The sequence below is a fragment of the Alteromonas sp. G4i35 genome (genome assembly GCF_054960375.1).
In genome coordinates, this window is the sequence record NZ_JBHNZD010000020.1 from 57,672 (window position 1) to 112,222 (window position 54,551).

41 protein-coding genes (1 of these 41 only partly in view) are annotated in these 54,551 nt (G+C 44.6%); 27 read left to right on the forward strand and 14 right to left on the reverse strand.

Annotated elements, in window-relative coordinates:
• The 4 genes from ACFI6L_RS13970 to ACFI6L_RS13985 form a co-directional block, all read left to right on the forward strand.
• Window positions 1-815: the 3' portion of a CoA-acylating methylmalonate-semialdehyde dehydrogenase gene (locus ACFI6L_RS13970; protein WP_014999516.1), read on the forward strand. It extends 685 nt beyond the left edge of the window; the window shows 815 of its 1,500 coding nt (coding positions 686-1,500); its start codon lies beyond the left edge, outside the window; the stop codon is at window positions 813-815.
• 14 nt (window positions 816-829) lie between these two features.
• Window positions 830-1,705, forward strand: a complete 876-nt coding sequence (mmsB, locus tag ACFI6L_RS13975) for a 3-hydroxyisobutyrate dehydrogenase (RefSeq protein WP_039225957.1) — start codon at window positions 830-832, stop codon at window positions 1,703-1,705.
• 531 nt (window positions 1,706-2,236) lie between these two features.
• A complete protein-coding gene (locus ACFI6L_RS13980) occupies window positions 2,237-2,959 on the forward strand; it encodes a lipocalin/fatty-acid binding family protein (protein WP_101565834.1) in 723 nt (240 codons plus the stop codon).
• 70 nt (window positions 2,960-3,029) lie between these two features.
• A complete protein-coding gene (locus ACFI6L_RS13985) occupies window positions 3,030-3,794 on the forward strand; it encodes a zinc-dependent metalloprotease family protein (protein WP_462574240.1) in 765 nt (254 codons plus the stop codon).
• 74 nt (window positions 3,795-3,868) lie between these two features.
• Here ACFI6L_RS13985 and ACFI6L_RS13990 read toward each other — a convergent pair whose 3' ends face one another.
• Entirely contained in the window at window positions 3,869-5,899 is a 2,031-nt protein-coding gene (locus tag ACFI6L_RS13990) for a BCCT family transporter (protein ID WP_462574241.1), read from the reverse strand.
• 335 nt (window positions 5,900-6,234) lie between these two features.
• Here ACFI6L_RS13990 and ACFI6L_RS13995 point away from each other — a divergent pair, with 335 nt between their 5' ends.
• The 4 genes from ACFI6L_RS13995 (at window position 6,235) to ACFI6L_RS14010 (ending at window position 12,124) form a co-directional block, all read left to right on the forward strand.
• On the forward strand, window positions 6,235-6,843 hold the full coding sequence (locus ACFI6L_RS13995) for an RNA polymerase sigma factor (RefSeq protein ID WP_061095845.1): 609 nt from the start codon (window positions 6,235-6,237) through the stop codon (window positions 6,841-6,843).
• 36 nt (window positions 6,844-6,879) lie between these two features.
• The gene (locus ACFI6L_RS14000) at window positions 6,880-7,908 is read left to right on the forward strand and encodes a FecR domain-containing protein (RefSeq protein WP_278344434.1); all 1,029 of its coding nucleotides are present in this window, start codon (window positions 6,880-6,882) and stop codon (window positions 7,906-7,908) included.
• A gap of 192 nt (window positions 7,909-8,100) precedes the next feature.
• On the forward strand, window positions 8,101-10,611 hold the full coding sequence (locus ACFI6L_RS14005) for a TonB-dependent receptor (protein WP_269350594.1): 2,511 nt from the start codon (window positions 8,101-8,103) through the stop codon (window positions 10,609-10,611).
• Window positions 10,612-10,663: 52 nt separating this feature from the next.
• Entirely contained in the window at window positions 10,664-12,124 is a 1,461-nt protein-coding gene (locus ACFI6L_RS14010; protein ID WP_269350592.1) for a purple acid phosphatase family protein, read from the forward strand.
• A 61-nt stretch (window positions 12,125-12,185) separates the two neighbouring features.
• Here ACFI6L_RS14010 and ACFI6L_RS14015 read toward each other — a convergent pair whose 3' ends face one another.
• Window positions 12,186-13,085 carry a LysR family transcriptional regulator gene (locus ACFI6L_RS14015; RefSeq protein ID WP_014950694.1) on the reverse strand — a complete coding sequence of 300 codons (900 nt, stop codon included), beginning with the start codon at window positions 13,083-13,085 and terminating at the stop codon, window positions 12,186-12,188.
• A 103-nt stretch (window positions 13,086-13,188) separates the two neighbouring features.
• Between ACFI6L_RS14015 and lldD the strand changes: the two genes are divergently transcribed.
• Window positions 13,189-14,322 carry an FMN-dependent L-lactate dehydrogenase LldD gene (lldD, locus tag ACFI6L_RS14020; RefSeq protein ID WP_278344436.1) on the forward strand — a complete coding sequence of 378 codons (1,134 nt, stop codon included), beginning with the start codon at window positions 13,189-13,191 and terminating at the stop codon, window positions 14,320-14,322.
• A 122-nt stretch (window positions 14,323-14,444) separates the two neighbouring features.
• Here lldD and dld read toward each other — a convergent pair whose 3' ends face one another.
• Entirely contained in the window at window positions 14,445-16,178 is a 1,734-nt protein-coding gene (dld, locus tag ACFI6L_RS14025; protein ID WP_014977383.1) for a D-lactate dehydrogenase, read from the reverse strand.
• Between the two features lie 274 nt (window positions 16,179-16,452).
• Between dld and ACFI6L_RS14030 the strand changes: the two genes are divergently transcribed.
• Entirely contained in the window at window positions 16,453-17,130 is a 678-nt protein-coding gene (locus tag ACFI6L_RS14030) for a helix-turn-helix transcriptional regulator (protein WP_371342365.1), read from the forward strand.
• Window positions 17,131-17,165: 35 nt separating this feature from the next.
• On the opposite strand, the gene ACFI6L_RS14035 is transcribed toward ACFI6L_RS14030, so the two are convergent.
• Genes ACFI6L_RS14035 through ACFI6L_RS14055 form a run of 5 tightly spaced genes read right to left on the reverse strand, consistent with a single transcriptional unit; the run spans window position 17,166 to window position 20,820 of the window.
• Window positions 17,166-17,927 (reverse strand): CsgG/HfaB family protein, encoded by a 762-nt coding sequence (locus tag ACFI6L_RS14035; protein WP_014950698.1) that lies wholly within the window; start codon window positions 17,925-17,927, stop codon window positions 17,166-17,168.
• Window positions 17,928-17,935: 8 nt separating this feature from the next.
• Window positions 17,936-18,385, reverse strand: a complete 450-nt coding sequence (locus ACFI6L_RS14040; RefSeq protein WP_014950699.1) for a curli assembly protein CsgF — start codon at window positions 18,383-18,385, stop codon at window positions 17,936-17,938.
• Window positions 18,385-18,777 (reverse strand): CsgE family curli-type amyloid fiber assembly protein, encoded by a 393-nt coding sequence (locus tag ACFI6L_RS14045; protein ID WP_014950700.1) that lies wholly within the window; start codon window positions 18,775-18,777, stop codon window positions 18,385-18,387. The genes ACFI6L_RS14040 and ACFI6L_RS14045 overlap by 1 nt, the downstream gene beginning before the upstream one ends.
• Before the next feature lie 54 nt (window positions 18,778-18,831).
• Window positions 18,832-20,277: an autotransporter outer membrane beta-barrel domain-containing protein gene (locus tag ACFI6L_RS14050; RefSeq protein WP_371342364.1), complete on the reverse strand. Its 1,446-nt coding sequence runs from the start codon at window positions 20,275-20,277 to the stop codon at window positions 18,832-18,834.
• A gap of 30 nt (window positions 20,278-20,307) precedes the next feature.
• Window positions 20,308-20,820, reverse strand: a complete 513-nt coding sequence (locus ACFI6L_RS14055; protein WP_014980268.1) for a hypothetical protein — start codon at window positions 20,818-20,820, stop codon at window positions 20,308-20,310.
• Window positions 20,821-21,300: 480 nt separating this feature from the next.
• On the opposite strand from ACFI6L_RS14055, the gene ACFI6L_RS14060 reads away from it, so the two are divergent.
• The 4 genes from ACFI6L_RS14060 to ACFI6L_RS14075 all read left to right on the forward strand — a co-directional run bounded on the left by ACFI6L_RS14060 (window position 21,301) and on the right by ACFI6L_RS14075 (window position 27,152).
• Window positions 21,301-23,820 (forward strand): S8 family serine peptidase, encoded by a 2,520-nt coding sequence (locus ACFI6L_RS14060; protein ID WP_014950703.1) that lies wholly within the window; start codon window positions 21,301-21,303, stop codon window positions 23,818-23,820.
• 208 nt (window positions 23,821-24,028) lie between these two features.
• Window positions 24,029-24,685: a response regulator transcription factor gene (locus ACFI6L_RS14065; protein ID WP_039225936.1), complete on the forward strand. Its 657-nt coding sequence runs from the start codon at window positions 24,029-24,031 to the stop codon at window positions 24,683-24,685.
• Complete coding sequence (locus tag ACFI6L_RS14070) at window positions 24,685-26,250, forward strand: ATP-binding protein (RefSeq protein WP_371342363.1); 1,566 nt, start codon at window positions 24,685-24,687, stop codon at window positions 26,248-26,250. Before ACFI6L_RS14065 ends, ACFI6L_RS14070 begins: the two co-directional genes overlap by 1 nt.
• Window positions 26,251-26,333: 83 nt before the next feature.
• The gene (locus ACFI6L_RS14075) at window positions 26,334-27,152 is read left to right on the forward strand and encodes a thioredoxin family protein (protein WP_014977389.1); all 819 of its coding nucleotides are present in this window, start codon (window positions 26,334-26,336) and stop codon (window positions 27,150-27,152) included.
• Between the two features lie 180 nt (window positions 27,153-27,332).
• On the opposite strand, the gene ACFI6L_RS14080 is transcribed toward ACFI6L_RS14075, so the two are convergent.
• Window positions 27,333-28,784 (reverse strand): DEAD/DEAH box helicase, encoded by a 1,452-nt coding sequence (locus ACFI6L_RS14080; protein WP_014977390.1) that lies wholly within the window; start codon window positions 28,782-28,784, stop codon window positions 27,333-27,335.
• A gap of 721 nt (window positions 28,785-29,505) precedes the next feature.
• On the opposite strand from ACFI6L_RS14080, the gene ACFI6L_RS14085 reads away from it, so the two are divergent.
• Window positions 29,506-30,831: a mechanosensitive ion channel family protein gene (locus ACFI6L_RS14085; RefSeq protein ID WP_075176721.1), complete on the forward strand. Its 1,326-nt coding sequence runs from the start codon at window positions 29,506-29,508 to the stop codon at window positions 30,829-30,831.
• A gap of 48 nt (window positions 30,832-30,879) precedes the next feature.
• Here the strand turns inward: ACFI6L_RS14085 and ACFI6L_RS14090 are convergent, their stop codons facing one another.
• Together ACFI6L_RS14090 and katG are read right to left on the reverse strand one after the other, a co-directional pair.
• On the reverse strand, window positions 30,880-31,365 hold the full coding sequence (locus ACFI6L_RS14090; RefSeq protein WP_371342362.1) for a hypothetical protein: 486 nt from the start codon (window positions 31,363-31,365) through the stop codon (window positions 30,880-30,882).
• A 212-nt stretch (window positions 31,366-31,577) separates the two neighbouring features.
• The gene (katG, locus tag ACFI6L_RS14095; RefSeq protein WP_014977393.1) at window positions 31,578-33,878 is read right to left on the reverse strand and encodes a catalase/peroxidase HPI; all 2,301 of its coding nucleotides are present in this window, start codon (window positions 33,876-33,878) and stop codon (window positions 31,578-31,580) included.
• Between the two features lie 514 nt (window positions 33,879-34,392).
• On the opposite strand from katG, the gene ACFI6L_RS14100 reads away from it, so the two are divergent.
• Window positions 34,393-34,989 carry a porin family protein gene (locus ACFI6L_RS14100; RefSeq protein ID WP_371342361.1) on the forward strand — a complete coding sequence of 199 codons (597 nt, stop codon included), beginning with the start codon at window positions 34,393-34,395 and terminating at the stop codon, window positions 34,987-34,989.
• A gap of 84 nt (window positions 34,990-35,073) precedes the next feature.
• Here the strand turns inward: ACFI6L_RS14100 and ACFI6L_RS14105 are convergent, their stop codons facing one another.
• Window positions 35,074-36,816, reverse strand: coding sequence for a PAS domain S-box protein (locus ACFI6L_RS14105; RefSeq protein ID WP_110288092.1), 1,743 nt, complete (start codon window positions 36,814-36,816; stop codon window positions 35,074-35,076).
• Between the two features lie 253 nt (window positions 36,817-37,069).
• On the opposite strand from ACFI6L_RS14105, the gene ACFI6L_RS14110 reads away from it, so the two are divergent.
• Both ACFI6L_RS14110 and ACFI6L_RS14115 read left to right on the forward strand, forming a co-directional pair.
• A complete protein-coding gene (locus ACFI6L_RS14110; protein ID WP_371342360.1) occupies window positions 37,070-39,286 on the forward strand; it encodes a VTT domain-containing protein in 2,217 nt (738 codons plus the stop codon).
• Entirely contained in the window at window positions 39,274-39,984 is a 711-nt protein-coding gene (locus ACFI6L_RS14115; protein WP_014949486.1) for an endonuclease/exonuclease/phosphatase family protein, read from the forward strand. Before ACFI6L_RS14110 ends, ACFI6L_RS14115 begins: the two co-directional genes overlap by 13 nt.
• 80 nt (window positions 39,985-40,064) lie before the next feature.
• Here the strand turns inward: ACFI6L_RS14115 and ACFI6L_RS14120 are convergent, their stop codons facing one another.
• Complete coding sequence (locus ACFI6L_RS14120) at window positions 40,065-41,045, reverse strand: LysR family transcriptional regulator (protein ID WP_371342359.1); 981 nt, start codon at window positions 41,043-41,045, stop codon at window positions 40,065-40,067.
• 401 nt (window positions 41,046-41,446) lie between these two features.
• Between ACFI6L_RS14120 and ACFI6L_RS14125 the strand changes: the two genes are divergently transcribed.
• The 6 genes from ACFI6L_RS14125 (at window position 41,447) to ACFI6L_RS14150 (ending at window position 48,770) form a co-directional block, all read left to right on the forward strand.
• The gene (locus tag ACFI6L_RS14125; protein ID WP_371342358.1) at window positions 41,447-44,095 is read left to right on the forward strand and encodes a TonB-dependent receptor plug domain-containing protein; all 2,649 of its coding nucleotides are present in this window, start codon (window positions 41,447-41,449) and stop codon (window positions 44,093-44,095) included.
• Window positions 44,096-44,211: 116 nt separating this feature from the next.
• Window positions 44,212-45,033: a sulfite exporter TauE/SafE family protein gene (locus ACFI6L_RS14130; protein WP_014949489.1), complete on the forward strand. Its 822-nt coding sequence runs from the start codon at window positions 44,212-44,214 to the stop codon at window positions 45,031-45,033.
• A 19-nt stretch (window positions 45,034-45,052) separates the two neighbouring features.
• Complete coding sequence (locus tag ACFI6L_RS14135) at window positions 45,053-46,228, forward strand: pyridoxal phosphate-dependent aminotransferase (RefSeq protein WP_014949490.1); 1,176 nt, start codon at window positions 45,053-45,055, stop codon at window positions 46,226-46,228.
• Between the two features lie 267 nt (window positions 46,229-46,495).
• Window positions 46,496-46,861 (forward strand): response regulator, encoded by a 366-nt coding sequence (locus ACFI6L_RS14140; protein WP_014949491.1) that lies wholly within the window; start codon window positions 46,496-46,498, stop codon window positions 46,859-46,861.
• Complete coding sequence (locus ACFI6L_RS14145; protein WP_014949492.1) at window positions 46,858-47,442, forward strand: chemotaxis protein CheX; 585 nt, start codon at window positions 46,858-46,860, stop codon at window positions 47,440-47,442. Before ACFI6L_RS14140 ends, ACFI6L_RS14145 begins: the two co-directional genes overlap by 4 nt.
• Window positions 47,442-48,770 carry a sensor histidine kinase gene (locus tag ACFI6L_RS14150; RefSeq protein ID WP_278346037.1) on the forward strand — a complete coding sequence of 443 codons (1,329 nt, stop codon included), beginning with the start codon at window positions 47,442-47,444 and terminating at the stop codon, window positions 48,768-48,770. The genes ACFI6L_RS14145 and ACFI6L_RS14150 overlap by 1 nt, the downstream gene beginning before the upstream one ends.
• A 69-nt stretch (window positions 48,771-48,839) precedes the next feature.
• On the opposite strand, the gene ACFI6L_RS14155 is transcribed toward ACFI6L_RS14150, so the two are convergent.
• A complete protein-coding gene (locus ACFI6L_RS14155) occupies window positions 48,840-49,871 on the reverse strand; it encodes an MBL fold metallo-hydrolase (protein WP_069944954.1) in 1,032 nt (343 codons plus the stop codon).
• A 301-nt stretch (window positions 49,872-50,172) separates the two neighbouring features.
• Between ACFI6L_RS14155 and ACFI6L_RS14160 the strand changes: the two genes are divergently transcribed.
• The 3 genes from ACFI6L_RS14160 to ACFI6L_RS14170 form a co-directional block, all read left to right on the forward strand.
• Complete coding sequence (locus tag ACFI6L_RS14160) at window positions 50,173-52,542, forward strand: DNA polymerase II (protein ID WP_371342357.1); 2,370 nt, start codon at window positions 50,173-50,175, stop codon at window positions 52,540-52,542.
• Window positions 52,543-52,844: 302 nt separating this feature from the next.
• Entirely contained in the window at window positions 52,845-53,423 is a 579-nt protein-coding gene (locus tag ACFI6L_RS14165; RefSeq protein ID WP_014949496.1) for an EF-hand domain-containing protein, read from the forward strand.
• A gap of 368 nt (window positions 53,424-53,791) precedes the next feature.
• The coding region (locus tag ACFI6L_RS14170) for an AMP-binding protein (protein ID WP_462574243.1) at window positions 53,792-54,551 on the forward strand (760 nt) is incomplete at its 3' end.

The window sequence follows — 54,551 nt, forward strand, 5'->3', positions numbered from 1 at the left end:
TCGCTAACTACGTGTACGAGCGTGGCGCTCGTGCTGGTAAGCGCGTTCAAGCCATGGGCGGCGCGAAAAACCACGGCATCGTAATGCCTGATGCTGATTTGGATCAGGTGGTAACCGACTTAGTTGGTGCTGCGTACGGCAGTGCCGGTGAACGCTGTATGGCGCTGCCAGTTGTTGTTCCAGTGGGCGATGAAACCGCTGAAAAACTGAAAGCCAAGCTTATTCCGGCTATTAAAGACATTATGGTAAGCCATAGTGAAGATCCTAACGCTCATTATGGCCCTGTGGTTACTGCTGCTCACAAAGAGCGCGTTGAAGGCTATATCGACCTTTGTATAGAAGAAGGCGCTGAGCTTGTTTACGATGGCCGAACCAGCCAAATTCCCAGCGACAGCCAGGGCTATTTCATCGGTCCAACCTTCTTCGACCACGTGACTAAGGACATGCGTTCATACCAAGAAGAGATTTTCGGTCCAGTACTGCAAATGGTTCGCGCGAAAGATTTCAACGAAGCGGTTAACTTAGCAAGTGACCATCAATACGGTAACGGTGTTGCTATGTACACCCGTAACGGCCATGCAGCGCGCGAATTTGCGCAACGTGTAAACGTGGGCATGGTAGGGATTAATGTACCTATTCCTGTGCCAGTTGCTTACCACACCTTTGGGGGCTGGAAGCGCTCTGCATTTGGTGATACCAACCAGCACGGTATGGAAGGGGTGAAATTCTGGACCAAGGTTAAGACCATTACGCAGCGCTGGCCTGATGGCTCAGATACGAACGACAACGCCTTTGTTATTCCAACCATGGGCTAAGTGAGGAGACTATTATGACCACAGTTGCATTTATTGGCCTAGGTAATATGGGCTCAGGGATGGCAGATAACCTGGTTAAGAACGATTACAACGTATTGGCTTTTGACTTAAGCGAAGCGGCACTGGCCAAAGCCAAAGAAGCAGGCTGCACTATTGCGCAAAGTACCGAGCAAGCTGCTGCTGAGGCCGACATCGTTATCACTATGTTACCAGCAGGCAAGCACGTAAAAGATATCTATTCAAATCAGATCTTGGCTTCTGTCCGCGAAGGCACCTTGCTTATTGATTGCTCCACCATCGACGTAGAAACGGCGAAGAGTGTGTCAGAACTGGCAGAGAAAAAAGGCCTTAAAATGCTCGATGCGCCGGTTTCTGGTGGTGTTGCAGCGGCTGCAGGTGGCACACTCACGTTTATGGTGGGTGGCGACGCTGATGCCTTTGACAAAGCCCATGGTGTACTTAGCGCAATGGGCAAAAAAATCGTTCATGCGGGCGGCCATGGTGCGGGACAAGCAGCGAAGATTTGTAACAATATGTTACTTGGCGCAACCATGATTGCGACGTGTGAAAGCTTTCAACTGGCCAAAAAGCTTGGTTTAGACGCGCAAGTATTCTTTGATATTGCGTCTAATGCCTCGGGGCAGACATGGTCAATGACCACCTACTGCCCTGTGAAAGGTGTGGGGCCACAAAGCCCTGCTGATAACGATTTTGCTGGCGGTTTCGCTTCGGCGCTTATGCTCAAAGACTTAGGCCTTGCCATGCAGGGCGCAAAGGGTGTAAATGCCCAAGTACCTATGGGTGAACTTGCTGCAAAGTGGTTTGAAATGCATTGTGAAGAAGGCAATGCAGGGATGGACTTCTCTTCAATAATCAACCGACTAGCATAAGAAAAAACCAACAGTTATCCGACGGCTACTTTCCCTCAGAAGAGGTGGCCTTCTTACTGAGCGAGTAAAGGATTTTACTCGCTCTTTTTTTATCATTTCCCTACCTATCTCGCTTGTTTTTGCGCTGTTGCTACCTCGCAAGCTCCCTTACCAAGCGGAATTGTTCCTTTGTTATTTAGTGTTCCCTTTTCATCATCCAGAAGCCATTTTTAGGTGGCTTATTCGTTCTCACTCACATGGTTAAAACGAGCCAATTCGGCGTTCGGTCTACATCTTGCAGTCCCGTATTTAGCCTAAGAAATTTACACTGCATTAAAGGGCTAAATTTTATACCCCCTTATGCGAAGCGATACTTTTATAACCGTGAAAATATTATACGTTTTAATGACTTACTTAATTCACTAAGCAATTTCACTAAACACATTGGTTCTCTATATCGCTCACTTAGAGCGCGCTTTGAGAAACAGAGTGTCGCTAATTTCTAACGTTCAATTTCCTAAATTCAGTAAGTAAAAATAAAAGGAACACACTATGAAAAAGCGTATTGTTGCCGCTTCGACGGCAATTGTAGCTATTGGTTGTATTTTCGCCTTTATCGATACAGCCCCTTCGGGCAAAAAAGAGGTAGCAGCGGCGAATGCTGAGACAAAACCTGTTGGTAAAGAAAACGCTGTTGAAAGGCAACGAAACGGCAAAGTGTTATCGACAGGTGTCGATAACTTCAAACCAAAAAATGAAGCCGAGCTAAAAGCTCAGGCTACAACTACTACTAACGGTAAATCAGAGAAAGACACCATCGTCTGGACAACATCAGAAGATGGCAAAAAGGTACTTGAAGCAGAAGGCTATATTCCCGCTGACGTAACCGATGAAGCTTACATTGAGCTTGATCGTGAAGAATTAATGACGGTAGAAGTTGGCGAGTATCTCGATTTATACATCCCACAGTTCGGTGGCAGTTACACCGGTGAAGTTGATCACGTTGTCACTCATCCAAACGGCGATCGTACCGTAGAGGCCCACATCCCAGGTGCGGGCTCTCTCTACGCCGCTGTTATAACGCTTGGCGAAAACGCCACCTACGGAAACTTAGCCACGCCTCGCGACGTGTTTGTGCTTGAAGGCAATGATAAATACGCGTGGATCGCACCGAAGTCTTCAATGATGCAAAACCACATCGAACGTGAACCCGACAGCGAACGCCCGCTTAGCGACGACAACGCTGAAGAAGTCTTCGATCTCGGTCAAAACTAATCCCCTAGTGCCTGTTGAGCTTCACAGGAAATTCACCAAGCTCAAATAAAACAACAAGAAGGAAATAAAAATGAAACACACATTTAAGTGTATAACGGCAATGGCAGTTTCACTGCTTTGTGCAACATCAGTAACAGCAGCCACCATCGATGTAATGGTGCTTTACACCCAACCTGCTGCAAACAATGTGTCTAATATCGACACTAAAATTAACCAATACATCTCACACGCCAACCGTGTTTATCAAAATAATGCGGTAGATCTACAGTTGCGTTTAGTGGGCGCTCAGTCATCTGCTGCTACATCTAGCGACCTTCAACCTACCGAAAGTGCGCTAGACTTGTTAACTGATAGCAGTGGTGTGCAAAACGCACGATCTTCAAACGGCGCAGACATGGTCGTGCTTTTAGGTAATCGTGAAAACATTTATGAAGGCGGTCAGCTAGTGGGTTACGTGTGCGGCATTGGCTGGGTAGGTCAAGGCAACAACGGTACACTGTATTCTAGCTCGCAAAGCCGCATGTACAGCATTAGCGCCGTTGATTGCGGTCTGTCCACATTTGTTCATGAACTCGGTCACAACATGGGCTTAGGCCACTCTGTTCGCCAAGGTTCAGTAGGCGGTGTATATAATGATGGTATCGGTCACGGCGTTGATAATAACTTCTCAACTATCATGGCCTATCCTCAGGCATTCGGTAGTGCCACCCAGCTAGACTATTTCTCTGACCCTTATTGGTCAGGCTGTAATGGCCAAGCCTGTGGCGTTGAAAACGAATCTAATGCTTACCGCGCAGTAAATGCGGTTATTAACCAAATTGCTAACTACTTCTAAGTAAGTAATTAATTAGGGGATAAATAAGGGAAAGCAGCCTTGCTTTCCCTTCAACCTAAGCCCATGCAGATTGTTTACTCTTTAGGCTGCGTCAACATGTCATCATACGCATCCATTTCCCAAGGCAGTTCGCCTGGGCTGGTATCGAGGAAGTGAAGATAACTTTCGAACTGATCTAAGATGTCCTTAGTAATACTCTCTTTGTCATATCCGTAAATATCGTAAGCTTGTCCTCCGCGGCGAAGGAATACTTCAGCGCGAAAATATTTTTCTGACTCGTCTTCTTCTGAACGCAGTTCTGCGTAGCTAAACCCTGGCACTAAATATTCAGTCATACGGATATCGTAGATAAAATCCATGTGATCGTGACGCTCAACAGTGAAGATGGCCCTTCCCGTTTCCTCATCAAGCTTAACGAACGCCTCCCACTCTCTCGCTTTCAAAGCAGCTTGTACGTCTTTCATCGCTGCAATCACAGTTTTATCAATAAACTCATGAACCTCATTTCGGCTTGGGTAATCGACCATTGCTGCGAGTCGGCCTTTTAGGCTAGTCGAGCGACCGTGGTTTCTATTAAGCGTATTCGCCTTCAAACTGTTGTTTCGGTAGCCTTCAATGACAAGCGCACGCCATAGGCCTGCTGCAGACGCTAGCATAATGAAGGCGAATGGTAATGCGCTCGCAATGGTCATCGTTTGCAGGGCATTCAGTCCACCAGCCAAAAGCAACACTGCTGCAACGGTTCCTTCCAAACACGCCCAGAAGATACGCTGCCAAACCGGGCTTTCTTCTTTACCACCAGAAGCAAGAGAATCGATAACCAGCGACCCAGAATCTGATGACGTCACGAAGAACGTAATAATCAATAACACGGTCAAGCCTGACATGATTGACGCGCCAGGTAGCAAGTCATAGAGCTTAAATAAGGCAACAGCTTCGTTTTCCTGCACATCGCTAATGAGTGTAGTAACACCTTGGTTCATAATGGCATTTAGCGCGGTGTCGCCAAACACAGAAAACCAAAGGAAGGTGAACATGGTAGGCACAAGCATTACACCAAAAACAAACTGCCTAATGGTTCTGCCTCGACTTATTTTGGCGATAAACATGCCTACAAACGGCGCCCAAGCGATGGTCCAGCCAAAAATAAACAGCGTCCAGTTGCCAATCCAATCGCTGCGACTATAGGCCTGAAGATTAAAGGTGCGCTCAATGATGCCGTTGATATAACTTCCTGTGTTCTGTAAAAAGGTTTCTAAAATATGAACCGTTTCTCCGAAGATAAAAACGGTACTCATAAGCGATACAGCCAGAACCATATTAAGAATTGATAACCTTTTAATGCCTTTATCCATTCCCGCGATAACCGATATTGTTGCGGCAATGGTTACGATAGCAATGGTGCCTACCTGCACCATGATATCAATGGGGATATCGCCAGAAAGATAGTTAAGTCCCGCATTGATCTGTGTAACGGATAGTCCGAGTGTAGTGGCGATACCAAATAATGTACCGAGAATGGCGAATACATCTACCGCATGACCTATAGGGCCATAAATTTTATCCCCTATCAGCGGATACAAAGCTGAACGTATAGATAACGGCAAGCCATGTCGAAAAGCAAAATAGGCAAGAACCAAACCGACTAGCCCGTAGATCGCCCAGATGTGAAAGCCCCAATGAAAAAATGCGATTTGCATGGCTTGTTTCGCCGCATCAACAGTTTCAGCTGCTCCTGCAGGCGGTGAAGAATAGTGTAGAACAGGCTCTGCTACGCCAAAGTAGAGCAGCGCTACGCCGTAGCCTGCTGAGAACAACATAGAAAACCATTCGGGAAAGCTATATTGAGGCTCTGCATGATCGGGCCCTAACTTTATGTTCCCCCAGCTAGATGATGCTACCGATACAATGAATACCAAAAAGATAGCGACCGACAACATGTAAAACCAACCAAAGGTTTCCGTAATCCATGCCAATGTACTGTCGAAGGCCTCACCGGCAAGTTCGGGATTGCTGATGGTTCCGATCACCAGAAGCAAAATAATGACGACGGCGGGGAGAAATACAGGAAGAAGAATGGTGGAGTTGTTTACTTGGCCTTTCATAGCAAATCCCTTTTCACTGACAGGAAAGTTGAAACCCTGTGTAATGCGAACAAACTTTATATTTTCTACTTGTGAAGGTTTGAATCGGTTCAAGCTTGGTGTAAGCATATAAAGTCGGAACGTTCAGATTCCGACTGCGCTAACTAAACAATTTCTTCATATAGCGAGCGTTCGTAGTGTTTTATTTATCTATCTTCCAGCGACATTTGAACGCTCTCAAATAACATACTGTTTGCTTGTCTAGGGACATACACTAATTCTGTAATAATTAGTAATTAACATAGTCTCCTTTCCAAAATACACCGCTTTTCGAAAGATATTTGTTTGGGATTAATGTGAATACGTTATCTAAAGTACACGCTGTTGGTTTTGTTGGTGAACAAGAAAATGAAATAGCCTCCCCTCGCAAAGGATTGCCAAAGGCGAAAGTGCCCACTAAAAAGTCAGATTTTTCTTCGTTTTATCATATGCATTGGGAGGGATTATGCGCTTTCTTAAGAAAAACCTTTGGTTCAGGTCCTCCAGACCCTGAGGATGTAGCGCAAGACGCGTTTTACCAGCTGGCAAAGATGAAATCTCGCGAGCATATTGAAAACCCTAAGGCGTTTCTATACAAGGTTTCAATTAACCTGACACTGCGTTCTTTGAAATCAGATAGATGGATTGCGAACGTTGTACCCGGTAACGACGAGTCGTTTGAATCAGAGTTACTGTCACTATCTGAGCCCGATAAAATTTTGCATTCACAGCAAGCTTTGCAGCAACTAGGGGCTTTGTTTTGCACTTTGTCGGAAAAGCAAAAATACATCGTAAGTGCAAGCCGACTTGAAGGCAAAACCTATCAACAGATTTCTGACGATACTGGATGGAGTATAGCCGATGTATGTCGGCAACTTAACAGTGCACTGGTTATCCTCGCAAGCTCAGTAGATGCAAATGATTGATTGTGCCTTAGGGAAAAACGAACAAAGAGATTGAACGTGAAACAGAATTCAAACGTCACCCATCTTAATGCTGAAAAGTCTATCAATGAACAAGCCATTCATTGGTTTACTTTAATGAACGATGAAGACTTAGCACATCAGTATCAGGAAGCATTTACCAAGTGGTACACCCATTCCCTACGTCATCGCAACGCGTTTAAAGCTATTGCTAAAATGTGGGATAAAACAGGTTTTACTGATGACATTATTGCATATGAGACCGAAAAAAATTCAACACTAGAAACAGGCAAATCAACCCAACTCAAATATAAAGACCTGTACAAGAAAGTTGGTGCGCTCGTAGCGTTCGCTGCGACTTTAGTTATTACAGTTATTACTCTGCTAAATAAACAGGACCAATCATTTTCTCAACCCAGCCAAGTCTTTGCTTACTCTACGACAACAGCACAGATAAAGAATATTACGTTGCCTGATGGCAGCAAACTCACTCTTGGTCCTACAAGTAGTGTTTCGTATACGGAGCTAGACACAACCCGTTCTATTGAACTGAGTCAAGGAAGAGCATTTTTTGATGTAGTCTCGATGACCAATAAACCTTTCATAGTAAATAGTGGTGTTAATACTATAGAAGTGACAGGCACTGAATTTGAAGTAGATGTAAATAACTTCAAAAAAACCACTCGAGTAAGTGTTGTGGAGGGCAGTGTTAAAGTTTCAGGTAAAGGCGAAGCACCTGTGTTCCTATCTCAAGGAGAACGAGTTTCTGCACCACTAACTGGGGGACCGATGACGAGCATAACGACTTTCTCAGATAAAGAAACACTCGCTTGGATGGACAATAAACTTATTTTTAATAATACCCCTATTACAGAGTTCTTGTATCGAATACAACCTTATGTAGAGCAAACCCTCTCTCTTGAAGGTTTTAGTTCTGATGCTGTTACGATAAACACGATAGTTACCCCTTCCAATGTTCACACACTGCTCGATTCTTTGCCTGCGGCTTATCCACTGGAAATGGTGAGAACAAGTAGCACAATTACATTCACCTATTCTGAAAATTAGCAGTTAGCGGTACTTTTTTGAATGCAAAAGTGCCGCAAACAATTTAGTTACATTCATGAAGGTTTTATGAAACCTGACATAGTTTTGAAAAAGATTTCCTCTCTTTGCCTCTTTGTTCACGACAGTCGACTGCAACACACTTAATTTGAACTCAATCGGCAGTAAACCACTGACCGTACCGGAGAATGTAAAATGACATCGTCGCGTTGTGTAAAGAAACACTTGTTAGCTTTTTCCATTTGTACAGCTTTGTCACTAAATACCGCTGCAATTGCGGCTGCCCAAGAAAGCATAAGCGTTGAACTTGAGCCAGCTCCTTTGGCATCGGCATTAAACCAACTTTCATTCAAGTCGGGCATTGTGATCATCGCACCTGGGCGACTGGTCAATAATATTAAAGCTCCTGCGCTAAATGGGAACTATGAAATAGATGAAGCGCTTGAAAAATTGCTTTTCAATTCTGGGTTAGAGGCCGTCAAGCAAACGAATGGGGCGTTTGTAATAAAGAAACGTGGGCACCAGATGTCTCTTACCCCAAAGGACACTGCTGTCAATGGAGCACCTATCGACGAAATAGTAGTTTCAGCTACAAAACGTAACACCAACCTAATGGATGTATCGGCGGCTGTTTCTGTCTTGAATACACAGCAGATTCAAGATGCGGGGGTCACTGATTTCAAAGGGTTGGTAGACGCACTGCCGGGCATATCAATTAACTCTGCATTTGGCGGAGCCAACAATAGTTTCATTACAATTCGTGGTATTGGTGGGGCTGATGACTACAAACCAAATGGCAACCCCTCTGTCGCATTACATGTTGATGGTATCTACCAAACGTCTAATGCTTATCTTGGCATGCCTCTGTTCGACTTAGAGCGAATTGAAGTCCTCAAGGGCCCTCAAGGAACACTTTACGGACGTAACACAACAGCAGGAGTCATTAACGCCATCACAAAGCGTCCCACAGACGAATTCGAAGGCTATGCCAGCGTAGAGTATGGAAGTTACGAGTATACGCAGGGTGAAGCTGCATTTGGCGGAAGCGTTTCTGATAATTTAAAAGTACGTATCGCTACGAAATTTGAACAAGGTGGTGGTTACATGGACGGCAAAGGCGCGGGCCTGTTCGCTGGTTATGTGCCAGAAGGTTTTGAGGGGGTAATTCCGGCCGTAACCGATCCGGGAGAGCGAGACGGGTTTGGTGATAAAGACCTATTTGCCTTTCGTGCAACCGGGGTTTATACCTTCCAGGCCAATACTGACTTAACTTTGCGCTACTTTATGAGCTCTGATAATGGCGACACACTTCAATACGATCGTATCGCTTTGGAAAATGAGACTGGCTCTGGTATAAGCAGAAATGCAGGCGAAAACGACGACCCATATGCGTTTTACGCGGATGAGTACTATAGACACACTATAGATATCGAAGGTGTAAACGGAGAATTAGCTCATCAAATAGACACTGATTTGAACGTAAACGTGCTATTTGGCTACCAAGAAAGTGAGCGTAATATGGGGGGAAATGGTGACGGAACCTCATTTCCTCGCTACAAATATGCATTTGATGAAACACTTGACCAGTCCTCTTTAGAAATTCGCTTCAGTGATAGTCAAGGAGGAGACATTGATTGGATCGCAGGTGTCTTCTATGTCAGCGACTCGGTGGACTTCGTAAGCGATTGGACAAGCTTCGCAGTTCGCTCCCAGTACACTTCTCCGTATAGTCAGACTCGAAACAGCTTTGCTACGTTTGCCAACGTTGATTGGTTTGTAAACAACGACCTGAAATTATCTGCGGGCGTTCGTTATACTCAAGATACTGCTAAGTTTTCAGGCTACAACCAAGACTTAGACCCTTGGGGAACTTCTATATATGAGGAAGTATTCAACTCCCCTGGCTTGTTTTCTTGGGACAGAGATTTTGACGACAATAATGTCTCAGGTAAGCTAACCGCCCAATACTACCTTTCTGATAACCTAAATATTTTTGCCTCTATTGGCAACGGATACAGAGCAGGGGGGTTTGATGGTACATCAATATTCTCTTTAGAAGAGACTGAGCCATTTGACTCTGAAACCGTAGATTCATTTGAACTGGGGTTGCGTTATACCGACGAGAGCTTGAGTGCTAGCGTCGACTTATTTGCTTACGATTTTGAAGAAATGCAAGCAACTACTCGACTTTCAAATGACACCAATGGACGAACAAATGTTGGAGCGGCTGAAGTTCGTGGTGCAGAAGCTTCCTTCAACGCCCAGCTGTTAAACAATGGCGAACAACAATTAACGTTCAATTCATCTGTTACCTATCTCGATACAGAAATTACGGAGTTTTCATCTAACCGTGTCGATGATGTGCAAAATACAGTTGGAGACCCGTTACCTGGCTCACCCGAGCTTTCATATTCAATCTCGCTCAATCATAGCATTTTCGTTGCAACTAACCGGTTACTTTCTACTCGTCTGACTTATACCTACCACGACGAAGAAACTAACCGATTGAATGCAGGTGCTGGCAATACGGTGCCTGATTACGGCTTGCTTAATATCAATATGGACCTTGAGTTGGGTAACGGGTTTACCGCATTTGCATATGGTCGAAACATTACTGATGAAGAATATTTTCTAGAACTCAATGCAGGTGCTCGTCTCGTTGGTGCTCCAGCAACATACGGCGTAGGCGTTCGCACTACCTTCTAGTCTAATGCAGGCATCTGCAGGTTGCAGATGTCTGCCCACAAGAGGCATTGATATGAAGCATCTCGTGCTTATACTATTACTTAGTTGCATACCTACTATAGCACTTGCTAGCACACCAATTTGGCAGCAAGCAAGCGAATACCCTGACAGGGTTATACTTAATCCTACCCAACTTCCTAGTGAAAGCTTTTCTGTTAATTGGCGCACGTCGGAAGAAGTTGAAATTACGGTTGCCCAAATTGCACCTGTTACATCAGCCGCCAGATTCGATTTGGGTGCAAAAACCTACAAAGCAGAAACACAGCGCGCTGAATTGCGCAGAGGTAACTCAATACCTTCTAACGTTCATGAGCAATCGAGAGACAATGTTAATCAAGAGAGAGCTCAATATCACTACAACACGCACCTCGCCGACGTTGCATATCACGAAGTTACATTTAAAAACTTAAAACCAAATACGCGTTACGCGTATAGAGTACGAGGAGGCTTAGGTAAATGGTCTGAATGGTATATGACGAAAACGGCCGGTCTACCCTCCTCTTCAACTACACGATTTCTGTACTTTTCAGACGCACAAAATGGCATGCGCGAACAATTTCCAGCACTCTTGAGAAAGGGCTTTAAGGCGATGCCCGATGCAGACTTTGCTCTTTATACTGGCGATCTTGTAGACCATGGAGCTAGGGACTTAGAATGGGCGCAGTGGTTTTCTGCAGGGCAGTTCATACACGCAGAAATTCCAGTAGTCCCCGTGGTTGGAAACCATGAATATGCCCATCAGCATTTAACCGATGGCGGAAAACAGTGGGTTTTAAGCCGCTTTTGGCAAGATCAGTTTAAGCTTCCAACCTCTCCGGAGTTATCAAATCAATTACAAGAGACAGCTTATACTTTGCATTACCCTAATACCGACGTATTCATTGTTAATACGGAAATCAGGCACAATGAGACGGCATTCGCAATGCAAACAAAATGGCTAAGACAGACACTTAGTGAAAGTAAAGCAAAATGGAAAATTATCGCCTTTCATCACCCAATATTTTCAAACTGTGGAATGCCACTAAATAGTCCGGGGCAAGACGAGCCCGCAGTTCGCAGTGCTTTATTGCCATTAATAACAGAATTCAATGTTGATCTGGTTTTACAAGGACACGATCATGCTTACTCTAGAGGGAGTATAAAAAACGAGCAGGGCACGCATGTAAATAGTGTTTTTGTTACGGCAAGTAGCAGTCCTAAAGCTTATCCACTAAAGAAAACGCGATGGGATGAATACGAAAAATTCAATGTTACGTTAGAAAGAGTCGGAGAAAATACGCCGACTTACCAAGCTATAAAAGTACACGAGAACACTCTTTCATATCGTTCATATACCTTGACTGGAGAACTCTACGACGCTTTCGACATTACAAAAACACAACCTGGTAATGTGATGACATATCCCTATGACCTTATGAAAGAAAGGCTTTTCAGTAATACCGAGCCCTATAAACACCACAATTCACTCTACTAGTTGGTTATTTAATTTAGAGACTAATTTTACTTTAACGCCAACACTCAATAGCGTTGGCTTATCAAAAATAATCAGACATAGATAGATAGCGCTGCCTGATATGTTCAATTAACAGCTTAATTTTTCGAGATGGCTGGCGGCTGTAAGGATAAACGGCATAAACGCCTAACACCTTACCTACCCGCTCTGGAAACAAATCGACCAGTGTTCCATTACATAAATCTTCGAATACCAAACATTTAGGTACGTAGGCAATACCTCTACCAGCAAGGGCTGCTTTGCGAAGCGCCCCTGCATTGTCACTTGAAAATGCGCCATCTACGGTGATGGTGTAACTGCCTTGAGACGACGTAAACTCCCACTCCCTTGCGCCGGATGTGTGGTAGGAATACAACAAACAGTTGTGAAAGCTCAAATCCTCTGGTGCTTTGGGCCTGCCTTTTCGTCTAATGTAATCCGGCGATGTGCAAACCACCCAATGGGAATCTAAAAAGTGCCGCGCAATCAGACTTGAGTCTTCCAAATATCCCGTTCGAATAACAAGATCAAACCCTTCCTCGACTAGATTTACAAATCGATTATCTAGAGACATATCAACGCTTAGCCCTGGATGAAGTGTACAAAACTCAGCTACCGCATCGGCTAACAGTAAATCGCCCGAAATCGTTGGAACCGACATTTTAATGTGTCCGGATATTTGTTCACTGTATCCAGAAATTGTGTCGATAGCTTCTTGCGTGGACGCCTTTACATTCATGGCGCCTTGCTTCAAAGCTTGACCCGCTTCGGTAAGCGTGAGTTTGCGAGTAGTGCGATACAAAAGCTGCGTTCCCAGCTCTTTTTCAAGCTTTGCTATTCGCTTACTGACTACCGAGTTGGTAATGTTGTTCGCCTCTGCCACTTTGCTAAAACTGCCCATCTCCGCAATTTGTGCAAAGAGAATTAAATCGTCTGCTCTCACGTTATTACTTCACTTTTGGAAAAGATAAATTTCATTGTTGCCGTATATCCCTAAGGCGAGAAACGTTATATTTTTATCAAGTTAATTACAATCGATTAAAGACATGATTATTTCATCGCCGACTGATTATCGACGCGCTGCGCAAAAAATATTACCGCCGTTCCTATTTCACTACATTGATGGTGGTGCCTATCGAGAGCATACACTTAAACGCAATGAAACTGACTTGGCTGACATTGCATTAAAGCAGCAAGTGCTGAGAAATATGTCGTCGCTTGACCTTTCTACAACGGTCTTTGGTGAACAATTGGCTTTACCTATTGCCCTTGCTCCCGTGGGATTAACCGGAATGTATGCGCGACGTGGCGAAGTGCAAGCTGCTAAAGCGGCAGCAAACAAAGACATCCCGTTTACCATGTCGACGGTGTCAGTATGTCCTATTGAAGAAGTCGCACCAGCCATTGAACGTCCAATGTGGTTTCAGCTCTATGTGCTTCGCGATCGCGGCTTTATGAAGAATGTTCTGGAGCGCGCCAAAGCAGCGGGTGTAACAACGTTGGTCTTTACCGTAGATATGCCTGTACCAGGGGCTCGCTATCGCGATAAACACTCTGGTATGAGTGGGCCATTTGCTGCAAGCCGTCGCGTACTGCAAGCGATGACCCATCCTCGTTGGGCAGTTGATGTAGGCGTATTCGGTAAGCCTCATGATCTTGGCAATATTTCTACTTATCGTGGCGAACCGACCCAATTGGAAGACTATATTGGCTGGTTGGGCGCCAATTTCGATCCGTCTATCAGTTGGAAAGACTTAGAATGGATCAGAGAGTTTTGGGACGGCCCAATGATTATCAAAGGCATTTTAACTGAACAAGATGCAAAAGATGCCCTGAGTTTTGGCGCAGAAGGCATTGTAGTGTCCAATCACGGCGGTCGTCAGCTAGATGGCGTGCTTTCAACCGCTAAGGCTCTTCCAGCGATTGCTAGCGCGGTGAAAGGCGAGCTAAGTATTTTCGTAGACTCAGGTATTCGTAACGGCTTGGACGTGGTGAGAATGCTGGCATTAGGTGCCGATTGTACTTTACTAGGGCGCTCTTTTATTTATGCACTTGCTGCTGAAGGCCAGCAAGGGGTAGAGAACTTACTCGATCTGTACAAACAGGAAATGCATGTCGCGATGACACTATGTGGTGCAAAATCAGTCAGTGAACTTAACCTCGACTCTCTCGCTTTTTAGTATCGCTGGCACCAAGACCACTAAAAAGCCCCCCAGTAATTGGATAGTCCAACTATTGGGGGTCACTTCATTTTTTATGGCTCTTTTATCAATGCACAAGTGGCTGGAAGCGTAATTTGCGCTTAATGATGCCCACCACAACAACTTCCATCATGCTCAGCCCAGTTTTTAAGTTTGGTGGTTTTGCCTATTCCCGGGTTAAAACTATTGGTGGGGTCTAATTCTCGGTAAAAGTTTTTCAGCGCATCTTTTGCAAAGTACTCGTGTCCCACATTGTGCTCTGCTGGGTATTCAGCGCTTCTCGCATCGAACGTTTCCAGAATTTTACCCTTTAACAATTTGGCATCCGCCCCTTTTTTCAACACGTAATTCTGGTGCATTACGTGGCAGAATAAATGGCCGTAATACAGTTTTGTGTCTATCTGGTCGTCTATTTCTTTAGGCAGCACTTCAAACCAGTCGGGATCGTTGCGGCGAAGTGCAACATCGATGGTCATCATAGCGCCCACGTCTTTGCTGTGCATCACGTGGTAACGACCTATCGCGCCACCAGCAACAAAGCGATGCAAAATAGCCTTATCAGCTTCTTCTTCTGTACACTCAAAATAACTACCTTCATTGGTTTTAAAGAAAGCATCAAGGTAGGCTTTGGCCTCATCTACCCCGTCGTTGCTCATCTCCAATATCCAATGATGCTGATACTTGTCTCTGTACTCTTCCATTCGCTTAGGCAAGTGGTTAGGAAAAACGTAGCTCATATACTGCATAACGCGATCTGACATTTTGTTGGGTAAGAAGCCCAGCTTGTCAGTAAATGCGTCAAATTTGCGCTTAAATGCAAACAGCTTAGGAATAAATTTGGCGCCAAGCTTGCTGATAACGATAAACATATCTTTACCGTATTTCTTTGATACGTCGTAGCAATCTCGGTGAAGGTACTCACCCGAGTCAGGCAAGTTCTTGAAAGTAGAAAGTATGTCGCGACGCACTTTGGTAAACACAGCGGCGTCGTTAGACCCCACATAAAATACCTGTTTTTTCTCAGGAATAGGAAAGGTGTCTAGCCTCACTGCGAACACGGCAAGCTTACCCGCGCAGCCTGAAGCTTCATGAAGTCTTCTGCCGTCATTGTTGAAGCGCGAAGGTGTGTCTGAATCAACGTCTCGAACTCGTTCATCATACTCGTTGTCTGATGCACGAGCGTCAGGGTGCTGAACGTCAGCTTCTTTGTAACGTTTGTTCTCAAGATTATTCAGAATTTCTTCTGGCTCACTACCTAGGTTAATCCCCAGATTGTTTACCAAAGATAGATTGCCATTAGCGTCGATTTGGGCAAAAAGCGCTAATTCAGTATAGGCAGGGCCTCGCTTGACCAAAGCACCACCTGAATTGTTACATATTCCCCCCACGATCGATGCGCCAATACATGAAGAACCAATCACAGAGTGAGGTTCGCGACCATAAGGCGCAAGCGTCTCTTCCAATCCAAACAAGGTGCTCCCCGCTAAGCCAACGATCTGCTTTCCGTTGTCAACTAACTGAATATCATCAATACGCATAGTACTGATAATAACGAGAGGCCTGTCGTAATCTTTACCATCTGGCGTAGAGCCACCCGTTAACCCTGTATTGGCCGCCTGCATAATAACCGCAACGTCGGCTTCAACACACAGCTTAAGCACACGCCAAATTTCGACAAGCGTTCCTGGGCGCACTACCGCAAGCGCTTCGCCCGCACCAAAACGAAACCCTTTAGTGTAAGGCTGCTTCTTCGCTTTATCAGTTAACAAATAGGCCTGCCCTACTACATCGCGCATTGATGCAATCAAAGACTGAGTGTCAACGTTTACGGTCATGGTTCTCTCTGTGTGTTGAAATAATGGAAGGAATGACTTGGTGTTGAACTATACACTAACACCATTATTAACAAAGGGGGCAAGCCGCTTTTATCGAGATAATTTACTTATATTTAATTCGTTGAACACTTAGAGGCTCTAGCATTTAAGCAAAACTTACAAGCGTTTTTCACTGTTACATTTTGTTACGCTTTGGAGGAGCAAGTTAGACCAGAGGAGTATTGTAAAGCCAATGTATAGTTCGTAAGGTTGATAGACACGAAAAGGAGCTTTCATGTCACATCAAGCGTTCGTTTTAACAAGAAAAAGTTTTTCAGAAAATACTAGAAGGGATGGGGCTTACGAACGATTCCTAAGTATTTTGCCGTCATGTGGATTTGTCGTCACAACCGGTGCGATTCATCCACCTCGAAGCGTGCTTAATAACACCTTTACCTTCTTTATCGATGCGCAGTATTGTGACTCTGCCGCTATGCTCAACTTGCCTGTAGTCAACGATAACCCAGAGTTGAACAAAGTCATTTTCAACGTGCCAGAGTCTGACGTCGATTTTCATTATGCGGCACTGCAACATGGTATTAATGGTATTTTCCATATTGAAGATAGCTTAGAACTTCTGGTTCGCGGTGTTCAACAAGTTCAGGCGGGCAACAAATGGTTCAGTCGCGAGATTATGAGTCGCTATATTGATGCCAATTTAGTGTCTAAAGCAAAACCCGTTGCTGCACTTCAATCGTCACATACTGTGCTGACCAAGAGGGAATTGGCCATCACACGCAAAATTGCAGATGGTGCCCAAAATCAGGAGATTGCAGACTGCTTACACATCAGCGTAAATACGGTGAAAACTCACGTTTACAGCATATTTAGGAAAACGGACTGCCGAAATCGCGTTGAGCTTATAAAGTGGTTCGATCACCAGTTTAGCCAACCACAACAAGTAAGCATATAAACTGATAATCCATTGAATTTAATTGCGTATGGCGCTTACGCTTTCGCGCGCCATACACCTTTCTCCATTCCTTGTAGCACCAACTCAGTCACCGCTTTTTCTATGCTTTGTTTAACGCACTCGAACATGGGTTCATTAGTCGTGTAGCCCGTTTCTGCTTCAAGCAAGCGCTTAAGCGAAACATACCTAAACAGGCCTGCTCTCACCTCCTGGCTTAGTACTTTCTTAGAGGTTGAAACCGACACCAATACTTGACCTGTTCTCACGTCAACTGCACGCATGTAAATGGAAATTTGATCTTCCCTAAACAGTTCACTCGCTCCAATGCCAAAGTACTCTACACCAGCGCCGCCGGTACGAATGTTGGTATCGTAGCTAATTATCCCACCTTCTATAATAATTCTAGCTGTCGTGAGTGGCGGCAAATCGCCTCCGCTGCTTTCGTCGGCTCTAATTATTTTGCGTTCGGTAAGAATGTTCTGCAGCCCTTCACGCTCCACAGGTAAAAACCACGATGTCTCGCTTAAGGTCTGAACAAGAATAGAGGTTGCGCCTTGAGTCACCGCAGTAGAAAACGAACTTGCCCCAGTGCTAGGTTTATATTGCCCGGTCTGGTCTCTAAACGCATATACAGAAACCGGAATTTGTCCCATAGGCGCTGGCAAGCTTTTTACTTCAGACAATGTGGCACTGTCTTTAATTACATCAGCGGCCGTTGTATCTGGCGGCAGCGTATTAGTGATGGACTGGCATCCTGCAAGCGCCATGGCCACTATTAAAAAAACGGTACTTCTCATGTGTTTCCCTACCCAAACCGTGGAATTTCAACGACAGTAACCTCACCTGTCAGTAAGTTAGTAATGTTCACAACAATGCTGTCAGGATTACTCGTTATTAGTTCTACCTGAAAGTCACCACTAACAAAAATACTATCCTGATTGAATATGCTGTCTATCGGGTTTCCATCTTCATCATATTCTTGTTCACCGAATGCGATGTCTGTGATTTCGCGGACTATACGGTTAATATAGGCGCGTTCGAGTGATTCTTGAAGGCGTTCGTCATAGGAGCGCTCGCTGTAAGGCGCTGTATGAGCGTTTTGTGAATTCGCCTTACTTAATAAAAATGATCCGTTAAGTGGATTACCACCGAATGACGGGTTGATCGGTTCATACACCAACTCTGTTGCTTTCACACTAGCTGAAGTCCACGAGCCAGTCGCGATTAAGGCTGCTATCAATATCCCTTTTTTCATTACCATTCGTCCCCTGCTAAATCTGGGCTTCTACTGTCTATACTCGCGTTTGCCACCGCGTCTAAAACTAACATGATGGCTTGCTGTACTTTTTCATCTAACGGTACTTGTCTACGCCCCATGTACGTTTGATAAACCACTCTGTTGTCGTAAATCACCGAAAGAAGAGTACCCGCTTGTGGCACAATAATTTCTTTAACAACAAGGTTCTTACCCGAACTGTCTGGGACTTCTCGCCAGTATTGGCTAATGCGAGAGGCAAATTCGTGGCCTTGGCGGCTAATACTGTTATCGAGCAACAGTCCACCTAGCCGAATTTCTTCTGCGTGAATCGGAGAAAAGAACACACTAAAAAGCAGTGTGATAAGAGAGAAACAATACAAGTACTTCATTTTACTGAATATAGCCGGGCAAACGCCCGGCTACTCACTTTTACATCTGTAGGTTTACATCTGAACAACGGTAGCTACGTTGTAGTCACCAACCTGCGTAACACTTACTGTGCCGCCGTTGCCAGTGATACTACCTGTAACTAAGTTATCGTTACCCATTTGCGTAACTTCAAATGTATTCATATCACCAGAAATAACGAACTGACCACCTGCGTCGTCTGTTACCCAGTTTCCTACGCCTTCTTGCATAACACTAACAATATTGTCGTCACCGTTAACCAATAGGTCTAGTAAGTTAAGCTCGCCCGTTTGCGAAACCATAATTTCGTTGTAGCTTGATGTAACGTTGCTTGCCAACTCAACTGATGCCGTATTTTCAACACCCTCTTGAGACATTTCAATGATGTTGCCATCAGCGTAGTAAGTTGCATCACCAATACCAGCTTGTGCTAACGCCAAGTTGGCATCGCCATCTTGCTCAATTTCAACGGTGTTAAACAGGCCATCGAAATTAACTGTGCTGATTTCATTGGCATCACCTACCTGAGTTAAATCAAACTCGTTGAATAAGCCAATTACGCCAGCATAAGCCGTGTTGCCTTCGCCCACTTGGTTAATTTCGAACGTATTCGCTTGTCCGCCGATAGTTTCTACGGTAGCTAAGTTAACGTCACCGATTTGATCGATATTAACTTCATTGCCAGAGCCTTCAAATACTCCTGTGGTAATCTCGTTGCCATCACCATCTTGTTCAAACTCTAGCACATTACCGTCGCCAACCATGCTCCAACCCACAGCGTTCTGGTCGCCATCTTGGTCAATTTCAATTTCGTTTTCTGAGCCGACAACGGTTAAGTCAGACACGTTGTAATAGCCGTCTTGAATAACATCGATAACGTTTGCATCACCGCTTAACTCGCGAACATACGATTCGTGCCAGTCACCACTTTGATCAACAAATACCGTATTGTCGTTACCCGCAATGGCATTATTAGCCCAGTTACCACCATCGCCCTGATACACTGATAACGTGTTTCCGCTGCCCGAAATGCTATTTATTGAGCGATTAAAAATAAAACCGATAGGGCCGCCATCACCTAATTGAACAAGTGAAACCGTGTTATCGTCACCTTCGACAACGACATCGGCTGTACTATTTAAACTATCTTGCTCAGACTCTAAGAAGTTGCCGTTACCTGTGACACTTGCAAAAGAGGTATTACCTGACTGCATTTGCGAAGCTAGTACTTCGTTTGCGTCACCCGTTACTTCTACAAAGATTGCATTTAAGTCACCTTCCTGACTTAAAATAGATTCATTACCTACCTCATTTCCCTCTGGGGCCGTTTGGGTTAGCGTAATTTCATTGCCTTCAGCTGCAGCAATAAAATCTGCGGAAGCACTGAAATCAACTGTCTTACTCGCTGGAACTTCCTGAGCCGATGCCCACCCTGTCGCTGCTACTAAAAGCAATGCACTCGCTATTTTTGTTTTTTTCATTTTCACATTTGTCTCCCTATGGCAATCACATCATTCTTGATATTGTGTGATGTTAATCACCATTTCGTTCCCTATCTGGTAAACAGTAAAAGACTGTTCACCCAATTGATTAACATTGGCTACATTGTCGAACCCATCTTGAATAATCTCGAAATAGTTATTGTTGTTTTGCTGCAATAAATTAACCACGTTCCCCTCACCCAGCTGAGTGATAAGAGCTTCGTTATTACTGCCGTTTTGAACAACATTCGATAGGTTGGCGCCGTTGCCGCTTTGGATAATGTTAGTTATGTTATTTAGCCCAAACTGACTAACAGCGATGAAGACCGTTTCATCGTCTATCGTTATAGCTTGAGCATTCAGACTCATTGAAAGAGAAGATTCCACCATGTCTGAGCTTGTTGATAAGTCGGACTGTTGAGCATAAGCAGGAAGATTTACGGTTAGAAGACTACACCCCGTAATGGCTGCCAACGCAACGGCTCTACATGCCTTAGCGTTATTAGCAAATTGGCTCTTTTTAACCTTTAGCTTCTTGTCCATGAGAACGACTGCTTCCTTGATTAACAACAAAGGTGACCCCTCTATAACACTCCTTAAGACGGCGAGAATCCATCACCAATAAGTTGTATTTATTACAGGTCAAATACAGTTAGCACACGTTAAATCAGCAAGTTATTTATTATGGGTAATACCATAGTGCTAGATTTGACGAAAATTCACGCACCGAGTAATTATTGGTAAGACCACCTAGTTTTTGTAGGGTCTTTTAACGGGTATTGCTACAGCGCGCCCCTAAGACATAGAGATCTTAACTACCTGTCAAAAGTCATAGTAATTAAGTACCACTTTGGGCTTCTCTTCTCACTTTTTCCTAGTGGTTAAGTAGTATTTTTGAGCAAATTTTACTGTTAGGGGTGGCAGGTTTTTAAATTTGCGTTATAAGTTTTAACCGTTAGTTATATCAGACCGAACGAGAAGGTTCTGTGATTAAAGCATTATTGCTAATTATGGAATCTAATTATGAAAACAAAGCCTTTTAAAACAGGCCTTTCAGCACTGTCATTAGCCCTTCTACCGCTAATGGTATCTAGTCATGCACACGCCGCAAAAGCCGAAATTTTCGACGATAGCGTTATCGTTGTGTACAAAGAAAATGTAAGCAAAGCGGAAAAGATGCGCGCTCGCTCTTCGGTAGGTGCACGAATTAGTGACGCAAACCGTGATGAGGTAGATGATCGCTTCTCTAACCTTTTAAATGGTCGCATTGCCAAACTGGAACTTCGTGGCAAGTCTGTAAAAGACGCCATAGAAATCTTAAAGAAAAATCCTGCGGTTAAAATCGCCGAGCCAAACTTCTTGTACCGCAAAGCCTTGGTACCTAACGATCCTTCTTATGGTGACCTATGGGGTTTGAATAACACCGGTCAAGCCGGCGGTACTGCAGATGTGGATATTGACGCACCAGAAGCATGGGATATTACAACCGGTGATAGCGATGTGGTCATCGGCGTTATCGATACGGGTGTTGACTACAATCATGAAGATCTTGCAGATAACGCATGGGTTAACCCAGGTGAAATTGCTGGAAACGGTATTGATGATGATGGCAACGGTTATATTGACGATGTTTACGGTATCGATGCCTTTAACGGCGATTCTGATCCTATGGACGATGATTCTCACGGTACGCATGTGGCCGGGACAATTGGCGCTGTGGGCGGAAACGGAATTGGCGTAGTCGGTGTAAACCATGACGTGTCAATCGCTGCATGTAAATTCTTAGGTCCTGACGGCGGTTCAACCGCTGGCGCTATTGAATGTATCGATTACTTCACCGACCTTAAAGAGAACCGCGGCATCAATATTAAAGCTACCAACAACAGCTGGGGTGGCGGCGGCTATAGTGAAGCGCTAGAAACTGCTATTGAAGAAGCTGGCCAAGCGGGTATTTTGTTTGTTGCTGCGGCAGGTAACTCTGGTTCAAACAACGACAACGTAGATAACTACCCGTCTAACTACGTCACTACAACAAACAGTCTGCTTGCAGTTGCTAGCCACACTCGTACTGACGGAGACAGCGGCTACTCATACGGTATTGAAACCGTAGACATCGCGGCGCCGGGTACAGCTATCCTATCTACAGTACCAGGTAACGGCTATGCGGCATACTCAGGCACGTCAATGGCAACACCACATGTTGCGGGTGCAGCAGCACTTGTGTGGTCGCTAAACCCAGAACTTACGCCATCTGAAATGAAAGAGCTGTTAATGTCTACAGGTGAAACTAGCCTATGGGCTGATGGTCGCACCGTGTCTGGTAACCGCCTAAATGTACTTAACGCACTTGAAGAAGCTGATCCAACTCCAGGTTTTAAACTGGGCATTACACCTGGTTCAGCTGAAATTGAAGCGGGTGAGACCTACACCTTCACTATTGAAGTTGGTTCAATTGCTGGCTACGAAGAAGAAGTACAGCTATCGCTTGCAGAGCCAAGTGATATCGCATCTTTAAGTGCAAGCTCGGCAATGCCTGGCGATACGGTAACACTGACCGTAGAGACATCTGAAGACACGCCTTGGGGTCCGTACAGCTTTACGGTTAACGGTGTAAGCGGTGATATTGAGAAATCTAAATCAGCGAACCTTTACGTTTACCCTCAAGGGCTAAACGAATTCCCTTACGCATATTCTGGTGATGCTGTACCTACGTTACCGAATGAAGAAGATCCAGACGATGTTGGCGTGGACCTAGTGATTAACGTACCTGACGACTTAACCGTATTCGGGATGCAGGCGTCGGTAAATATCACACACACCTATAGCGGTGATCTCGTACTATCACTGACCTCTCCTCAGGGTACGACCACCGTTCTTCGTCAGAATCAAGGTGGCGCTACAGATGATATCGTTGAGAGCTATAACTCTGATGCCTTTAACGGCGAAGTAGCAACAGGCGATTGGACCTTGAACGTGCTTGATACGTTCAACGGTGACAACGGCACTGTTAACACATGGAGCCTTGTGGTGACCGGTATTGGTGAAGTAGGCCCAACACCGCCTAACTCTGCGTTTACCTATGACGCTTCAGGATTATCAGTAAGCTTTACTAATAACAGTAACGACGTTAATGACGACATTGTCAGCTATAGCTGGGACTTTGGCGATGGCTCTACTTCAACGGAAGAGAACCCAACGCATGTTTACGCGAGCACAGGCGCCTATGACGTAACCCTTACGGTTACCGACTCTGAAGGCCAAACTGGCGTATCAACAGAAACCGTATCAGTTTCAGATAGCAACATTGTTGCAGAAATTGACCGCGCTATGCTGTCTCGATTCGGTTCGTTACGCGTAGATTTATCATATAGTGGCTCGATGGCCGATACTGTAATGATTTATCGCAACGGCGAGCTACTTGAAGAAGTAAGCAACACTGGACGTTATCGCGACAGAAGCAGAGGCGTTCAACCTGGTGAGTATACTTATATGGTTTGTGATGAAACCTCTGCATGCTCTGCACCAGTGTCTGTAAACCTTTAATGTAGTTTGCGTATCGCTGACGCGCTCTTCGTGACAGTTGGCGAATGATACGCTGAACAGTTAAGAGTTAAGCAATTGCCGGCCAAGGATAGGCCGGCTTTTTTTATTCTGAGAATTAAAGAGAGCACCAATCTAAGCCATCGGCTTATTCACTATAAGCCAAATACAACGTACACTTGATGCATTAAGAAATAATAAGCATTTTTTCATGCACATACTCATTATTGACGATCACGAAATTGTAAGGGATGGCATTAAAACACTCATCGAGCAAGAGTATGGCTGGCATGTTTCTTACGCAGTAAGCTCTCTGGATGCTCTTCCCTCCTTCGCTACGTTAGACGATATTGACGTTGCCATTCTAGATATCTCATTAGCACAGGAAAGTGGTTTCGATACGCTAGTAAAAATCAAGAAAGACGCGCCGTTTATAAAGTGCTTAATGCTGAGCATGTATGATCATGTTGGCTATATCAGTAAAGCGCTTGAGCTCGGCGCCGATGGCTACGTTACAAAGAATGCCGCCACTAAAGAATTGATGGACGCGTTGGAGTCTCTAGAAAAAGACGAGAATTATCTAAGCACAGATATTAGTAAAAAGTTAGCTTTCGGTGATAAACAGCTAACCTCTATCCTTACTGAAAGGGAAAAGGAAATTTTCTTACTGTTAGCAAAAGGATTCCAGCCAAAACAGATTGCTTACTACATAGATACTGCCCCGAAAACAGTGATGGTTCACAGAACTAATATTTACAAGAAACTCAATGTAACCTCCCAATTTGGTTTACTTAGAATTGCGTTAGAAACTGGGTACCTCGACGTTTCTGACGTTATCTACGACGACACGCTAGTCAAAGCAAATTGATGAATTTAACGCGGTATTTCAACGTTACCTATTTACTAATGGGATTAGGTTATACCGCGCTATTTCACGGCGTGTGGTTGTTCAGCACCCAATTCGAAATTATTTCAGGTACGGTGAGCTGGTATTTGCCTGCTGGAGTTCGCCTGGCGGCGTTTTTACTACTGCCAATTTACAGCTGGCCACTGCTACTCATCGCAGAAAAATCAACCCACTTCATTTTATTTCACCCCGGTGGCATTCTCGACAACACGGCGTTTTTAAGTGGAACCATAGGTTGGTACTTAGTCCATTTAGTGCTGTCACCTGCGGTAATTTGCACCTGCGTTTATTTATTCAGACGTCGCTTTAGCGCACCTTATATAGACAATGTTTCCAGCACCCTTGCCACGTTGGCTTTTGGTATTCTTATAAGTGTTGCTCTTGGGGCGGTATTTTTGGGCAGAAGGGCTATTGAACTGCAAACAGGCATAGAGGTTTTTCTTTCTATTTTGTTTGATTTTTCATTGGGTGACTTTGTAGGAATTGTTGTTCTTTGTCCTTTTCTTTTCGCATTATATAAACGGCCATCTATCCCTAAGAGTCATTTAGTACTGTACCTTACAACAATCGCTTGGCTGGTTTTGCTGATGCTGAGCAGCTATGCCTACTCCCAACAAATTAACATCAGCTATCAAGTTAAGTATCTAGCGGTTTTCCCCGCGCTCTTTTTATCGTATCGCTATGCCATAGTTGGCAGTGCGTTTTCGTGTTTACTCATAGGTATTACTGCGTTCGTGGTGGCAAGCCAGAGCGCACTTCCTCCCATTGAGCATCAGTTTTACATCTTAGCATCATGTACAAGTTGCCTCATTTTAGGTGCTTCAATTAACCAATCTACCTTGCTGAATATGAAGCTTGCGAAGAAAAACGAGGATCTTGAAGTATCGGTGCAAAGCGCTCAAGCACTGGCCAGTCAATTAGTGGTAGTGCAAGAAGATGAACGAAAGCGCTTATCGCGGGATTTACACGACGACTTTGGTCACCGCATAGTCGATTTGAAACTTCAACTGTCGCTAGATAGCAGAGAAAGCGAAAACGACATGATGCTCAATAAGATAGATGCTCTATACCACGCAATGAAGAAAAGCTTAGGGGGATTGCGTCCGTCCGGTATTGATACACTTCCCATTGAAAGCGTGATCCAACGTTCAGAGATTATTACCACGCTCAAGCGCGCAAACATAGACTATTCGTTTAACGTTAGCGGCACGCCAGTACCGTTCGATTCAGACCAGAAAATACATATCTATCGCATTGTGCAGGAAGCGGTGACAAACAGTATAAAATATGCCAATGCGACGTCGCTCAGTATTGATATCAACTATGCGCAACACAGTGCCGTGTTTATCGTCACTGACGACGGCGGCGGCATCCCTGAGCATTTTGCCCACTTAGCAAACGCTGAACCCACACTCGGCCTGCTGTCGATGAGAGAACGCGCAAAGTTGATAAATGGTGAGTTTGATATTTCCCAGAACAAACCAACAGGCACCCGAGTTTGCCTGACTTTGCCCTACAGTGCTTAAGTTACTCCACTGCGTTTTAGGTGCGTCGCTGCACCCTTTTTATGCTACATTGCTGTTGATTTAACTACTATTTTGATAACCGTATGCAAAAAAATTTCATTACTCGCCGAGCCCGTTTTTTTAGACAGTGCCTGAACATTGCTGTCCTAATTGCCACTTTCACCACGTTAAATGGCTGCGTAAGTACTCAAAATGAAAGTCCTTACACTTACGCTCCGTCTGCATCACCCTATCAAGATGTGGTCAATGCACAGCAGCGAGCTGTGGAACAAAGCAAATTACTTTTGGTTGTACTGGGTGCTCAGTGGTGCCACGACAGTACTGGCTTAGCTGAGCGTTTTGCGACAAAGGAAATGGACCTTATTCTACGCGCTCATTATGAAACCGTATTTGTTGATGTGGGAACACTTGAAGACAGAAGAAATATAACCGAGCGATTTGACTACCCCATTTATTACGCCACACCAACAGTAATGGTGGTTGAACCTAAAACCAGCGCATTGTTAAACAGAACGTCAATGGATATATGGGGGCGCGCTGACAGCATTCCCTTATCGGAGTACATTCAGTATTTCTCTCGCTTTCCTGCAATGACAACTGCGCAAAAAGCCCCGTTTATTAACTGGGAAGCGACAGATGAAGAAGAAGCTTACAATAAAGAGCAAGCACTCAGATTACAAAGCGCTTATGACAAACTCGGTCCGCTACTTGCGCTAGATTTACAAGGTAATACCCCACAAGGGCTTAACGAGCTATGGAAAGAGACCAAAGGGTTTCGCACTGAACTGCAAAAAACGCTGATAAAGCGCGCCGAGCTTACGTTAGATTCTGAGAATGGCAATGGAGTCAACACCACGCCAGCATTGCGACACTACAATCCGTTTTCGTGGGAACATAATTAGGGCCTGTTGACCTTTGGTGTACGAATTTTGGTCTAAATGGAAGCCTTTTAATCGCGAAACAGTGCTGCAAGCCTAGCGGGCTAAGTTAAAGGACTGTGACAAAGAATACGGACATTAAAAAGGGCCTTTCCAACGGCCCTTTTTTAATAAACTCGGTTTTATGAAGCGCAGTTCAACTGTTTACGCTTTTGCCCTGTTTGATGCCGTATTATTAGTGGTGCTATTTGACGGATTACTTCTGCGCTTAGCTGGTCGTTTAGCGGCACTTCCTTCACTTCCTGAGCGTCTTCGACCTGCAGGCTTTCCACCGCTATTGTTGCGCGAATCCGGTTTACCTGCGCGCGGATTACCATTTCCGCTACGGTTGCCTTGACGTTGACCCGACTTTTTATTCTCGCCACTTCGTTTACCTTCGCTGCCGCTCTCACCTTGTGGTGCTTTCGGCTTTTTCGGCTTCTTGGGCTTTTTAGGCTTAGAAAGCGTGGTAACAGGCACGGCTTGCTGAGGCTCGAAACCTTCCAACGTTTCACGAGGAAGCAGCTTTTGAATCAGTGTCTCAATATCTTTCAGGTTTTGCAGTTCTTCAGCACATACAAATGACCACGCCTGTCCACTAGCCCCTGCGCGCCCTGTACGACCAATTCGGTGAACATAATCAGCTGCCGTATTGGGTAAGTCTAGGTTTACAACGATAGGCAATTCACTAATGTCGATGCCGCGTGCTGCGATATCGGTGGCTACCAGCACTTTAATTGCGCCATTTTTAAAGTCAGCAAGCGCTTTAGTTCTCGCTCCTTGGCTTTTATTACCGTGAATAGCGGCACTTGGAATTTTTGACCGAGTTAGCTTTTCTGCAATACGATTAGCACCGTGTTTCGTGCGGCTAAATACTAACACCTGCTCCCACTTCTGCTGTTTGATCAGACAAATAAGCGCGGTCGTCTTTTTAGATTTATCAATGGTCACTAAGTGCTGCTGAACCGCTTCTACCGTGGTATTGGCTGGCGCGGTTGAAATACTCACAGGGTTGCGCGTTATTGTTTTCGCCAGCGCAGTGATTTCATCAGAAAACGTGGCTGAAAACAGTAAGCTTTGACGCTCTTGTGGCAATAGCTTCAATACTCTCTTAATGTCGTGAATAAAGCCCATATCAAGCATTCTGTCGGCTTCATCCAATACCAACACTTCAAGCTGAGAAAACTTAACAGCGTTTTGCTGGTAGAGGTCAAGCAATCGTCCAGGCGTAGCAATTAACACATCCACACCTTTACGCAGCTTCATCATTTGAGGATTAATCCCTACACCACCAAATACCACGGCAGTTTTTAATGGCAAAAACTCGCTGAACGCTCTGATGCTCTCTTCTACCTGAGCAGCAAGTTCTCGCGTGGGTGTTAAGATAAGTGCCCGAACATTGTTGCCAGATACAGGTTGTCCTTCCATCAATCTCTGTAAAATAGGAAGTCCAAATCCTGCAGTTTTCCCTGTTCCCGTTTGCGCAGCTGCCAACACATCCTTTCCTTGCAATACTTCTGGTATTGCCTTTTCCTGGATTGGTGATGGTGTACTAAACCCTCGTTTTTCAATAGCTTTTAACAAGGGTTCAGCGAGCCCTAATTGGGTAAATGACATTAATAAACTCCTGTCATAGGTATTTATAAAAAATTGCATACCGCAAAGGTATAAGCGTTAGTGCTTTATTGCTAACCGTGGGGGTTATAGATTACTGGGAAAACCTAAAGAGATACGCCATTGCCAACTTGGCTTATTGGTGTTTGACATCAAGAAAAGAACGTAGGTGTTTACTCTTACAAATTGCGCGCGGAGTCTACCACTAAAAGCCGAAAGCCACCAGCGCATTTTTTGTTCAAAATCTAGTTAAGCCTGTCTGACGTTTAACTTAATAAGTTCCGATTTACATAGCATAACAGCAAGGGAAGTTTCATCGGCTTTTCGCTCTAAGGGAAAGGTCTTATACCGTACCGTCTTCCCTCATTTTTAGGAGAGATATTGTTATATTTATATTTTTATCAAAACGATAAATATCTATTTAATACGAATTTTTCGACCTAGAAACGTAAACTTATCAAGTAACAGAGTTTAATTTTATTTATCAATACCTTAAGACATTTAGCTTTTACAAGTGTGCGTTAAAAAACAAGTTAAACAGGGCTCTTCTACGTAAAAACACCTCAAAACCTTTGAAATTAAAGACAACTTGATAGCCAATTTCTGTTGGATAGATAAAAAAAGCTTTACCATATTTGTTATAACAGATAAAAAGCGCGCAGTTATTCCACGCTCAAATTACATCCACGCTGCTGCAGTGTGGCAAACAAGTGAAGTAGAAAACATGAATGTTGATAGTTTAACCCAGCACTTTGAGGAAAAGTTGGCTTTAGTCAAAGCATCGGTGATGTCTGATAGCTTTGTTATCCAGCTTACAACAATCGCAATTATTTATTGCGTTGCGTTTTTGCTTGCACGACAAGTAAAAAAGCCATTTAAGTTTACCCGAGAAAAGCCACAGCAAGGCGCACATACTATGCACGGCTTTTTATACAATCTGGGTGAGGCACTATTCCCGCTTATCACCATCAGTATGCTAAAGCTTACTACCGTGTTGGGGGCGCAATTTCAGTTTGATGCATGGCTATTGGAAATAGCCGTTGTTGTAGCACTAATGCTGTTTGTTAATTCCTTGATTACTGGTTTTGTCGAAAACAACACCATTGCAGCGTTTATGCGATGGGTGGGTTTACCTATCCTATTTTTACACTTAGTTGGCGTGCTTCCGCTGATAACTTCAGCATTGGAGTCAATGGCAATATCAGTCGGCAATGTTGAAATATCAGCGTATGGCGTAACAAGAGTGCTATTGTTTGGTGGCTTGCTGTTCTGGCTAGGCCGCAGCTCGAACGCCATTGGTCAAGATATTATTCGAAACCATAAGTCGCTCGACGTTTCTACCAAAGAAGTGTTCGCAAAGCTGTTTGAAGTTGCCCTGTTCTGTGTGGTGTTTCTTTTATTGCTTAACGTCATGGGAATTAATCTTACCGCATTAGCCGTGTTCGGAGGTGCAGTAGGTGTGGGTTTAGGCTTAGGTCTGCAGTCCATCGCATCAAACTTCATTTCGGGCATCATTATTCTGTTAGATAAATCGTTGACCGTAGGCGATTACGTTGAATTGGAAGACGGGCAGAAAGGTATCGTCAGAGAATTTAAAATGCGCTATGCCGTATTAGAGACATATGACGGTAAAGATGTACTGGTGCCTAACGAAAAGTTTATCAGCTCCTTGCTAATAAACTGGACACACAAAAACCAAAAACAACGTTACCGCATCGACTTTTCTGTCGCCTATAAAACTGATATCCGCGCGATGGTAGAGATTATTAAAGAGGCGGTATCGGAACATCCGCAGGTGATCAGTGGCGATGATGTTCCATTTGAAGAGCTGCCTGACTGTGAAATAGATAGCTTTGGCGACTCTGGCGTTAACATGTTCGTTGAGTTTTGGATGGAAGGTGTGGACGATGGTAAAAACCGCGTGGGTGGCGATTTGCTGCTTACTGTGTTTGAAACATTACGCGAGCACAACATTGAAATACCGTTCCCTCAACGCGAAGTAAGGGTTATCAACGAACAAGGCATTGGTATTCGAAATACCACACCGTAGCTATATTCGCTCATGACATGAGCGCTTTCGGTCATACCTTCGCGCTGGCTAAAACCTAGCGCGAAGTGTATCCCATTGCCACTCTTGGGCAGACAGACCTAACGTCTGGACAAACTTTGCATAGTCTTCTTTGCCCATCGCTGATGCTACAGTTTTTAATTGAGATTTGGCTTTTATTGCTTTTACCTGCAGTAACTCCAATCGCTTATCGGCACTTGAATCGAAGTTTTCACTGATGATTGCATTCGCTTTATTGGTCGCTTCCCACGCTGTAATCACATAGCCCACCAGCTTTATGTAAACACCCACCATACGCTTTCGCTCAAATATGTTCTCAAACAGTGAGCCGGATAACGACATTTGGAAACTGGCCTCTGTTTCTAAGGCAACAAATTGCTCGGCGTTCTTTAGCTCATTCAACACATTGTGTAAAAGCTTAATGTGGGCATGCGTATTAAGTGCATCGACGTGAAGTGCATTAATATCGTCGCTTAGCATTTCTAAATTGACCAACGTTCGTTGAAGACTAGCCATTGTGGTAATTGTCTATAGAAGCGAAAAATAAAGGTTCAGTGTATCGAATTAAAGATGGGTTTGCGATGGTCTCGCGGTCGTTTTAATCACATTAAGAATTCATAACACAACTAATAGAAATCAATTAAAAAGGGCGCGGAAGCGCCCTTTTAGTTTTTATGTCTATTGAGAATTAGTTGTTAAGCTAATTCGCGATAGCAGTTATACCGCATCTATTTACCCAAGCTGGCGTTTAGATCGTGACGTAAATCGAAACGGTCTAGCGTCATCACTTTGGTCCAAGCGTCGACGAAGTCTTTAACAAAACGGCTTTTCGCGTTGTCGTAGGCATAAACTTCGGCCACTGCACGCAGCTCACTGTTTGATCCAAAGACCAGGTCTACAGGCGTACCTGTATACATAACTTCACCAGTAGTTCTGTTTACACCTTCATATACCGACGGGTTATCTGTTTTTCTCCACTTAACGCCCATATCAAGAAGCGTTACGAAGAAATCGTTGTTAAGCGTGCCTACTTTGTCAGTAAATACACCGTGGCTAGTGCCACCTGTATTTGCTCCCAATGAACGCAGACCACCAAGCAAAACAGTCATTTCTGGTACCGTTAGATTAAGCTGATCGGCTTTGTCTACCAGCATGTCGGTTGGCGAACGATAGCTAGCTTCTGCGTTGTAATAGTTTCTAAACGCATCGGCTGTTGGCTCTAACAATGAAAACGAATTAACGTCTGTTTGCTCTTGGGTAGCATCAGTTCTACCAGGAACCACTGGCACAGTAACCTTGACGCCAGCATCTGCCGCTGCTTTTTCAATTGCTGCCGCGCCGCCAATCACAATGAGGTCAGCAAGAGACACTTTCTTCTTAGAAAACATGCGTGAATTGTAGTCTTCTTGCATCTCTTTAAGCTTAGAAACAACGGCTTGAACGGTTTCAGGCTCATTGGCTTCCCAATTCATTTGCGGTTCAAGGGCAATACGAGCACCATTCGCTCCACCGCGTAAATCAGATGCTCGGAAGCTAGACGCTGCCGCCCATGCTGTTTTCACAAGTTGCTGAACGGTTAAACCACTGTCTAAGATGTCAGCTTTAAGTTTCTTAACGTCTTTATCAGAGATCGCTTTATAGTCAGCTTTAGGCACTGGATCTTGCCAGATGAAGTTCTCTTCTGGGATATCGTTACCCAAGTAACGTGCCTTAGGACCCATATCGCGGTGAGTTAGCTTGAACCACGCTTTGGCAAACGCCGTTTGATACTCTTTAGGATCCGCTAAGAAGCGCTCGGCAATTTTTCGATACTCTGGATCATACTTAAGCGCCAAGTCAGCTGTAGTCATCACAGGAGGATTTTTCTTACCTTCTACGTGCGCATCTGGTACTGATTTATGAAGCGATTCATCGGTAGGGATCCACTGGATAGCGCCAGCAGGACTGCGAGTTTGCTTCCACTCAAAGCCCAATAAGTTTTGAAGATATAGGCTCGTCCATTTAGTAGGTAGCTGTGTCCAAGCACCTTCCAAACCGCTCGTTACTGTGTCTTCTGCATTGCCTTTCCCGCAATTGTTCTTCCAACCTAGTCCCTGCTCTTCTAAGCCTGCACCGCCTGGCTCAGCTTCTAAACAATCAGCAGGCTTGTGTGCGCCGTGCATTTTTCCAAATGTATGACCACCCGCTATTAGCGCAACGGTCTCTTCATCATTCATCGCCATACGGCCAAATGCAGTGCGAATATTTTTCGCAGATCCCATCGGATCAGGCACACCTTTAGGGCCTTCAGGGTTAACATAGATCAAGCCCATGTGCGTTGCCCCCAACGGGCGCTGAAGCTTACCGTCGCGCTCTTCACGATCGCTCGCAAGCATTTCCACTTCTGGGCCCCAATAAACCATGTCAGGTTCCCAGTCGTCGGTACGACCACCCGCAAATCCATAGGTGTCAAAGCCCATGTTCTCCATGCCTACAGTACCCGCAAGGATCATTAAGTCGCCCCAAGATAAACTTTCACCGTACTTTTGCTTAATAGGCCAAAGCAAGCGACGCGCTTTATCAAGGTTTCCGTTGTCTGGCCAGCTGTTCAGCGGATCAAAACGCATTTGACCACCGTCACCACCGCCACGACCATCTAGCGTACGATAGGTACCTGCACTGTGCCATGAAAGTCGAATGAAGAAAGGACCATAATTTCCGAAGTCGGCCGGCCACCAATCTTGAGAAGTAGTGAGTAGCTCATTAACATCTTTTTTTACTTGGTCGAGATCTAGCTTAGCGAATGCCTTTGCATAACTGAAATCATCACCTAGTGGGTTTGAGCGATTATCGTGATCTCTTAACGGAGAGAGATCGAGCTGATCAGGCCACCAAAATTGATTATTTTTCGCTTGAAAAGCTTTAGCAGTGCCCGTGCCTTTAGCACCCGCAGGCTTACTAATTTGATCGTTGGCAATAGCCCCTGTTGCACCAAGCGATAAGGCAACAAGTACTGATACTGTGGTTTTTTTAAACCTGTTTATAGTCATGGTCTTTTCCCGTCTGAGTTTGTTGTAGTTACCAAAGCGTGAGTGCGAATCACACCACTAATTTGTTAACATTTTGTTTACCTCATAAGCAGTTAAAAGATAGACAGGCTTAGAGAATATTTACAGTTGATAAAATGAATTCAACTGATTAGAAAATCCAATCAATGAAAAGTTGATTAATTTCAATATCTTAAAAACCCAGTTCACTTTATGACGTAAACGACTGTCGCTCAGTAGAATTATGTAATGCGGAAAATGAGCTAGATCTGTGAATCTCTTTCAGAGATTGGGAAATTTTTTCGCTTCTTGAAGAGTGAAACTTTTCCATACTTTCTATAAGCGGCTAAATAACCAACTAAAAAGTGTCGGTTTATGTAAAGTTTTCATCTAATTGAAATACATTCTGCAATTTCTACCATGGCACAGCAATTGATACAGAGATGATGCAATTAAAGACGCATTAACTTCAGATAAGAAGTCGATGGAATGTTAAAGAAGTAATGAGGATGAACTTATGAAAAACACACTTAAGACACTTACCGGACTTGCAGCTGTTGCCTCTATCAGTGCTATGGCTTCATTCAGTGCGCATGCTCAATCAAATCAAATTGAAGCAAAAGACAGTGGTTTTTATGTCGGTGGTAATTACGGTTACCTACGCGTTGAAGGTGAAGATGACTTTGACGATGACAAAGATGTTTGGCAAGGCCTTGTTGGATATAAATTCAATGAGTGGATTGCAATTGAAGGTGGTTACATCGATTTTGGTGATTACGGTAACGACCTTGCAGGGGCTGAAACAGACGGCTACACAGCGGCGATCAAGGGTATTCTTCCATTAACAGAGCGTTTTTCTCTCTACGCGAAAGCAGGTCAACTTTGGTCAGAAACCGAGTATAACTTTGCTGGCGTTTCACGTGATAACGATGACGAAAGCTTGTTTGTAGGCGCAGGTCTAAGCTACGCGATTACTAGTAACTTTTTAGTAAACGCCGAGTACACTGTTTATGATACAGAGCTTGATGCAGACGAAGCGTTTGATGACATCGACGACACCGATTTTGAAACCGATCTTAAGCAAGCCAGTATTGGTGTTGAGTATCGTTTCTAAGACATTTGTTGCCTCACGTTTAACAACGTGACTTAATGAGAATGCTAAAGCCTTGGCAACACAGCCAAGGCTTTTTACTTTTTGCTACCCGTCTATTTTCTGGATGAGCTGCGCCAGTTCCTCAATTTTTGACACTGTCGTTTTAACTAAGTTGTCAATTTCATTGGATGAGGACTGGGAGTTACCTGCTAACGTTCGTACTTCATCAGCCACAACCGCAAACCCTCTTCCCATTTCACCTGCTCGTGCCGCTTCTATCGCTGCATTTAGCGCTAGCAAATTAGTTTGCTCAGAAATAGAATTAATTGTGCCCACTATATTACTTATAGTCTGGCTGGTAACCAGTAGCTCTTTCATAGAATCTTGAGTATCGTTAACCGCTTGTTTTCTAGAGGTGATATTAACGGCAAAAAAGACATAACGTGTTACTTGCCCGTTAAAGTTCTTAAGTGCGCTGATTCTCGCGTCAAAGGCAAGATAACGCCCAGCCACTTGAAACTCAGTAATTTTTGAAACAAAACCAGCGCTCTCTAGAGTAGACTTGTCCTCTGCAGAAAGACTATTCATTACCTCATCTGCAAATGATTCAGAGCTCATTACCCCGTTCAATGTGTCGCGTAGTAGTTTGTTTGCCTCAACGACTTCACCATTAGGCTTCATTTCAAGAAGAACAAGTGCACTGCCTATAGCTTTTAATTTGTTAGTAAAATCTAAAGCCATTTGCTTAACACGAGTAATATCAGCCTGAACCGCGATAAAGTTAACGAGTTTTTCTTCTTTGAAAACGGGGTTTATTGATAGTGAAGTCCAGTAAGGTGTACCGTCCTTTCTATAGTTAAGAATTTCATCATAAAATGCTTCGCGGTTTTTAATTTTTTGTCGTATCACATCCACAGTACGTTGATCGGTTTCCTCACCTTGTAAAAATGATCCAGGTTTCTTACCTTTTACTTCGTCCAGCTCCCACCCCGTCAACCGGTAAAACCCGTTATTAACGTACTCTATGAGACCATCTGCATCAGATATAATAACGGCGTTGTCTGTTTCGTTGGCAACCAGCGAAAGCATACGTTGTAACTCTCGCTGCTCTACTTCTTCTGTTACATCTTTAATAAATGCTGTGTAGAGGGTTCGGTCAGCCAGCCTTACTTTAGACAAAGACAGCCTGCCCCACAGGCTTTTACCGTCTTTCCGCTCCACTTTAACTTCGCGGCTGGTTCCGACAATTTTGTCTTGGCCTGTTTCTCTATTTGCGTTGACATAGTTATCGTGGTTCGCTTGAATCGCCTGAGGCACTAACATCTTCACATTTTGGCCAATTACTTCATCTCTTGTGTATCCCCATAGCTTCTCAGCGGATGCGTTGAACAAGGTTACGTTGTTGTTTTCATCGATACACACCACAGCATCTAACGCTTGCTCTAATGTTTGCTCCACTATTTCGCGAGACTCTCGCTCTTCTGTAACGTCTCGAACGAAAGCGGTGTAGTGCTTCTTTCCTGCAACAATAACCTGAGATAAAGCAAGCTGAACCCAAATTCGCTCCCCACTTTTTGTTTCTAATTCGACTTCTCGCGAGCTGCCAACGATTTTATTAACATTTGTTTGTCGATGAGAATTAACGTAATTGTCGTGATTTGCTTTGTGTTCGTGGGGAACCAATAGTTTGATATTTTTGCCTAGTACCTCGTTTGGCGTATAGCCCCATAACTTTTGAGCGGCATCGTTGTAAAACGTAATGTTGTTTTTTTCATCTATGGTAACTACAGCCAAGATTGATTGAGCAAGCGCCTGTTTCGCCGCATTTTCCTTTGAAAAAAACTTCATTTATCTAGACCTTCTCATTAAATTTTTTAAGTTATATAGAAGATCTTTCCCTGTTTTTCCAACTGTGAATATTAAACTCGTTTCACAGTGAAAATATTACACATTACGAGCTGATACATCTTACACACGAGCTCAAAAACTCTAATTATCGATAAAAATCATTTACTTATATTTATCGTTCTTTCGTTTTATAGAGGTACAAATTCTGCAACAGAATACAAATAGTGAAAAATGAATAAATAGGAAACGTCACATGCAATCAGGAAAGAGTGTATTTCAACCCGGTCAAAACTGTTGGGTAGAGAGCAAGGCTCGCTTTTCTACACCTTTGATAGATTGCGGAAACTATTATAAAGCCTTGCACAGCTCTATCGTTAAAGCTAAGCACAGTATCTTCATCGTTGGATGGGACATAGATAGCCGCATTCGTTTGCTGCGAGGCGACGACGAAGCGAACAGTGAAGCGCCGAGCGTAATAAGTGATTTACTTAAGTGGAAAGCTGAGCAAAACCCTGACATTAAAATTTACCTGCTACGTTGGGACTCATCGCTAGCCTTTTTCGCGCAGCGCGAAATGTGGGCAAAGGAAGTGTGGGAAGAAAAAACGCCAGACAATGTGCAAACCGAGCTCGATGACACGATTCCGATGGGCGGAAGTCAGCACCAAAAAATTGTGGTTATCGATGATGAACTCGTATTCTCAGGTGGAATGGATGTATCCACTAACCGCTGGGATACCCGTGACCATCCCGTAGTTTCAGAAGAGCGTGATGGGCCTGATGGGGAGTATGGTCCTCTTCATGATGTGCAAATGGTATCAAGTGGACCCGTAGTAGCCGACTTTTCAAAATTAGTTCGATGGAGGTGGCAGCGTGTTGCTGACTCTTCACCTATTGATATCCGCAAGGACGCGCGCATTGATGAAAATGCCCCGTTGCCTGATGCTTGGCCACAAGATTATCCTCCCCTTTTTGAAGACGTAGAGTGTGCACTTGCCAGAACAATTCCATTTATGGATGAGGTCGAGCCTGCTCAAGAGGTACGTCATATGCTGCTTGATCTTATCGGTGAAGCAGAGTCTGTAATCTACATTGAGAATCAATTTACAACGCGTCAGGAGATCGCTGAAGCGCTGAATAAGCAGCTCAAACTGAAACCTAATCTTTCGGTCATTATCGTAAGTTCCTACGAGCCAAAAGGTAAGTTTGAGTGCGAAGCATTTTGGGCAAGCCGCATAGAATTCAAGGAAATTTTAGAAAAAGGGGTTGACCCTAAGCGAGTAAAACTGACTTATTCTTCAATTGAAGACATGCAAGGCCGCAAGGCATACAAGCGCATCCACTCCAAAGTGATGACCATCGATAACAAATACCTTGTTATCGGGTCATCAAACTTGAGTAATCGCTCAATGACGCTAGACACCGAAATCGACACGGTGTTGTTCGGTAACACTAAGGACAATCAGGCGTGTATTGAGCAAGTGAGAAACGACTTACTCGCAGAGCACACGGGACGCGATATTGATGCAATGCCAGCGTTATTCAACAATGAATATCCGGTTGAAGCATTAATGCAGGATCAGATAGCACACGGCTACGTACTTACCGAAGTTCGCGATGAGGTGTTTACCGAACAATCCGTTAAGAATGTGTTCAGAGCGTTATCTGACCCTGAAGAACCCCTTATTTCAGTGCCAACCTTTGATGGAGCTGCTATGCCTGCACGTAACCCAAGACGTCGCAGTATTATGATTTTGATTGGTCTTGCCATCATTGCTGTTCTTGGCGGGCTTATGTTTTGGGCTAGCCAGTCCATACCATGGTTAAGTTCCGACAGCATTAACGCCTTTCTAGAGAAAAGTCGTGGAACCTACTTTGCTCTGCCTACCGTGTTGCTGGTTTATGTGGTCGGCGGCGTTTTATTCTTCCCGGTCACAGTACTGTCACTTGCTGTGGCTGCTATTTTTGGCCCTATATGGGGGCCCATCTACGGCATCATGGGAGCACTAATGAGCTCTGCAATCATGTTTGGAATAGGCAAGCTATCTGGCAACGCGGGGCTTAGAAAAATTGGTGGTCCAAAGGTAGCTGCCGTTGATGAAAAACTAAAGCGTAGCGGTATCGTTGGCGTCGCGGCCATTCGAATGTTGCCTGTAGCGCCCTTTAGTTTGGTGAATTTGGTAGCGGGTATCTCATCTATTGGCATTTTCCAGTTTTTAGTAGGGACATTTTTAGGCATGTTCCCGCCCATGATTGCGAAAGGGCTTGTGGGTGATTCGATAGCACAAATTTGGCAAAACCCTTCTGTGGAAACCATTAGCTATTTAGTTGGCGGTATCGTTTTATGGGGCCTTATGATTTGGGGCTCGCAAAAATTTGCCCGCTACTACCAAGCTCGGAAGGAGTCGGGGAATCAAGATACTGCCAGTGATAATAGTGACAAAGATGAGGTAGAGAAATGTGCCGCATAGTGACCTACAACATTCACAGCGGAATAGGTAGAGACAAAAAGCACGATTACAAACGCATAGGGCAATTCTTGGCAAACAGTGGCGCCGACGTGGTGCTGCTGCAAGAAATGGATACTCGTCCCTCTGAGCGAAGTACAGCACAGGACGTTAAAGATATCTGCGCTGAAAACACGTTTAAGCTCATTCCATCACCAGCCATTAGGGAATCTGATGGCTGGTATGGCAACGCCATCCTAACTCGCTTTGACGTATTAGCGCACGATACACTGGATGTCAGCCAAAACGGGCGACAGCCTAGAAATGTTCAGATTGTAGAGCTCAAGACAGAGAAGACCCCCCTTACGGTGGTGAATACCCATAAGGGGCTTAAGAAGCTAGAACGTCGCTCACAGTTTTCTTTGCTTCATGAGCACCTTTCTTTGAAGATGAAAGAGAAGCAAATCCCTCTAGTTCTAGCCGGTGATTTCAACGAGTGGCAGTTTTTCTCAAAAGCGTTTAAAGCACTTAACGAATTGCTATTACAGCAAAAAGTGGGGGCAACATTTCCAAGCCACTTTCCTGTATTTGCACTTGATAGAGTATGGGTGTCTGACGACATCAAGGTAAAAGCGTGCAGAAAATTAAAAAATGCGAAAACTCGAATCTTGTCAGATCATTTACCTGTACTTGTTGATATTGAACTGCCCCAGAACGACTAACCCAGTGCTCTTTTGCACTTAACGGGTTGCATTATTCTCGTCGTACGCGAGATTTAGCATTATCTTGTGTTGGCATAGTGCTATGCAGGTTGCGCTATTAACGATGAAGCGGCAAATTCTAACGTACCGCACCAGTGTTTCAGTGCGTTTTCTTGAGCCACTACTTTTCTGAGAATATCAATGATCGGACTGCTATCTAGTAGCGTCTTGGCACTTTTGTTTGTCGCAGCGAGTACAGTACGCTGCATTTCTGGCTGTGTTATTTTCAGTGATGAAACTAGACCAGACTCCTTTAAATGAAAAATAGCTGATGTAGGAAGGATCATCACGCCTTCTCCCTGCATAACTTGCCTAAGGCCAGTCATGAGTTGTCCAGAATAAGCCAAATCGTGCTGCAAACTAACGCCCGTTGCTTTTTCATAGTCAGCAATTAGTTGACCCAATGCATCTTTGTTACCCGGTGACAGCAAAGGTAATTCACTGATTTCCCAAAAACGGATCGTCGTTCTATCTCGAAGCTTGGCGTATTGTTCACACGATGAGGAGGCAGAAAAAACCAAATGAAGATCTTCTTGAATTAGCGGTGTGACTCGCATGAATTTAGGGTCGACAGCTTGCTGATAAGTAAGCGCAACATCCACCTGCTTTGACTCAAGCCAATCATTAATGGTGTAAGACGGTCCAGTGCTGATTTCGACTTTGAGCCCTTTATGGTTCGCCGTTATCTCCGTGAGCAGCGGTAAAGAAAGCACATTGCCGATTGACGGTAGCATTCCTATTTTTACTACCTTCTTTTGTCCAGTTTGAAAGGCTTCCAATGCGGCCTTAACGTTGTCTATTTCGGTTAGCAGCTTTAATGCATGTTTATAAAAAACTTCGCCCGCCGATGTTAGGTTTACTCCCGAAAAACTTCTTTCAAGCAGCGTCGCTTTCATCTCTCTTTCTAAACTTGCTAACTGCTGACTAATGGCGGGTTGAGCGATATCCAATGCTCTCGCTGCCGCAGCAATACTACCCTTACGCACAGTCATAACAAAATAATGCAGCTGTTTTGAATGCACTTGCCCTCCTTACAAAGGTGGTGAGTTCTAGAACGGGAACGGTTTAATGAAGACGGCAGCAACGAATATGCCATTCCATTAAGTTATATGAAGCAAAATTGTAAAAATGGGCTAAAAGCAGTGGGGCATGAAAATCTTGTCTTCCTCCATACTTAAGTCTAATAGCATTAAATTAGCGCCCTGTGAGACGGCTCAATATTTTTCTTATACCCCTGAATAATCTTCTTTCTTCCTGCAAAGCCAAAGAGTTTTTAGCCTTGTTCTTGTACACGAGTAGCTAGACAACAATAACAAGATGCTTCTCGCATCAAAGTAGTGCTCGTGCGTGCCTAAAAAGAGTGCAGATTTTAATAATCCACACCCACAAAACTAAGTAGCAATAAGCACGATTGGGAACACAAATGAAACAGAAAAAGCTCCACACTGCAGTACGTTACGCACTTACCGGATTAACACTTTTCACTACTTCATTGCTTGTACAGGCGCAAGAAGTGACTGAAGAAACCACAGAAGCCAAAGACCTAGAACGCATTGCCGTTGTTGGTGCCCGCGGTGCACCGCGTTCGGTGACCAGCTCCCCTGTACCGGTTGATGTACTCACCGCCGAAGACGTTGAAGCCGTTGCGTTTACCGATATGAACAATGTCCTTATGACACTCGTTCCCTCTTATTCCGTAGGCCGTCAACCCATTTCCGACGGCGGAACATTTATCCGTCCAGCAACGCTTCGAGGTATGCCCACCGATAAAACGCTTGTTTTGGTTAACTCTAAACGTCGTCACAGGGCCGCACTTGTTTCAATTGGCGGTTCTGGCACACAGGGGCCAGACATCGCAACTATTCCCACCGCAGCAATTCAAAGTGTTGAAGTGTTGCGCGACGGTGCAGCTGCGCAATATGGCTCAGATGCCATTGCAGGTGTTATCAACTTTCAATTAAAAAATAACACCGAAGGCGGCTCGTTCACTGCCGACTACGGCAGCTACTACGAAGGAGATGGCGATCAAATTACCGTTACTGGGAATAAAGGTTTCGCGTTAGGCGACGATGGCTTTTTCAGTATTTCAGCCGAATACTCTGACAGCGAGGCCACCTTTCGCGGTGAGCAATATTGTGAGCCATGGTTTTGTGTGGATGACCAGTCAGATCAATACATCGCTGATGCTACGGCCATGGCCAACAGCGTTCATGGTTCAGACGTAGTCCAACCATGGGGGCAACCAAATACAAGCGGGACGCGTGTTTTCTTTAACGCCGGTTACGCACTATCCAGTAAACTTGAACTCTACGCATTCGGTAACTATTCAGAAAGTGAAGGTGACGGTTCATTCTATTATCGCTATCCAGGCAATGGCACCATTGAAGACATTCGACTTGAGGACGGTTCAATCTGGAACCCGCTAGAGTTCTTCCCTGGTGGCTTCACGCCTCGTTTCTTCGGTGATGTGACTGACTACTCATTTGTTGGTGGTGTTAAGGGCATGTCGGGCGACCTTACTTATGATATCAGTGGTCGTTACGGCAATAATGAAATCTCTTACACACTAGCCAATACCATTAACCCGTCACTGGGTAACGAGTCACCTACTTCATTTAAGCCGGGTGACTTAACCAACGAAGAAACACAGATTCAAGCTGACTTCACCTATGACTTGAACCAGTATGTTCTTGCCTTCGGTGCAAGTTACTTAGACGAGTCATACGAAATCTCTGAAGGCGAGCTAAGTTCCTATTTTGCAGGCTCTTACGCCACATCCGACCCTTGGGAGTTTTGTAACGACGACTACACCACTACGGCACTGGGCGCTGCTGTCATTGCTAACGGTTCAACTCTGAATTGTGCCAACTACACCAGTGCTGACAGTAACGACGATGGGGTTGAAGATGATGGATTCGCTGGAGTAGACGCCGTTTATACCGTTGTAGGCGTTGGCTCCAACGGCTTTCCTGGCTATTCACCAGACTATTCGGGCTCATACGAGCGTGACTCATATGCGGTATACACGGATATCTCTGGTGACATTACAGACGAGTTGTTTGCTCAGGCTGCGCTGCGTTATGAAGACTATTCTGACTTTGGCTCAGAAGTAGTATACAAAGTAGCAGGGTTCTATCAGTTTAGTGATGAAGTAGGCTTTAGGTCGTCTTTTGGCACTGGCTTTAGAGCCCCTACTCCAGGTCAGCAGGGCACCACCAACGTATCTACACGTCTGCCCGATGGCTTCCCAGTAGCAACAGGTTTGTTCCCAGCCGGCGGCGAAGTAGCGCGGGCGCTTGGTGCCAACGAGCTTTCACCCGAAAAATCGACCAACTTTACGCTGGGCATGACTGCGAACTATGGCGATTTAACGCTCACTGTTGATTACTACAACATCAAGCTTGAAGACCGCCTTTACTCTGTGTCTACCCGAGATGTTTCCACCACTGTCGTTACCGACCCTCAAGCAGACGGTTATGACGCATACCAAAACTATCTAGCCCTATCAGGTGCCAATGTTTCTGGCGCCGAGTCCATTGGTGGTGTGTTCTTCTTCCAAAACGCTTTCGATACCGTAACCGAAGGCGTGGACGTTGTTGCTACTTACAAGATGGAGTCGAGGTATGGCGCAACCGTGCTAACCGGCTCTGTGAATTACAACAAAACAGAATTCGATTCTGATCCGAGTGAATACTTGAACGCTGAGGATCAGTTCGACTTTGAAAATGGCCGTCCCGAAATGCGTGGTGTCTTCTCAGTTACCCACAGTTACGACGTGTGGTCTGCCGTTGCACGTCTTAGCTATTTTGGCGAATACGAAAATGCGGGAAGCGATGACGGGGTAAACGCCACGAATATTCAAACCTTCGGTGACGAATATATGTTCGATATAGAGGGCTCCTACCTTATTAACGAAAACCTCACCCTGTCAGTGGGGGTAAGAAATCTCTTCGACAATTACCCAGATGTGAGTACTAACGGCGACGCCTGTTGCGGTGAAGTCTATGACTCTGCCTCGGTGGTTGATTGGCAGGGAGGATATTACTACACCCGACTTGCAGCCCGTTTTTAACTGGCTCCTTGCAAACACCGACATAAGTCGGTGTTTGTGTATGTAGTTAACTGTATATAAGAAAAACTTAAAAGGTCATTCATGTTTAAAGCTGTTTCATGCGGAGTAAAAAGCAAATGGAAATAGAGCTACTGTGGTTTGTAGTTACTTTGTGTATAACTGGTGCCATTGCAGGTATCACGGCAGGTCTGTTTGGTAATGGCGGGGGATTTGTTGTCGTGCCAGCTCTTCTCGCTGTTTTTCCGTTTTTTACTCCTCCATCAGAAGCCCTCGTTAAGGTAGCCATCGGAACATCATTGGCATCCATTGTGGTATCAAGCGCTCGGTCAGTGATGGCGCATCGCGCTAAAGGTGCGGTGGATTTTGACATTCTTCGCTCGTGGAGTATTTGGCTTATTCTTGGCGTTGGTGGCGGGCTGCTCATCGCAAACAACTCCAGCGCCAATGGTTTAACGGTCGTGTTCGCCGCTGGTGTTCTACTTTACTCCGTATACTTCCTTTTCCCTGAGTTCGTTGTAAGACCCGGGCTTGTTTTCGATATGCCTAAAGGCATAGGCAAAGCGGTTTTGGCGTTTGTTCTGGGTGGTTTCTCTGCTCTGCTTGGCATAGGCGGCGGTACGCCGACAGTAATCACTATGGTGATGTGCCAGCGCACCATTCAACAGGCTGTTGCGACCGCCGCAGGCGTCGGCTTTCTTATCGGGCTTCCAGGTGCCATTGGCTTTTTGTTTATGAAGCACCCTGAAACCGCCTCGTTGCCGGTAGGCACTATTGGCTACATCAATATACCTGCGCTTATTGCTATCAGTATTGGGGCAATCTTTACCGCTCCAATCGGAGCCAAAATGGCGCACAACTTCAGTGAAAAGAAGCTAAAGCGCTTATTTGGCATCTATCTCGTCATTGTTTCTAGCGCAATGTTCTATAAAGCCATTTAAAAGAAGAAGGAGAAAACCCGTGAGTTATAACCGTTCAAGACGCTTGTTTATTGGTGGCACAGTTGCAGCGTCAGCAATAGGTGCGAGTGGCATAAGTCACCTTGTGAGCGCCCAATCTGTTAGCGCAAGCGCTTCCCCATCGTCTGTTATGTATGGACCAAAGCCTGGGGTTGCAAAGCTCAATGCCAATGAGAACCCGTTTGGGCCGAGCCCGAAAGCGCTAGACGCTATCGCAAAAGCATCGGCGGAAGGTGGAGCCTACTATGCTTATCCTGCCGCTATGACGCTATTGGATATGATTGCCGAGCGCTATGGCATTACTCGAAAGCACATTTCTTTGAGCGCAGGTTCAAGCCCTATTCTTTCCTACGCCGCCCTTGCGGCCAGCAAGAACGGAAAAATTCTGGGCCCGGACCTTTTTTGGGACACCACGTCTAAAGCACCTGAAAAACAAGGTGCGCCAGAAATAGTGAGAGTTGCTAATACGGCAGAGCTTGATATTGACCTTGATGCCATGTACGCCGCAATAGACGACTCTATTGGTATGGTGCACATTTGTAACCCGAACAATCCAACGGGAAAAGTGCTCGATCCGAATAAGCTTCGCGAATTCTGCATAAAAGCATCTAAAAAAACACTGGTGTTGGTCGACGAGGCATATAACGAGCTTATCGATGAGCCTCCTAAGCATTCAATGATTCCGCTCGTTAAAGCTGGTCATAATGTCATTGTAGCGAGAACCTTCTCAAAGATTTATGGCTTAGCAGGTATGCGCGTGGGCTATTTAATCGCATCAGAGGAAAACACTGAGTGGATCAATCGCTATGGCATGGGCGGCTATACATTGAATCAAGCAGGCCTTGCCGCGGCTATCGCCAGCTACAATGACGATGCCTTTTTAACTTTCTCTAAAGAGAAAATTTATGAAGGTAAATCTATGGTTATGGACGCAGTAAAAGCAAATGGATTGACAGCGCTACCTTCTAGTACTAACTTTATTTTTGTTAATTTAGGTGACGGCAACGCAGAGTACTTCCGCCAAGCCATGGCTGAACAGGACGTGCTGATTAGAGGAATCTACCGTACGTACGACAACTGGTCTCGCGTAAGTATGGGAAAAATTGGCGATGTAAAACGCTATGTTGATGCCATGCCCAGTGCACTTGAAAAAATGTACACTATGCAAAATACTTAGCTGCAAGGGTGTGCATTGTCGGCCGATGCACACCTCGCTACTTATAGACTTAAATTTTCTGCTACTTCCTCGTTTACTCTCCTAGTCATTTTCAACTAAAAGTCTAATACGCATAAAAGTCACTTCTGTCATATACTCATTTTAAAGCGCCACTGCTCAAAGAATACGCTGATTGGAAAATTTTTACGGTATTGTTGCAGTAACGCTAAAGTTGCACATACTTTACTAAAAAGGCATCGCATTAAATGCCGCTCTAGGAGGCTGTAAATGTCAATTTCTGTATTAGTAGCTGATGATTCTAAGTTGTCGAGGCGTAGTGTGATTCGCTCACTTCCGCAAGATTTAGAGTATGACATCACCGAAGCAACAAACGGGCAAGAAGCCATAAATGCGCTGTCAGAAAGTGAATTTGCATTGGTACTTTTAGACCTAACCATGCCAGAAGTTGACGGCGTTGGTGTGTTGGAATTCTTGCACCAAAGGCCCGACGCCCCAAATGTAATTGTGATTAGCGCTGACTTTCAGCCAGAAAAACAGAAAATTGTCATGTCTCTGGGGGCAAAGCGCTTTTTACGCAAACCGCTTGATAAAGAAGAATTAGCAATGTCGTTGTTTGAGTTGGGGTATCTATGAGCATTGTACTACCACTAGACGAAGAGCAAAGAGATGCCCTTCAAGAACTCCTAAATATTTCCATGGGGCAAGCGGCTAACTCTCTTGCGCAGTTAATTGAAACCAAAATTGATATTTCTATCCCAAAAATCTCAGCGGTTACTCCCACCCAGCTTTACAGTCTCTTATTTGAAACCGAAGACGCTTTCTATACCCGTCAGTCTTTTTTAGGCGACGTACACGGCGAAGTGATGTCTGTGCTATCTCAAGCTGGATTGAGTGAGGTCGCAACGTTAATGGATTACGATGAACCATTAAGCAAAGAAGACATTCAAGAGATTATCTTGGAGCTTTGTAACATTTTGGCAGGTGCGTGTTTGGCTGGTCTTTCCGACCAGTTGGAGCTTACCACTAACTTGAACATGCCCACGTTATTCTTGCCCGATAAAGCGAACTTCGATGAGTTGCAATGGCAGCACAGCTTAGTGATGGAAGTGCAGTTTATTATCGCGATCTCGTCGTTTAGCATGCGCGTTGTTTTCTGCTTAGACGATGAATCTCTTGCACGCATGAAAGACACATTGGATGAGTTACTCGCATAATGTTTGAACAACTGGTAGGTAAATTACCAGTCGGAATTGGTATAGTCGATGAGAGCTTTAAGGTTGTTTATCTAAACGACTTCTTTTTAGATCGACTTCCTCACAATATGCGCGACTGCTATAAAGAAACGCCAGTTGTTGAGTTATTTCAAGGACAAGGTAAGTTTCTAAAACGCAGACTAAAGTCAGTTTTTGTACTGCAGCATCCTAGCTTTAGCTACTGGGAACAACGCCCCCACATCTTTCCGTTTAAGAGCTCTCGCCCTATAACGGGTGAAGAAACACAGATGTATCAAAACATGGAAATCTTGCCCATTAAAGACAAAAACACAGGGCAAAAATTGGCGTGTATTTTTCTGCAAGATGTGACCGCCCAAGCTAGCTATTTTAGAGCCCAGCAAAAGCTTTCTGAAGCTTTGAAGAAAGAACACGAAGCGCAAAAAAAGTTAATTCGCAAACTCGATACCGCACAGAGCCAGCTAATTCAGGCTGAGAAAATGGCTTCTACTGGTCAGCTAGCGGCGGGGATCGCCCACGAAATTAATAACCCTATTGGTTTTGTGAGCGCTAACCTCAATACACTTGAGCAATACGCAACTCACCTTATTGCGATCTGTGATGGCGTTCAGGAGCAACTCGAACACTTCACCGACGAACTTAAAGAGCAGGTCGACGCACTGTTTGAGTCTAATCACTACGACTTGTTAAAGGACGATATTACTGAGCTAATTGCCGAATCGACAGATGGTCTTACCCGCGTAAAAGACATCGTCGAAAACCTTAAGAACTTTTCGCTGGAGACTACCGAAGGTGTGCAGATAGTAGATATCTGCGCCGTGTGTCACCAGCTGATCACGCTTATTTCCGCCCAGTACAGCACGCCCCAATATAAATTTGAATGTGAATTAGAGAAAGTGGAGGTAATGGGAAACCCTGGGCCGCTGAAACAGGCGCTAATGAACGTCATGATAAATGCAGCGCAGGCCATAGAAGATAGGGGCTTCATTAAACTTACTGTGCTCGATTCACCTACGTTGGTGACCATCAAAATACTGGACTCGGGTTGCGGTATTCCTACGAAACATCTAAAGCGAGTCTTTGAACCCTTCTTTACTACAAAGCCCGAAGGGCAAGGCCAAGGGCTGGGCCTTTCTGTGGCTTACACCGCCATCGAACAACATCAAGGTAAAATATCTATTAGCAGCAAAGAGGCAAAAGGAACCGTGGTAGAGATCACCATTCCGAAACAGCCTGCAGCACAGCCCCCGTCCAGTGAAGATAATGAAGAGAATAAAGAAAACGAAACGGAAAACTCTCAAACGGCCTAGAAAACAGATAGCCCAGTACAGAGTAGGACGTTGTTAATCCTCACTCTGTTTGTATGTCCTCTGACTGAACTAACAAGCAAGCTTTTTTACTTCACAGGCTTTAAATGTATACACACCCTTGCTGTTTAACGTCCGCGAAATGACTCCTTCATTAAGCAAGTAATTAAGGTGAGACAAACACTCTGCTACTGCAAACACCATGTTGCGACTAGAGAGCTTGCGCTTAAACATAACCGGTAATAACTCTACGACCGTTTGAGGTTGCTCGCAAGCATTTAACAGTGCTTTTAGGTGCTCGTGATGATGAGCAATAAGCGAATCTACTCGCTCATGCAGGCCGATAAAGGGTAGCTTGTGAGCAGGTAATACTGTCGCATCTTTGGGCAAATTCTTGAATTGCGGCAGCGTAGAAAGGTAGTCGTCTAAGGTGTTGGCATCAGGCTCTGTTGAGTAGGCGCCAATGTTTGGCGTGATAATCGGCAAAATATGATCGCCTGATATGAGAATATTTTTTTGCTTATTGTAAAGGCACGCATGCTCAGGAGAGTGGCCGCGGCCAATGATGATCTGCCATTCATTACCGCCAAGCGACAGCGTCATACCATGTTTTAGACGGGTGTAGCTAATGGGTAGTGGTGAAACAACGCTGCTGTAGCCATTGCCTTCACCAGAAGTAAGCTTTGCGATCATGGATTCGTCTAAACCTGCTCGCTGGTAATATTGCACATCCCGCTCATTCGTTGCGCCATTTCTTCCTGCCGCAAACGCTCTGGCAGTAAAGTACTCAATTTGAGACATATAAAAGGGGACGTTATACGTGTCGGCTATCCAGCCCGCTAACCCTACATGATCAGGATGTAAGTGCGTAACGATGACACCAACTATTGGCCCGTCTAATTGCTTGAATATACGCTCCCACAGCGCTTTGGTGGTGGACGTTCCTATGCCAGTATCAATGACCACCCAACCGCCTTCACCGCGGATCAGGTACAAATTTATGTGGTCAAGTTCAAATGGAAGCGGCATTGTTAGCCAAAGAACACCATCGGCCACTTCTATTAGCTCGCCCGGCTCTACCTGTTTATCGAATAGATATTCCATATCGCCCTCACCTTTTCTATCGTGCATGGTCTAACGTGCACAAAGACTGTACGTTTTCGTTTTAACTCGCGCTGCTTACAAAAACAAACATATCTGTCGAATAGAGATCTATAGGAGTAGGTGATAACAAACGTTATACTAAGCCTACTGCCGTTTCTCGTGCACAGTGGTAGCGCATTTTTATTGCACCTTTGCCCCAGTTATTGAACAGATAATGGTAATGCGAGTTTATAAAACGTACACGCCCATGAGGCTATTTAAAGAAATTAACGTCAACAAAGCCGGTTAGTAAATCAGATTCATGTCAGCCTCAACAATACAACAAGGGTTCATACTCAATAAAAGTACGTTTACCCGGCGAGGCAAGGTTTATGTTGAGCTATGGGTAAAAACGCCCAGTAGCACCGCTAGGTTAATTTCTTCACCCCAATACCCCACTTGCTTTGTATCTGTTGATCACGCCAATGATTTACGCAAAATCGCCGAGCGTATTTCAGCAAAGATCAGTATTTCAGATGACGGGTTTTACACGCTGGAACAAGTTCCTGTTGCGACGGTAAAAACCGCAACCGAATCACATATGCATCAGCTTCGCCAGCATGCGCAGGAAAGCAGTATTATATTGTACGAAGCGGATATTCGCGTTGCCGATCGCTACTTAATGGAGCGCTTTGTGTATGGTGCGGTGGAATTTCTGGCTCCGCAAGATTTCGACGATACGTCTCAGATCATTATAGAAAATGCGCAAATCAGACCCTGTCAATTCAGAACCACATTTACATCACTTAGCATAGACATCGAATGCAATGAGCATGAAGAACTCTTTAGCATTGCGTTAGCCGGTGAAGGACTCAACATTGTGCTGCTTCTATGCCCGCCACGTTTTGTTGGGCAAACATTGCAAGGACAAGAAGACAGCGCGTACGAGCTCATTGTCGTTGAATCAGAAAAAGCACTGCTTGAAGCATTTTTTTCATATCTTACATCCCACGACCCAGATATCATTTTAGGCTGGAATGTTAAACAGTTCGATATGGCGGTACTTGAACGCCGCGCTAGGGCTAACTCGCTAAAGTATGCTATCGGCCGCCATGGCAGAGAGGCTTCTGTAAGGCAGTGGGAGGATCAAACCCTCGTTGATGTGCCAGGACGATGCGTTATTGATGGTATCGAAGCACTAAAAACAATGACTTATCAATTCGAGTCGTTCTCGCTCGATCACGTATCTGAAGAACTGCTTGGCGAAAATAAGCTTATTCAGGCTGCCGACAAGCTTGAAGCGATAAAGCGTCTTTATCATAGCGACCCTGTTGCACTAGCTAACTATAACTTTAAAGACACGGAACTGGTCAATCGCATTCAGGATAAAACCCAATTTATCGATTTTCTGGCGCTGCGCAGTATTCTTACCGGCCTAGATATGAGTCGCCCCGGAGGGTCAGTGGCCGCGTTTTTAAATGTGTACTTGCCTAAGCTTCACCGCAAGTCTTATGTCGCGGGGGTAAGACCTGAAAATGGAGGCTTGGCTAGTCCGGGTGGTTATGTCATGCGTTCCCAGCCAGGTTTATATAAAGACGTTTTAGTCCTCGATTTTAAGAGCCTATATCCTTCCATCATTCGTACATTTAAAATCGACCCGTTAGGACTTGCAGAAGGGCTTAAGTCTCCTGACACGGCGATAGAAGGTTTTAAAGGCGCAGTATTTAGCCGCGAATCTCATTTTCTACCTTCCATCATTGAAAACCTATGGCTTCAGCGCGACGAAGCCAAAAAACAGAAAGACGCACCGCGCTCTCAGGCCATCAAAATATTAATGAACTCCTTCTATGGTGTGCTTGGTAGTGGCGGCTGCCCCTTCTACGATCCTCGCCTGGCTAGCTCAATCACATTAAGGGGTCACGAGATCATGCAAACCACTGCGGGTTGGATTGAAGAACTAGGCTATACGGTTATTTACGGTGATACCGACTCAACATTTGTTCATGTAGAAGGGAATGATGCACTGGGTTCGCCGTCAGAAACTGGGCTTGAGCTCGCTAGCATTATTAATCGAAAGTGGACTGAGTTACTAAAAAGTGAGTTCGACATTGATTGCCACTTAGAAATTGAGTTTGAATCTCACTTTTCTACGTTTTTTATGCCGACGATCCGAGGCTCTTCCGAAGGCAGCAAAAAACGTTACGCAGGAATGAAGGGCAGTGAACTTGTCTTTAAAGGCTTAGAAAATGTCCGCTCTGATTGGACGGTATTAGCTAAAACCTTCCAGTACGAGCTGTACAAAAAAGTGTTTACTGGAAAGCCTGTTGAAGACTACATAAATAGCACGATGGCAGCGATAAAGTCCGGTGAAATGGATCACGCTTTGGTCTATAAAAAGCGGCTGCGAAAGCCTTTGTCGTCGTATACCAAGTCGCTGCCTCCCCACGTAAAGGCAGCGCGATTAGCGGACGAGTACTATAAAGAACAGGGGTTGCCACTTCGCTATCAGTTTAATACTACCATTGCCTATGTCATTACAGTACAGGGCCCTCAAACCGCAGAAACCGCCACGGCCCCCCTTCAATATGACCACTATATTGAAAAACAAATTCAACCCATTGCCGATAGTATCTTGCCTCTTATTGGCCTGAATTTTGAGACAATAGCGAACGATCAACTCTCGCTGTTTTAATCTCATTAATGGGGTTCTATCTATATCTGAGAACAGCTTAAGTTTGACGTATGAAGATCTTGCAAACACTGCGACAATTTAACATAGCAATAACATTGAAAACCTCGCCTTAAATTTTTATTACCTCACTAAATCAGTTAGTTATGCATTTGGCACATTCAATGAATAATGAATTACGTAAGTCATTAGCGGTGTCAGATTGAAACTTACTTCCAATCTGCACCTATGTTGAGGTCTGTGGACCTAGTGGTTAGGGCAATTGAACGCCCGAGTTCACTGTAAAAGCCAGAAGGAATTTGATTATGAAGATCACAAAACTAAGTATGATTACCAGTGCTGTTATTGCTGCAACACTATCTGCTTCAGCAGTAGCAGGCCACCACGAAGAGAAGATCTCGATGGGATTTAACGCAATGGATAAGGATGGAAACGGCTATATCGTCGGTTCAGAGTCTTCTGGCGTTATTGACAGTAAGCTTCTCGCAAAAATGGATACCGATGGTGACAGCATGATTAGCCGTGTTGAATTCAACAAGTTTGTTGATGAAAAACCATCAATGTTTAGCGACGACATCATTACTCAGGTGAAAACTGAAGGCACCAATGACGCTCTACTCTCGGAAAAGGGCAACCCTGAATTATTCTCTAAAGCAGACGGTGAAATGATATCAGAGAAGAATAAGGAGCTTCGTACTGAAATGTCAGCCACAGCCGACAATAAGTTTACTGAAATCGATGTAGACAGCGACGGTAAGCTTACAGCCGAGGAGTTAAAGGTTGCACATGTCGAAGGTGACTTTGAGATGATGGACGAAAATGGCGATTCTTACGTTACCCGTATGGAATATCGTGCCTACTTCGAAGGTATTGAGTCTGAATAGACACTCACCTTTCGTAAAGTAAAAATTTTTAGGAAGCCTCCTTCGTCGGAGGCTTTTTTGTTTCATTAAAGTCGAGACAATTTTCTTTAGACATCAAATACATTGTCACTTTTAGTTATTACTCTCCTTTCAGCGTGTACGACGAATCACACAAATTCATCGTTGAATAACCCCATATACGACTAACATCTTGTCGACAAAACCCGTTTGCAACAATATTGTTAATAAAGATTGAATTATTTGTTTTATTCGTTGCGTATTCAGCATTTACTGCAATTGTTGCCATTGGTTATTTGGAACCAAAAGCCGAAACAGCCAACTCTATTATTTATATATAAATCAGATGCGTACGCGCATGGAGGCAAGATATGATGGAATCAAAATTTACACCGAACTCACTACTCCCTCTTCAGAAAAGTGAGTTTACTGGCTCTGATGACGCTGAGCTGACGTCGCTCACTATCGGTCAGTATTTCAAAAATGTTGTCGACAATTATGGCGATAACCCAGCGATTATTGTAAAACATCAAGACGTTAGCTGGACCTATCAGCAGTATTGGTATGAAGTAGAACGTGTTGCTTGCGGCTTACTTGCAAACGGTGTAGAACCTGGCGACCGTGTGGGCATATGGTCTCCGAACAATATCGAATGGTCGATCGTACAGATGGCCACTGCGCGAATCGGGGCGATCATGGTATGCCTGAACCCTGCTTATCGTCCTGATGAATTAGCGTTTGCCATTAATAACGTTGCCGTAAAATACTTAGTCATGGCGCAGTCGTTCAAGCAGTCAAATTACGTCGCCATGTTGAAAGAGCTTGCGCCAGAAATAGACAGCCAAGATAAGAACACACCAAAGCGTCCTCTAACGCTTGCTAAGTTGCCTTCACTTAAATATGTATACACTATTGGCGATAAGCCTGTAGAAGGATTACAGGCTTTTTCTGCATTGCAAATAGAACCAACGGAAGCGCTCGAGTCTCAGTTGGAGGCCGTTGAATCGAACCTTAGCGCGGATGATAACATCAATATTCAGTTTACCTCTGGCACCACGGGAAATCCGAAAGGCGCAACGTTAACGCACCGAAACATTCTAAATAATGGGTTATTAGTATCACAAGCAATGA

What these genes read in the sequence shown, in the direction of transcription:
- ACFI6L_RS14010 (WP_269350592.1), top strand. Translation starts at nt 10,664, where the DNA reads ATGAAGCATCTCGTGCTTATACTATTACTTAGTTGCATACCTACTATA.
- ACFI6L_RS14150 (WP_278346037.1), top strand. Translation starts at nt 47,442, where the DNA reads ATGTTTGAACAACTGGTAGGTAAATTACCAGTCGGAATTGGTATAGTC.
- dld (WP_014977383.1), bottom strand. Translation starts at nt 16,178, where the DNA reads ATGACCGTAAACGTTGACACTCAGTCTTTGATTGCATCAATGCGCGAT.
- ACFI6L_RS14070 (WP_371342363.1), top strand. Translation starts at nt 24,685, where the DNA reads ATGAATTTAACGCGGTATTTCAACGTTACCTATTTACTAATGGGATTA.
- ACFI6L_RS13990 (WP_462574241.1), bottom strand. Translation starts at nt 5,899, where the DNA reads ATGAAAGGCCAAGTAAACAACTCCACCATTCTTCTTCCTGTATTTCTC.
- ACFI6L_RS14110 (WP_371342360.1), top strand. Translation starts at nt 37,070, where the DNA reads ATGCAATCAGGAAAGAGTGTATTTCAACCCGGTCAAAACTGTTGGGTA.
- ACFI6L_RS14060 (WP_014950703.1), top strand. Translation starts at nt 21,301, where the DNA reads ATGAAAACAAAGCCTTTTAAAACAGGCCTTTCAGCACTGTCATTAGCC.
- mmsB (WP_039225957.1), top strand. Translation starts at nt 830, where the DNA reads ATGACCACAGTTGCATTTATTGGCCTAGGTAATATGGGCTCAGGGATG.
- ACFI6L_RS14090 (WP_371342362.1), bottom strand. Translation starts at nt 31,365, where the DNA reads ATGGCTAGTCTTCAACGAACGTTGGTCAATTTAGAAATGCTAAGCGAC.
- ACFI6L_RS14035 (WP_014950698.1), bottom strand. Translation starts at nt 17,927, where the DNA reads ATGAGAAGTACCGTTTTTTTAATAGTGGCCATGGCGCTTGCAGGATGC.
- ACFI6L_RS14105 (WP_110288092.1), bottom strand. Translation starts at nt 36,816, where the DNA reads ATGAAGTTTTTTTCAAAGGAAAATGCGGCGAAACAGGCGCTTGCTCAA.
- ACFI6L_RS14165 (WP_014949496.1), top strand. Translation starts at nt 52,845, where the DNA reads ATGAAGATCACAAAACTAAGTATGATTACCAGTGCTGTTATTGCTGCA.
- ACFI6L_RS13985 (WP_462574240.1), top strand. Translation starts at nt 3,030, where the DNA reads ATGAAACACACATTTAAGTGTATAACGGCAATGGCAGTTTCACTGCTT.
- ACFI6L_RS14115 (WP_014949486.1), top strand. Translation starts at nt 39,274, where the DNA reads ATGTGCCGCATAGTGACCTACAACATTCACAGCGGAATAGGTAGAGAC.
- ACFI6L_RS14145 (WP_014949492.1), top strand. Translation starts at nt 46,858, where the DNA reads ATGAGCATTGTACTACCACTAGACGAAGAGCAAAGAGATGCCCTTCAA.
- ACFI6L_RS14100 (WP_371342361.1), top strand. Translation starts at nt 34,393, where the DNA reads ATGAAAAACACACTTAAGACACTTACCGGACTTGCAGCTGTTGCCTCT.
- ACFI6L_RS14080 (WP_014977390.1), bottom strand. Translation starts at nt 28,784, where the DNA reads ATGTCATTTACCCAATTAGGGCTCGCTGAACCCTTGTTAAAAGCTATT.
- ACFI6L_RS14055 (WP_014980268.1), bottom strand. Translation starts at nt 20,820, where the DNA reads ATGGACAAGAAGCTAAAGGTTAAAAAGAGCCAATTTGCTAATAACGCT.
- lldD (WP_278344436.1), top strand. Translation starts at nt 13,189, where the DNA reads ATGATTATTTCATCGCCGACTGATTATCGACGCGCTGCGCAAAAAATA.
- ACFI6L_RS14085 (WP_075176721.1), top strand. Translation starts at nt 29,506, where the DNA reads ATGAATGTTGATAGTTTAACCCAGCACTTTGAGGAAAAGTTGGCTTTA.
- ACFI6L_RS14050 (WP_371342364.1), bottom strand. Translation starts at nt 20,277, where the DNA reads ATGAAAAAAACAAAAATAGCGAGTGCATTGCTTTTAGTAGCAGCGACA.
- ACFI6L_RS14065 (WP_039225936.1), top strand. Translation starts at nt 24,029, where the DNA reads ATGCACATACTCATTATTGACGATCACGAAATTGTAAGGGATGGCATT.
- ACFI6L_RS13980 (WP_101565834.1), top strand. Translation starts at nt 2,237, where the DNA reads ATGAAAAAGCGTATTGTTGCCGCTTCGACGGCAATTGTAGCTATTGGT.
- ACFI6L_RS14125 (WP_371342358.1), top strand. Translation starts at nt 41,447, where the DNA reads ATGAAACAGAAAAAGCTCCACACTGCAGTACGTTACGCACTTACCGGA.
- ACFI6L_RS14005 (WP_269350594.1), top strand. Translation starts at nt 8,101, where the DNA reads ATGACATCGTCGCGTTGTGTAAAGAAACACTTGTTAGCTTTTTCCATT.
- katG (WP_014977393.1), bottom strand. Translation starts at nt 33,878, where the DNA reads ATGACTATAAACAGGTTTAAAAAAACCACAGTATCAGTACTTGTTGCC.
- ACFI6L_RS14160 (WP_371342357.1), top strand. Translation starts at nt 50,173, where the DNA reads ATGTCAGCCTCAACAATACAACAAGGGTTCATACTCAATAAAAGTACG.
- ACFI6L_RS14155 (WP_069944954.1), bottom strand. Translation starts at nt 49,871, where the DNA reads ATGGAATATCTATTCGATAAACAGGTAGAGCCGGGCGAGCTAATAGAA.
- ACFI6L_RS14130 (WP_014949489.1), top strand. Translation starts at nt 44,212, where the DNA reads ATGGAAATAGAGCTACTGTGGTTTGTAGTTACTTTGTGTATAACTGGT.
- ACFI6L_RS14075 (WP_014977389.1), top strand. Translation starts at nt 26,334, where the DNA reads ATGCAAAAAAATTTCATTACTCGCCGAGCCCGTTTTTTTAGACAGTGC.
- ACFI6L_RS14030 (WP_371342365.1), top strand. Translation starts at nt 16,453, where the DNA reads ATGTCACATCAAGCGTTCGTTTTAACAAGAAAAAGTTTTTCAGAAAAT.
- ACFI6L_RS14140 (WP_014949491.1), top strand. Translation starts at nt 46,496, where the DNA reads ATGTCAATTTCTGTATTAGTAGCTGATGATTCTAAGTTGTCGAGGCGT.
- ACFI6L_RS14040 (WP_014950699.1), bottom strand. Translation starts at nt 18,385, where the DNA reads ATGAAAAAAGGGATATTGATAGCAGCCTTAATCGCGACTGGCTCGTGG.
- ACFI6L_RS14045 (WP_014950700.1), bottom strand. Translation starts at nt 18,777, where the DNA reads ATGAAGTACTTGTATTGTTTCTCTCTTATCACACTGCTTTTTAGTGTG.